Raw genomic sequence first — 57,671 nt, forward strand, 5'->3', positions numbered from 1 at the left:
AGAATTCAACACCTTCTTCAACGGTCATATCAAGCACATCATAAATGTTTTTGCCCTTGTACTTAACCTGCAAGGTCTCTCTGTTATATCTCTTGCCATGGCAAACTTCACATGGCACATAGATGTCTGGTAAAAAGTGCATTTCCACCTTTACTGTACCGTCACCTTTACAAGCTTCACATCTTCCACCTTTAACATTGAAGGAAAATCTTCCCTTTTTATATCCTCTCATCTTGGCTTCGTTTGTAGATGCAAATAAATCTCTAATGCTGTCAAAGACCTTTGTATAGGTTGCAGGGTTGGATCTTGGAGTTCGTCCAATTGGAGACTGATCAATTTGTATAACTTTGTCAAGCTGTTCAATGCCCTCAATGTCTTTGAACTTCCCTGGTTTCGCCTTTGCTCTATTTAGTTCCTTGGCTAAAACCTTGTAAAGTATCTCATTTACAAGGGAGCTTTTTCCAGATCCTGAAACTCCTGTAACGCAGGTTATTACACCTAGAGGAAAATCAACGTCAATATTTTTTAAATTATTTTCCTTGGCGCCCTTTACTTTTACAAAGCCCTTTGGCTCTCTTCTTGTTGAAGGTATTTTAATTTTCTTCTTGCCTGAAAGGTATTGTCCCGTTATGGAGTCTTCTACTTTAATAATGTCGTCAATGGTTCCTTCCGCAACCACATGTCCACCGTGAATTCCCGCTCCAGGACCAATGTCTACGATATAGTCTGCCATTCTCATGGTGTCTTCGTCATGTTCCACTATAATAAGTGTGTTTCCAATGTCCGTTAACGAACGAAGAGCTTCCAGTAATTTGTTGTTATCTCTTTGATGTAGCCCAATGCTTGGCTCGTCAAGTACATACACAACTCCTACAAGGGCAGAACCAATTTGGGTTGCAAGTCTGATTCTCTGTGACTCTCCTCCAGACAATGTGCCAGAAGCTCTGGACATGGTCAAGTACCCAAGGCCAACGTCATCTAAGAACTTTAATCTATTTTTAATTTCCTTTACTATATCATGGGCAATAACTTCCTTTGCTCCAGTAAGTTTCAAATTGCTAAACCACTCATAGCTTTCAGTTATTGGCATGTCTGTTATGTCAATTATATTTTTGTCTTCTATCTTTATGGAAAGGTATTTGTCCTTTAGCCTCTTGCCCTTACACTTTGAACACTCTATCTCAGTCATGTATTCGCCGATTCTGTCCTTCATATTGTCCGAGGCGCTTCTATATCTTCTGTCAAGATTATTTACAACACCTTCAAACCTTCCACGATATCTTTTGAATCCTGAGAAGTGGCTCTCAAAGGAAATTGTAATTTCATCCTTAGTTCCATATAGAATTTCGTCAATCATCTTCTTTGGAGCCTCTTTAAAGGACTTATCTATTGGGAATTTATGTTTGTCAAGAACCGCTTTTATCATTTCATAGTAATAGGTTCCAGGCTTTGAAGTGGCAAATGGATCCACTGCACCCTGTTCAAATGAAAGGTTGTAGTTTGGTATAACTAGGTCCGGGTCTATCTTTAGATGATGCCCAATTCCGTTACACTCCTCACACATTCCATAGGGATTGTTAAATGAAAATGACCTTGGTTCTATCTCTTCATAGGACACATGGCCTTCGGGACAAGTAAGCTTTGAGCTTAGCAGTAGCTCTTCTCCGTCGATTATAGAAATTTTTATAACTCCATCGGAAAGTCTAAGTCCCTGTTCGATTGAGTCTGTAAGTCTAGATTCTATTCCTTCTTTTACGATAATTCTATCTATTACTACATCTATATCGTGCTTTTTAGTCTTACTTAACTTTATATCTTCAGAAAGTTCAAACATCTCACCATCAATAACGGCTCTAATGTAACCTTCCTTTCTCATGTTCTCAAGGAGTTTTTTATGTTCTCCCTTCTTCCCCGACACAATTGGTGCAAGAACTTGTAGCCTTGTCCTCTCTTCGTAGGACATGACCTTATCCACCATTTGGTCCACTGTTTGGCTGGTTATCTCCTTGCCACATACTGGACAGTATGGCGTTCCCACCTTTGAATATAGTAGCCTTAAATAGTCATATATTTCCGTTACCGTTCCCACTGTGGAACGTGGATTTTTACTTGTGGTCTTTTGGTCAATAGAAATAGAAGGAGAAAGTCCTTCTATATATTCCACATTAGGTTTTTCCATTTGACCCAAAAACTGTCTTGCATAGCTGGACAGTGACTCTACATACCTTCTCTGTCCTTCTGCATATATGGTGTCAAAAGCTAAGGATGACTTCCCCGACCCAGAAAGTCCAGTAATAACCACCATCTTGTCTCTAGGTATGGTTAGGTCGATATTTTTTAAATTATTCTCCTTAGCACCTTTTATTACAATTTTATTTAAACTCAATTAATCACCTAATATTCTCTCTTTAACTTTTTTAGTTGGTCACGAAGCACAGCGGCTCTCTCGAAGTCTAACACTTCTGCGGCTCTGTACATCTCCTCTTCAAGGTTGATGATAATCTTTTGAATGTCATCAGCTGTAATCTCTTCTTTATCTATCTTATAGTAATCATTGTCTTCAGCCACTTTTGTAGCTGCAATAAGTTCTCTTATATCCTTCTTAATGGTAGTAGGGGTGATGTTGTGTTTCTTGTTGTATTCATCTTGAATTTCCCTTCTACGCTTTGTTTCCGTAATGGCTCTATCCATGGAGTTGGTCATATTATCCCCATACATTATAACTCTACCGTCGGAGTTTCTCGCGGCACGGCCAATGGTTTGTACTAGAGATGTCTCTGATCTTAAGAAGCCTTCCTTATCTGCGTCAAGTATGGCAATAAGCGACACTTCCGGCAAGTCCAAGCCCTCCCTAAGAAGGTTTATACCAACCAGTACATCATATTCTCCAAGTCGTAGGTCTCTGATTTTTTCCATCCTCTCCAAGGTGTCTATGTCCGAGTGAAGATAGGTTACTTTTATATCCAACTCTTCAAGATACTTGGTTAAGTCCTCCGCCATTTTCTTGGTCAATGTGGTTATAAGAACCCTTTCGTCCTTTTCAACATTTTTATAAATCTCCGTAACAAGGTCATCAATTTGCCCCTTTGTCGGTCTAACTTCAATAATTGGATCAAGAAGTCCAGTTGGTCTTATAATCTGTTCTACTTCCTGCTCTTCATGTTCCCTTTCGTATGGTCCTGGAGTTGCAGACACAAATAGAATTTGATTCATCATTGATTCAAATTCATTGAACTTAAGTGGTCTATTATCCAGTGCTGAAGGAAGTCTAAATCCATAGTCCACAAGGTTTGTCTTCCTTGATTTGTCCCCTTCATACATACCCCTAACCTGTGGCAGAGTAACATGGGACTCGTCCACTATAGTCAAGAAGTCCTTTGGGAAGTAGTCGATTAGAGTATAAGGTCTTGACCCAGGAGCTCTACCACTTAAATGCCTTGAGTAGTTTTCAATTCCCGTTGTAAATCCCATTTCCGAAAGCATTTCAAGGTCATATCTGGTCCTTTGTTCAATCCTTTGGGCTTCCAATAGCTTTCCCCTGTCTTCAAAATATTTTACTCTCTCTTCAAGCTCTTCTTCAATTGTAACAAGGGCCCTCTTTACCTTTTCCTGTGAAGTAGCAAAGTGAGATGCAGGATAGATTGCAACGTGGTTTCTCTCTGCAATCACCTCTCCAGTTAATGCATCAATCTCTGTGATTCTATCAATCTCGTCTCCAAAGAACTCAACTCTAATGGAGTGTTTCTCTTCATATGCGGGAAATATATCAAGGCTGTCCCCTCTAACTCTAAAGGTTCCCCTTTCGAAACTAATATCATTTCTAACATATTGAATGTCGATTAACTTTTTCATTATCTCGTCTCTGTCCTTAATCATTCCAGGTCTTAGGGAAATAACTAAATTTTCATAGTCAATTGGGTCTCCCAAGCCATAGATGCACGAAACGGAAGCAACTATTATAACATCTCGTCTCTCAAATAGGGACATGGTTGCAGAGTGACGAAGTTTATCTATCTCGTCATTTATAGAACTGTCTTTCTCAATATATGTGTCAGACTGAACAACATAGGCTTCTGGTTGATAGTAGTCATAATAGGAAACAAAAAATTCAACGGCATTTTCAGGAAAGAACTCCCTGAACTCTCCCGCCAGTTGATATGCTAGGGTCTTATTATGTGCAATGACAAGTGTAGGCTTTTGAACTTTTTCTATGATGTTTGCCATGGTAAAGGTCTTTCCCGAACCGGTAACACCTTTTAAAGTCTGAGCCTTCATATTATTTTCTATTCCATCAACGATCTTTGCAATAGCTTCTGGTTGATCGCCTGTAGGTTTAAATTTTGAATGTATTTTAAAATCCATAACTCACCTCTTATGAACATTCGTTCGATACTATTATATCATTGATTCATATGCTTGTAAAAACAGAAAAATACCTCCTTTATCTTCCTCGATAAAGAAGGTATATGATTATTGTCTAAATAGTTCTACAATTTTATTGAACACATCTCTTAAGAAGGCAGAGATTTGATCAAGTAGACCACTTTTTTCTGCTTCGTTGTATGCATCCTTTGCCCCGTCAAGGATGGCTCCTCCCCATTTTTTTAATTGCTTTGCAACTTCTTCTGAAGTTATTGCATCGGTGTTTGCATATTTTTCAAAATAGGAAATAAGTTTGTCCATTTGATCTTGAGTTACAACTTTATCTAAGTCGTATTTAACCAGCGACTCTTCCACAACTCTTCTAATATCTTCAAGGGTTGGTTGTTTGTCTTGGTTGTTCTTTATATCACCAAGGCTTGACTTGATGTCAGTAATCGCTTCGTCCAGCTTGTCTGTGTCAAATCCTTCCTTGGCCTTGTTCTCTTGGCTGATTTGATTAACAGTGTCAAGTTCATCTTGGGCAACTTCCATTCTCTCCTTGTCCAAGGTTTCGCCATTTGCTTCAAAGGCCTTGTACACTCCAGTAAGTGCAGACTCTCCAGTTACGGGTCTTATTGCTCCAACGAGTATTGTGGCATCTTCCACACCTGCAGTAAGTGCGGCGTTTCTATATTGGTCCGCTGTGATTTGAGTTATATTTTCGGGAGTCTTTATTTCAACTTCCACTCCCTTGCCCTCATTTTCCTTTGTTACAAGTACAGATGAAATCATATTTGCCGGATTAGATAGGTCTCCACCAATGTACTTAACCAAGTCCTTGTAGGTTACTTTTATGGAGTTGATATTTTCCTTATCCTTAACTCCAAGTAACTTCATTGTGCTGTCCTTTTGATTTTCGTTTAAGGTTTCGCCATATGCAAATGTAGGCTTGCCCCATCTTTCATTTATAACTTCTGTGTCAATTTCAGCAGCCTTTGCCATTGACGCATTAAATAATATGCTAAAGGCAAAAAAGCCTGCTAAAGTCTTTTTAATTTTTGTATTCATTATTACCTCCTGAAGCTATTATACCACGAACAGGTCTAATGAAAATCAACAACATTTCAACATTTACTTATGTCTCGCAGCATAAAAGGATAGAACTTTTTCATGATATAAAATCATTCCCTCGTCCACCATGGAACTTAAAAGATTTATATCGTTAACATCTTCCCCTATGCCAAGCATATTACTATAGTAGCCTCCGATTGATGGAAGTCTCTTATTATTCAAAAGCTTGTTAAACTCCTCCAAGTCGTGCGGTTTTTTATCAGTCTCACCTTCGGCTACAATGACAATTTTGTCATCTTCGTTTTGTATTCTTACGGTAATATCTTTTACTCCATTGCTATACATGTAAGTTAAAAGAGATACCGTTATTTTATTTGAAATAATAGCACTATCGTCTAGTATCATATTTCCTCCTTTTATATGCCAATATAATTGAATCGTAAAGTGGAACAAGTGTGGCTGCTACAAATCCACCTGCAAATCCATTGTTATATAAGTTTAAGCCACCATGAAGGTAGGCTAGGTTTGAAACAACTGCAACATGCACAAAGCCTGCAACGGCCCCTGCTATAAAACCATATTTACCACAAATTGGTGCAAGATTTGTTCCAAATAACATAATCATAAGTGATGAGGCAGAGTTTTCATCATAAATATTTAATAAAACAGCCAGTCTTGCGCCTATAAGAATTGGAATTGTGTTTTTAGGATGTTTACCAAAGGAAGAAAATCCTACAACGGTTAGTATCCCTCCCACAACCGGTCCCGATAACTCTCCACCAATTAGAAGTATATAGGTGGTAAAAATTATTCCCATAACTCCCATATTAAAAAGCGTTATTCCATATCCATAGAGATCAAAGAAATCTGCAACAAGCTGTCCAGTATTCTTTAGTAATTCTTTATATTCTTTTATAATATTTCCACTCTTAACTATGCCGATGAATACCATGGCAACAAATATAATGTAAAGTATTATGGAAAGCTCTAGGTCGTGTCCACTGGAGATATAGCTTACAGTTTCGATGTTCACATTAAACATCTTAAAGGTTGCCGTTATAAACATTCCAATGATGCCCGCAGTAAAGCCGACGTTGTATAAACTAAATCCTCTGTGAAATCTTAAAAATGATTGGGAAAGTGGTGGTATGATATAACCAACAAAAATCCCCGCAAGGTATCCTATGAGTATGCCCTTAAATAAATCTAGGTTCATTCCAAAGGCAATTTCACTTACAAGTGGTCCCAAGCACGATCCAAAAAGTGCCGGTAAAATATAGTTTTTAAATGGCAACTTAATTGACCTTGCGTAGAGATATACACCAATGGTTATTGGAATTGAGTTTAATATATTCTTTCCGAAAAAAGAAAATCCAGACACTATAAATATACCTGCAATTAGTGGGCCATTTATCATGGCGCCAACTCTCCTTGCAAGAAATATGGAAAGTAAAGTCATCATCCCACTATTAAATAGTGCCGCTCCTAAATTTCCTATTTCAATATAATCGGTTGTTAAATTGCTTGGAGAAAAAAATATTGTATTCATTCCATCAAATATTTCTTTTGGACTATTTACAAAGAAAGAACTCAGTAGTAAAAGAAGTCCAAAGGCGTAAAGAATTAAATATTCTTTTGTATTACTGTCCAGTTTAGAAATTTTTTTCATACTTCACCTCAATTATATTATCCCTTAAATTTTAACATATAATAGAATAGTATTGAAAATTTTGCAAAAAAATAAATACCCGCTTATGACAGGTATTTATCTATATATTCTTCATATGTTCCCTCTTCAACTCTATAACTTCCATCATCAAATATTTCTACAATCTTATTTGCAACTGATGATGTGAATTGGTGGTCCAGTGAAGTAAATAAAATATTTCCTTTAAATGCAATTAATCCATTATTAACAGCTTCGATACTCTCAAGGTCTAAGTGGTTTGTCGGTTGGTCAAAGATTAGCATATTTCTTGGCTCAATCATCATCTTTGAGAACATCATTCTAACCTTCTCTCCCCCTGAAAGAACTGATGAATCCTTAAGTGCTTCGTCGCCAGAGAATAGCATCTTGCCTAAGAAACCCCTAATAAATATTTCAGAGTTTTCTGTGGAGTACTGTCTCAACCAGTCCAGTAGATTTAATCCTTCAGTATCAAAGTACTTTGTATTGTCCTTTGGAAAATAATCATAGGATATAGTTTGACCCCATTTGTATGTTCCTTCATAATCTTCCCTATTTCCTGTAATAACTTCAAAAAGTTCAGTTATTGCAATTTCATTTCCAATAAAACCAATTTTTTCATTCTTTAAAACCCTTAAATCAAAATCCTTTAAAAGAAATTTATCATCATTTTTAATTGTTAGATTTTCAAAATTCAAAATTTCATTTCCCGGTTCTCTTGAAAGTTCAAAACCAACGAATGGATAACGTCTAAGGGATGGTGCAATGTCATCAAGAGTAATCTTATCTAACAATTTTTTTCTTGAAGTAGCTTGCTTTGACTTTGATTTATTGGCAGAGAATCTTCTAATAAAGTCTTCCAGCTCTTTAATCTTTTCTTCCTTCTTCCTGTTAGCATCCTTTATCATCTTCTCAGCAAGTTTACTTGACTCATACCAGAAGTCATAGTTACCAAGGGTCATTCTAATCTTTCCATAATCAATATCAACCATGTGAGTACATACTTCATTTAAAAAATATCTATCATGGGATACGACAATTACTATACCTTCAAAATCGAAAAGGAACTCCTCTAACCACTTAACTGCCTTGAAGTCGATACCATTTGTCGGCTCGTCAAGTAAAAGTATTTCAGGCTTACCAAATAGCGCTTGCGCAAGAAGAACCTTAACCTTATCCGCCTCTATTAAGTCCCTCATGTATAGATCGTGCTTTTCAATATCTATACCAAGACCTTGAAGGATTGTTGAAGCTTCACCTTCCGCTTCATATCCATTTAACTCTCCAAATCTTCCTTCCAGCTCCGCGGCTCTGATTCCATCCTCTTCAGTAAATTCCTCTTTAGAATAAATTAAATCCTTTTCTACAGAAATGTCATATAATTCCTTGTCGCCCATGATTACAGTGTCTATTACCTTATGGTCTTCGAAAGCAAAGTGATCTTGATTAAGTTTACTAAGTCTATCATCTAGACCCATGGTTACATTTCCCGTAGTAGGTTCCTTTTCTCCATTTAGAATTTTAAGAAATGTAGATTTACCAGCGCCATTTGCACCAATAACACCATAAACATTTCCATCACTAAATATTAAATTAACATCTTCAAATAACTTTTTATCAGGAAAAGCCACCGAAAGATTATTGACAGTAAGCATCTTTGTCCTCCTATTTTATATCTAACATAAATCTATTTTAATTTAAAAATGGCATAACTTCAATCTTTTAAACAATAAAAAAAGATGTTGTAGAATACTCTAACTAACATCTATATACTCAATGGTTGCGGGAGCAGGATTTGAACCTACGACCTTCGGGTTATGAGCCCGACGAGCTACCGAACTGCTCCATCCCGCGTCATATTGCCTTGGTGCCGGAGACCGGAATCGAACCGGTACGATCTTTTAAGGATCGCAGGATTTTAAGTCCTGTGCGTCTGCCAGTTCCGCCACTCCGGCATGGTTGGCTCCCAGGGTGGGACTCGAACCCACAACCTACCGGTTAACAGCCGGGTGCTCCACCATTGAGCTACCTAGGATTATAGACGGGCGAATACCTACTCTCCCATGGGCTCTCCCCCATAGTACCATCGGCGCTAGAAGACTTAACTTCTGTGTTCGAGATGGGAACAGGTGTATCCCTTCCGCTATCTTCGCCCATTTTTTGCAACTTTTGAAAAGTAACAATATTCCCGGTCAAGCTTTCGATATATTAGTATCAGTTAGCTTAAAGTATTACTACTCTTACACCTCTGACCTATCTACCAGATTTTCTTCCTGGTTTCTCTCGTATTTCTACAAAGAAATCTCATCTTGAGGTTGACTTCGTGCTTAGATGCCTTCAGCGCTTATTCATTCCAGACGTAGCTACTGAGCTGTGCACCTGGCGGTACAACTCATACACCAGCGGTCTGTCCACTCCGGTCCTCTCGTACTAGGAGCAGCTCCTCTCAAATTTCTTACGCCCACGGTGGATAGGGACCGAACTGTCTCACGACGTTCTGAACCCAGCTCGCGTGCCTCTTTAATGGGCGAACAGCCCAACCCTTGGAACCTTCTCCAGCTCCAGGATGAGACGAGCCGACATCGAGGTGCCAAACCTCCCCGTCGATGTGAACTCTTGGGGGAGATAAGCCTGTTATCCCCGGGGTAGCTTTTATCCGTTGAGCGATGGCCCTTCCACTCGGTACCACCGGATCACTAAGTCCTACTTTCGTATCTGCTCCACTTGTCGGTGTCGCAGTTAAGCTTCCTTTTGCCTTTGCACTCTTTGAATGATTTCCAACCATTCTGAGGAAACCTTTGAACGCCTCCGTTACTCTTTAGGAGGCGACCGCCCCAGTCAAACTGCCCAACTGACAGTGTCCTCACACCTGTTTCAAGGTGCCAAGTTAGAACTTTAGCATTGAAAGGGTGGTATCCCACTTGGGACTCCATTAAGTCTTGTGACCTAACTTCTCAGTCTCCCACCTATTCTGTACATTCAATACCAAAATCCAATGTCAGCTTGCAGTAAAGCTCCACGGGGTCTTTCCGTCCTACCGTGGGTAAGTCGCATCTTCACGACTACTACAATTTCACCGGATCCTTTGTTGAGACAGTGCCCAAATCGTTACACCTTTCGTGCGGGTCGGAACTTACCCGACAAGGAATTTCGCTACCTTAGGACCGTTATAGTTACGGCCGCCGTTTACTGGGGCTTAAGTTCTAACCTTCGCTTGCGCTAAGTCTTCCCCTTAACCTTCCAGCACCGGGCAGGTGTCAGCACCTATACTTCATCTTTCGATTTAGCAGATACTTGTGTTTTTGGTAAACAGTCGCTTGGGCCTATTCTCTGCGACCAAGTTTTGCTTTTTGTGTTTAACATATACAATTCTCGGTACCCCTTCTCCCGAAGTTACGGGGTCATTTTGCCGAATTCCTTAACAAAGGTTCTTCCGCGCGTCTTAGGATTCTCTCCTCGCCTACCTGTGTCGGTTTACGGTACGGGTATCTCTTTGCTGGATAGTGCCTTTTCTTGGCAGTGTGGAATCTGTGACTTCACTACTTGTTTTTCGCTCCTCATCGTATCTCGAAGTTTTGTAGAAGCGGATTTGCCTACTTCTACCTCCTACTTACTTGAACGTGCTCTACCGTTCGCACGCTTCACATATCCTCCTGCGTCAACACTTCTCTCTTAACGCTTGAGATAGTACAGGAATTTCTACCTGTTGTCCATCGCTTACGCCTTTCGGCCTGGGCTTAGGTCCCGACTTACCCTGGGTGGACGAGCCTTCCCCAGGAACCCTTTGGCTTTCGACGGGTGAGATTCTCACTCACCTTCTCGCTACTCATGCCAGCATTCTCTCTTGTGTTTGGTCCAATTCGCCTTGCAGCTTGTCTTCGCTCCTTACACAATGCTCCTCTACCACGCGCTTATGCGCATCCACAGCTTCGGTATTAGATTTTAGCCCCGTTTATTTTCGGCGCATCACCACTTGACCAGTGAGCTATTACGCACTCTTTAAATGTATGGCTGCTTCTAAGCCAACATCCTGGTTGTCCGAGTAGTGTTACATCCTTTTCCACTTAATCTATATTTTGGGACCTTAGCTGGTGGTCTGGGCTCTTTCCCTTTCGACTATGAAGCTTATCCCTCATAGTCTGACTCCTATCGCTAATTTGATGGTATTTGGAGTTTGATAAGTTTCGGTAACATTATATGCCCCTAGACTATTCAGTGCTCTACCCCCTTCAATTACTACGATAAGGCTAGCCCTAAAGCTATTTCGAGGAGAACCAGCTATCTCCAAGTTCGTTTGGCTTTTCACCCCTATCCACATGTCATCCGATAACTTTTAAACGTTACCCGGTTCGAGCCTCCATAGAGTTTTACCTCTACTTCACTCTGCACATGGATAGATCACCTGGTTTCGGGTCTACAACATGCAACTTACGCCCTATTAAGACTCGATTTCTCTACGACTTCAGATCTTAAATCTTTAATCTTGCTGCATATCGTAACTCGCTGGCCCGTTCTACAAAAAGTACGACATCATCCAGTACTCGAAAGTACTAAACTTTGTCTGCTTGTAGGCATAAGGTTTCAGGTTCTATTTCACTCCCCTCCCGGGGTTCTTTTCACCTTTCCCTCACGGTACTATTCGCTATCGGTCACTAGGTAGTATTTAGCCTTGGGAGGTGGTCCTCCCGTATTCCCACGGAATTTCTCGTGTTCCGTGGTACTCTTTCTAAGGTGTAGGTGTCTGTTTTTGATTACGAGGCTGTCACTCTCTTTGGCTCGGCTTTCCAGCTGATTCTTCTAACTTCTTCCTATCTTTTCCTTAAGTTGGGCTCTTCCCTCTTCGCTCGCCGCTACTGGGGGAATCGAGTTTTCTTTCTCTTCCTCGGGCTACTTAGATGTTTCAGTTCGCCCGGTTCGCTTCTGTAGCTTAATTGGTTGGGCTACAGATACTTAGAGTTTGTCTAAGTGGGTTTCCCCATTCGGATACCGACGGCTCGCTGGATATTTGCTCCTAACCGTCGCTTTCGTTGCTTGTCACGTCCTTCTTCGCCTCCTAGTGCCAAGGCATTCGCCTTATGCCCTTTGTCGCTTGACCGGAAATATTTTTACTTTTCCATTTTCTTGCTTTTGTCTATCTATTATTCTGTTTTCAATGTTCTATATGGTGGGCCTGGGTGGACTCGAACCACCGACCTCACGCTTATCAGGCGTGCGCTCTAACCACCTGAGCTACAGGCCCATATGGTGGAGATGAGGAGAGTCGAACTCCTGACCTCCTGCTTGCAAGGCAGGCGCTCTCCCAACTGAGCTACACCCCCACATGGTTAAAAGGTTTGAACCTAAGTTAAGTGTAAAAAACTCTATTGTACTCCTTAGAAAGGAGGTGATCCAGCCGCACCTTCCGATACGGCTACCTTGTTACGACTTCACCCCAGTCATTAATCCTACCTTCGACAGCTCCTTCCATTGGTTAGGTCACTGGCTTCGGGTATTACTAACTCCCATGGTGTGACGGGCGGTGTGTACAAGACCCGGGAACGCATTCACCGCGACATTCTGATTCGCGATTACTAGCAACTCCGACTTCATGTAGGCGAGTTGCAGCCTACAATCCGAACTGGGGCAAGCTTTCTGAGATTCGCTTCACATTGCTGCTTCGCTTCCCTCTGTACTTGCCATTGTAGCACGTGTGTAGCCCAGGACATAAAGGGCATGATGATTTGACGTCATCCCCACCTTCCTCCGGTTTGTCACCGGCAGTCTATCTAGAGTCCCCACCCTTAGTGCTGGCAACTAGATATAGGGGTTGCGCTCGTTGCGGGACTTAACCCAACATCTCACGACACGAGCTGACGACAACCATGCACCACCTGTATGGATGTCTCTAAAAGAGAGGAGTATATCTCTATACTTTTCACCCATATGTCAAGCCCTGGTAAGGTTCTTCGCGTTGCATCGAATTAAACCACATGCTCCGCTGCTTGTGCGGGTCCCCGTCAATTCCTTTGAGTTTCAGTGTTGCCACCGTACTCCCCAGGCGGAATGCTTAATGTGTTAACTTCGGCACCGAGATTTGACTCCCGACACCTAGCATTCATCGTTTACAGCGTGGACTACCAGGGTATCTAATCCTGTTTGCTCCCCACGCTTTCGTACCTCAGCGTCAGTTTGTGTCCAGAAAGTCGCCTTCGCTACTGGTATTCCTCCTAATATCTACGCATTTCACCGCTACACTAGGAATTCCACTTTCCTCTCCACTACTCAAGTTTTACAGTTTCAAATGCAACATGAGGTTAAGCCTCAAGTTTTAACATCTGACTTGTTAAACCGCCTACGTACCCTTTACGCCCAATAATTCCGGACAACGCTCGCACCATACGTATTACCGCGGCTGCTGGCACGTATTTAGCCGGTGCTTCCTCCTTGGTTACCGTCATTATCTTCTCCAAGGACAGAGCTTTACGAAACGAATTCCTTCATCGCTCACGCGGCGTCGCTGCATCAGGGTTGCCCCCATTGTGCAATATTCCCCACTGCTGCCTCCCGTAGGAGTTTGGACCGTGTCTCAGTTCCAATGTGACCGTTCACTCTCTCAAGCCGGTTACTGATCGTCGCCTTGGTGGGCTTTTATCTCACCAACTAGCTAATCAGACGCGAGCCCATCTTAGACCGCAATAGCTTTAACTTCTCTTACACTCGTAAGTGGAGTCTCATAGGGTATTAATCACGGTTTCCCGAGGCTATCCCCTTGTCTAAGGCAGGTTGCTCACGCGTTACTCACCCGTTCGCCACTAATCCTCTCAAAAATCCTTCCGAAGATGTCATTTCGAGGTTCATCGTTCGACTTGCATGTGTTAAGCACGCCGCCAGCGTTCGTCCTGAGCCAGGATCAAACTCTCTATTAAATGTTTGATCAGCTCTCGCTGACTTTTATTTTTTTCACCGAAATTGTTTGGTTGTACTTACTCAAAAGTTTTTTACACTTTTTACTTGTTTAGGTTCTTTTGCACTCGCTTTGAGTGACAACTTCTATAGTCTAGCATGTAGATTTTTCGTTGTCAAGCTTTTTTTATTTTTTTCTTTCGAAAATTTTGTATTAAAAAAAGGCAACTCAACTGAGTGCCTAATTATAATACCAACTTTATTTATCATTGTCAAGTCTTTTTTTATCTTTTTTTAACTTCTTTTTTACAACGGCTTTTAATTCGTTAAATTCTTCTAGCTTTAGGAAGTATAGTACTATTGAATAGATTGTCGCTCCTATTAATGCCAGTAGAAGAAGTCTTAGTAAAATAATTTTCTTTGTACTTGGAAGTATTCCTTTTAATCCTATGTCCAGATAGTATACTGCTATTGCCATTACAATTGAACCAAGTGTCACTTTTATAAAGCTCGTTGTGTAGTATTTCAAATCTAGTTCTGCTATCTTCTTTTTTAATAGCGCAATTAGTATTAGCACTTCTATTATACATGACATTGTAAATGCTATTGCCACGCCTTTGTAGTCATATGTTTTTGTTAGGATAAAGCTTAGTATAATGTATATTCCGCTGGTTATTATTTGATTTACAAAGGGTGTCTTTGTGTCTTGTAGTCCAAAGTAAACTCTGTTTAGATAAATTCTAAGTCCCGCCGCTGTGAATCCTGCCGCGTAGAGTCGAAGGGCATTTGCTGTTAGGATTGTGTTTTCTCTTGTGAATTTCCCTCCTTCATATATAAAAGCTATAAGGGGTTTGGCTAAAATTATAACTCCAAAGGTAAATGGTATTAGTACCATTATGATCACCACTATGCCTTTGTCGATGACTTTCTTTATAAATTTATTATCTCCTGAGTTAAATGCTTTTGCTAGGGACGGATATAACACCGTTGATACTGATGTTATGGATAGTGATAGCACCGCACCAAATAGGTTGTAGGATGTTCTAAGTATTGTCTTACTTCCTTCCATAAGGCCAGATACTATACTATTTATTACTGCATTTGCTCCTTGTGATATCATCTCTTTCGATGTTAGTGGAAGCATTAGATACATTGTCTCTTTTATATATCCCTTGTCATCTTTTAATGATATCTTATGTTTGTATTTTTGTCTTTTTAGGAAAATATACAAGAATATCGCCTGTGCCAGGGAACCTGCTGTTGCTATATATGATAAATCTATTATATTGTTAAATTTTCCTAGGGCCAAAAGTCCAATGTAGAATGTTAAGTTCACTATTATTCCAAGGGCTGCGAATGGAGCAAAAATATTTAATGAGTTTAAGTATGCCCCGAAGCATGAACAAAGTCCTAAAAATATTATGGATGGCGCAATTATTCTTACCATCTTCACCGTTAGATCTAAATATTCCTTTGGAAAGTTTGGAATTATTAAGTTCACCATTGGCTTGGCAAATATAATAACGAATAGAACTAGTCCTATATTTATTAAAGTTACAAGGTTTACAATTTTGCTAAAATAGATTTCCCCTTCTTCTGAACTATAATTTTCTTTTGTCTTTGACAACATGGGTATGATTACTAAATGTATTGTAGTGTTTAGTACTACGGTTAGTATTAGTGCAATTTCATTGGCATAATTAAATGCATCGGTGTAAACTGACTGGCCATAGTAATATCCTATTAATGATTGTCTAAATATTCCCATGACTTTAGATATAAGTCCGATGGCAAATATCATAACTGAAGATTTAAAAAAATTTGGTCTCATTACGCCTCCTTTACATTAATGGAATTGTATCATATCAAATCTATTATACAAAACTTAAAGGATTATGTATAATTGATTAAAAAGGAGGTTTTTATGAATACTAGAAAAATGGTTTATGCCGCAGTGATTCTGGCGCTTTCAATAGCAATCCCTGCAATATTTCACTTTACAGGCCTTCCTGGTAATGTGTTTTTGCCAATGCACCTACCTGTCCTCATAGGAGGACTTCTTCTTGGGCCACTATATGGACTTATTGTGGGGATGCTTTCTCCAATATTAAATTTCTTTTTAACCAATATGCCCCCTGTGCCTATTCTATATATAATGATATTTGAACTTGGAGCTTATGGACTTTTTACAGGGCTTTTATATAAGAAGACAAATAGATTATTCATTTCTCTGCTTGCATCTCTAGTGCTTGGTAGATTGGTTGGTGCAATTGTTGTATTTGTGCTTATTCAAACCATGACTGGATTTGATGCAAATCCAATTGTTTGGTTTACAGGTTCTTTTGTTAAAGCATTCCCTGGAATAGCAATACAACTAATCTTAATTCCGCTTTTGGTTTCAAGAATAGAACTTAGTACAAAATCTAATTTTAAGTAAAAAAATTCCTCTAGGATAACCTAGAGGTTTTTTATTATCTTACATAGTTTAATGGGTTTGTATGTGCACCATTTATTCTTACTTCAAAGTGTAAGTGTGGTCCTGTTGAGTTTCCTGTTGAACCTATTAGTGCAATTGTCTGTCCCTTTGATACTGAACTTCCCACCGGTGCAACGAATCCTGAAAGGTGCGCATAATATGTTACGATACCATTTGAATGTTGTACCTTCATTAGGTTTCCATAGCTTCCGCTATAGCCTGCGAAGATTACAGTACCTGATTCTGCAGCCACGGCTGGTGTTCCCATTGGACTTGGAATGTCTATTCCTGTGTGGAATCCTGAGTGAATTGAAATTGATCTATATCCATATCCACTGGAGATTCTTCTTGATCCTGGAACTGGCCATCCTAACATACCTGATCCTAAGTTTCCTGTGTAGGAGTTTTGGTATGATGTTGCAGGTTTTTGATATGTTGTTGAAGAAACTGAACTTCTGCTTGAGTATTGTGCTTTTTCAGCCTTCGCTCTTGCTTCGTTTGCTTTTCTTATAGCTTCTTCTCTTGCTTTTCTCTCTCTTTCGGCTATGGCTTGTTTTTCCTTTGAAATACTATTTTCTAATTCTTGTATTTCTCCTTCAAGTTTTGCTATCTCTTCAAAGTTTTGTTCTTGTTGTCCTGACTTTTCAGTTATAAGAGCTAACTTTTGTGCCTTTGATTCATAAAGCTCAGCATTTTTATCATTAAGTGATGCCTTTGTAACTTCAAGAGCAGTCTTTTTACCCTTTAGTTCGTCCTTTTTAGCATCGATAAGTAATTTGTTGTCTTTTAAATCGTTGATTACATCTTTGTCATATTGTGTAATGAACTTCATAGTTGAAGCCTTTGATAATAAGTCGTCCACATCTTTTGATGAGAAGATTATATCTAGGTAGCCAACTTGGCTATTCATATACATAACTGAAACTCTTTCTTCGAACTCTTTTTGATTTTTTGTAATCTTATTTTCAAGCTCTTCTATTTCCTTTTCAGTTTTTTCTATATCACTTTCAAGTTCTGAAATTTGCTCTTCTAATTCTTTGATTTGTTTTTCCAGTTCCGCAATTTTAGCATCTAAATCAACCACTTCTTCTGTTAACTGATTCTTTTCAGACTCCAGTGAATTGATGTTATTTCTTAAATCGTCAACTGATTGGATAGCTCTATTCTTTTTTGATTCCATCTCATTGATTGACTGAGCAAATGACTTGCTTGTAAGTGCAAAACAAGATGATACTGTCATTGACACTGCAAGTGTTAAGGTAAATAACTTTTTACAATGTTTACTCTCCAATTTTATCCTCCCTAAACCTTTAAATACCTTCTTATAGATATTAATGAACCTATTGTACCAATTCCTCCGCCTAAAGTCAAAAATATAACTAAAATATCTAACTTCAAAAACTCCATCGGAATTAAATATCCCGCTAAAGTTCTCTGAACGGAATCGGAAAACCTACTAAATATATATCCATAACCAAAGTAGATTGCAACAAATGCCAGTAGTGAACCTATTAGTCCAAAGACTAGTCCTTCAACTATAAATGGTCCCGTAATGACTCTATTTGTAGCTCCGATATATTTCTTTATTTCTATTTCGTTCTTTCTAGCATATACCGTTAATTTAATGGTGTTTGATATTATAAATATTGATATTATTACCAGGGCTCCTACACCTACTGCTCCACCTATATGAACATAGCTAGATATTTTCATGACTCTGTCTACGGTGTCCTTGTAGTATTCCACTTTTACAATATCTTCCATGCCATTGGCTTCCTGTGCAAAAGCATCTGCATCGTCAAGCTCTTTCAGTGAGACTACAAATGAAGGAGGCAGTGCCTTTTCAAGTCCTTCCAGTATGTAGCTGTCGGATTCGCCAATTGTCTTTTTATATTCTTCAAGCGCATCTTTACTTGATTTGAACTTCACATTTCTTATTAGTTCATTGTCTTCCAGACTTCTTTGTATCTCTTCGATTTGAGCTTCTTCTGAATCTGGTTTTAAATAAAGTATTACTTGATCTACTTTTCCCTTTAAATCTACTACGTATTGATTAAGTGTAAGTGCTGAGATAAGAATTGTTCCAAGTATGGAAAGCGCAAGCATAATAGAAACTATTGATGCAAAGCCCATGGCTCTGTGGCTCCATAAACTCTTAATTCCCTCTTTAAGTGTGGCAAAAAATACTCTAATCTTCTTCATATTTACCACCTATCTCATCTCTTATTATTTTTCCATTTTTCAAATGTACAACTCTCTTTTTAAGTTTATCCACCATATCCTTTTCGTGGGTAATCATAATAACAGTAGTGCCCTTTTCATTGATGGCTTCTAGTGCATTAACTATTTCCCATGATGTTATGGGGTCAAGGTTTCCCGTTGGCTCATCTGCGATAAGAAGTTTTGGATCAACTATGAGCGCCCTAGCTATGGAAACTCTTTGCTGTTCTCCACCGGATAGTTCATGGGGATATGCTTTTTCTCTTCCGCTTAGATTTACAACTTCTAATAGTTCTGGAATTTTAGTCTTGATATGCTTTCTAGAATATCCAAGTATTTCCATGGCGTATTGCAAGTTGCCATATACCGTTTTGTTTTCTAAAAGTCTAAAGTCTTGAAACACAACTCCTATTTGTTTTCTAAGCATTGGAATTCGTCTTGCCCTAATCTTTGTAACATCTTCGCCGAACATAAATATATGTCCCTTGGTGGGATTCTCTTCTTTTAACATAATCTTTAAAAGAGTAGACTTACCTGCACCACTTTCTCCGATTATAAAAACGAACTCTCCCTGATCTATTTCAAGATTGATATTGTCCAGTGCCACAATATTTTTCTTATATACTTTACTAATATCTTTTAGTTTTATCAAAGCATCACCTCTTATCTCTTATCTATTATACCACAGGAATACATATTAGTTACAAAATGGTTACAAAAAAATTGATTTTTTTAAGAAATTCTTACAATTTTTTAATAATTTGTTTATTTTGCTACTGTTTAAGTGTATAATTAGCTTGAGGTGGTAATATGGATAAGAAGGCCATAAGAAAAAAGATAATCGCCCAAAGAGACGATTTAGATTTTGATGTTAAACAGTCAAAGGACGAATTAATAATAAATAGATTTTTGGATCAGGGCTTTATAGAGAAGTACGATAATATTTTTTGCTATGTAAGCTTTGGTTCTGAAATTGATAATGGAAAAATTCTTTCAACGATTTTAGACAGTGGAAAAAATTTATTTGTGCCATATGTAGATACGGATTCAATGCAAATGCGCCTTTGTCAGATTAATGATCTATCAGAGGACCTTGAGAGAGGTCACTATGGTATATTGGAACCAAAAAAAAATTTACGAAAACCAGTAAATAGTGGTATTATAGATTGTGTCATTTCTCCGGGGGTGGCTTTCACAAGAAAAATGGAGCGAATTGGATATGGTGGTGGGTACTATGACCGCTTTTATTCTGGTTTGAAAAAAATGCCATTTGTAGTTGCGCTTGCCTACGACTTCCAAATCGTAGACAGCTTGCCAACGGAAAGTTTTGATATCCCAGTGGATATGATTATTACAGAAAAGCAAATTATAAAATAAGCAGGAGGCAAAATGAGAAATTTAGGTGTTGTAGCAAGAGGTTTAAGAACTCCAATAATAAAAAACGGAGATAATCTACATGATATTTTAGTAGATACTCTAGACAAAATTCACAAAGAAGATAATATTGAGTTCAGAGATATGGATGTTTTAGCAATAACTGAATCCATCCTAGCAAGATCTCAAGGAAATTATGCTACTATTGAGCAGTTAAAAAAAGACCTTGACAAAAAATTTGAAAATGAAATAGGAGTAGTATTCCCTATTACTAGTAGAAATAGATTCTCTACTATAATGAATGCTATTGCTCAAACTGATAAGAAGATTAAGGTGTTTTTCAATTTTCCTTCTGATGAAGTTGGTAATGCACTATTTGATAAATCACTTTTAATCGGCAAGGACATTAATATCTATACTGATATCCTTAACGAAAAGGAGTACAGAGAATTGGTTGGAGAAGACAATCGTCACATCTTTACTGGAATAGACTATGTAAAACTATATAAGAGCTATAGAGAAAACGAAGATATTGAAGTTTACTTCACTAACAATCCTGAAGAGATTGCAAAACTTTCAGATGAATTGTTGATTTGTAATATTCATGACAGAGTGTACTATAAAGAAACTTTCAAGAAACTTGGAGTTAAAAATGTTTTAAGCTTAGATAATATTTTAGATAAACCAGTTGATGGAAGTGGTTACAACGAACTTTATGGAGTTTACGGTTCAAACCTTTCAACTGAAAGTTCAATTAAACTATTCCCAAGAGACTCTCAAGAGTTTGTTGAAAAGTTACAAAAGGACATTAACGAAAAATATGGAATCAATATGCAAGTTATGATTTATGGTGACGGTGCATTTAAAGATCCTATTGGAAAGATTTGGGAGCTTGCAGACCCAGTAGTATCACCAGGATACACAAAGGGCCTTGAAGGAACTCCTAATGAATTAAAAATAAAATACATTGCAGACACAGATTTAAAAGATATGCAAGGGGAAGAAGCACTTGATGCTATAAAGGATAAGATATCCCATAAGGATTCTGACCTAGTGGGCTCCAACGCATCCCTTGGTACTACACCAAGACAGTTGACAGACCTTTTAGGTTCTCTATCAGACCTTGTTTCAGGTTCTGGAGATAAGGGTACTCCTGTAGTTTTAATTCAAGGCTATTTTGACAACCTAGCTTCTAATTAATAGTAAAAAAATACTGCCAGAGATTTTCTTTGGCAGTTTTTTATTTGCATAAAGAATACCCTTTAAAGTATTCTTAGTTTTCATCTTTTTTTATTGTCAATATTAAAAGCAGCGCTATAACACCAATTATGGCAATGCTTCCCCCTGGCTTTAAGCTTAAATAAAAGGAAGTTAAAAGTCCAAGCACTACATATAACACTCCCAGCACTACGGAAAGTATAACAGTTTTCTTAAATGAATTTGAAAGTTTTATAGCTCCTGCAACGGGAAGTATCATAAGGGATGAAAGTGTTAAAACCCCTACTATTCTCGAACCCATTCCAATTGAAAGTGCAGTTAACATACTTATCATAAAGTCCAGTCTTCTCACTGGAAGTTCTGTAAGCTCCGCAATCTTTTCATCAAAGATTATATACACAATTCCTGTGTAATACTTTAAGTATAAAAATATTACAAGAAATGTTATGACTCCTACTATTGCAAGTTCCGTATTGCTAATTGCGGCAATGGATCCGAATAAAAATGAGTTTAAGTTTTTCGAACCTGGCGTAAAATCTGAAAGCACCGCTGCAAGACCAACGCCAAGACTTGTTACAATGGCAATTGCCATGTCGGCGTTTTTAGGAAACTTCTTTCTTAAAAAATCTATAAACAGCGACGCTATTAAGCACGATATTATAGACCCTACAACTGGGTTTATACTTATAATCAGTCCAAAGGCAACTCCCGCAAGGGCACTATGGGACAGGGCGTCTCCAAGGTTTGACGACTTTCTACAAACCATAATCGTTCCTATAAGTGGAATGGAAAGTGCAATCAAAATCCCTGCGGCGAAGGACTTCATTATAAAATCGTATTTAAATATACTCACTATTCCTCCACCACCTTTTTATCTTTAACTCTTAACACCCTTGAAAAGTATGGTCTGCAAAAATCCATCTCGTGGGTCACCACGACTATGGTTATTTTATGCATTTTATTTAAATGCTCCAAAATGGAAAAAAGTATTTTTTTACTATCCACATCAATGCCTGCTGTCGGCTCGTCAAAAATCAAAATCTTTGGATTTGAAACTAGCTCCTTCGCTATTAAAATCCTCTGCTTTTCTCCACCGGACATGTTATTAAAGTCATATTCCTTTTTATCTAGCATCTTAACCATTGAAAGGGCATTTTCAGCTTTGCCTTTTATTTTCTTATTTGGAATCTTAAAAAATCCCATTTCATCATATAGATTTAACGAAATTATCTCCATTGGCGTAATCGAAAATGAAAGATTTTTTTCAGCAAGCCTCTGCTCCAAGTATCCAACGGTGATTTTTTTACCGTCTTCGTCTTTATCAAGCACAACCTCTCCCTGGTTTGGTTTAAGTTGTCCTAGGATTAGTTTTAACAGGGTGGTCTTACCCTCTCCATTGTCTCCAGTTATTCCAACGAATTCGCCTTCGTTTATATCAAGGTTTATATTTGATAAAAGATCCCTCTTATATCCAAAAGAGAGATCTTTTAGTTCAATAATCTTATTCATTATTTAAAGGACTCCAAAATATTTTTAAAGTTATCTTCCATCATGGTTAAATAATTTTCGCCATTTTTTTCTTGCTCATCGGTAATAAACTCTAGTGTATGGATTGGCATTGCCTTGCCACCAATTTCCTTTGCTATGGTTTGAGGCACTTTACCAGAGTCTTCTCCTTCATAAAACACTGTTTTTATACCTTCACTCTTTGCAGTATCAACAATATTTGCAATTGTCTTTAAATCCGGTTCTGAGTCTGAAGTTAAGTTTTCAATTGGAATTTGAACAAGGTCATAGTCCCTTGCCATATATGCAAATGCTTCGTGGGGAACTATTATATGTTTACCCTTATAGTTTTCAAAATCTCCAGCGTACTTTTTATCAAGTTCATCTAATTTATTTTTTAATTCTTCAAAGTTTTGTTCATAGAATTCCTTATTTTCTGGATCTATTTTAGAAACAGCTTCACAGATGTTTTTTGAAACAATTTGGAAATTTCTAAGTGAAAGCCATACATGTGGATCAAATTCTCCATGATGATGGTGATGATGTCCATGTCCTTCTTCATGGTCATGGTCATGATCATCTTCGTGGTCATGGTCGTGATCATCTTCATGGTCATGGTCGTGATCATCTTCATGGTCATGGTCGTGGTCATGATCATCCTCATGGTCATGATCGTGGTCATCTTCGTCAGCTTTTATTAATTCAATTCCACCACTAAGGTCTACAATCTTATCATCGTCAACAACCTTTTTTGCATCTTCTACCCAAGATTCAAGTTCAAGGCCATTAATAAGCACAAGACTAGATTCTTTTAATTGCTCCATATCCTTTAAAGATGGCTCCCAGTCGTGAACTTCAACACCTGCTGGGATAACTGATCTAACATCCATCTTGTCCTTTACAATTTCCTTTGTCGCAAATTCTATTGGATAAAAAGATGTATAAACCACTTTTTTCCCATCTACATTTGATGAACCTTCCTTATTATTTTCAGTATTTCCTGGCTTAGTAGCACAGGAAGTAAGCATTAGTATGCTTAAAAATATTGCTAATATCTTCTTCATATTTTCCTCCTAAAAATTAAATTTATGTATTTTTAGATTTGATTTTTCTAGATAGTCTGTGGCAAATGATTCAAAGGCATCTACATCTCCCGTTGTATAAAGTTCAAGACTTCCAGAACTTCTATCTAGCTCTTCAGGAAAAATCTCAATCACTTCGCGTGCCTGTTCAAGTGATGGATTGACTATTTTTTTATTCGCACCAAAAACTTCCATTATCTCCTTCTTAACATAGGGATAATGGGTACATCCTAAAACTATTGTGTCGTATGAAAAATTTTCTACTTCCAGCTTATATGACCTTAAGGCGTCTAAAATCTTTTCTCTCTTTTCATCAACTTCTTCCGACTCGATTATTGGTACTAACTTTGAGCAGCCAATTCCCCTTACTTCAATTTCAGCATCCAGTTCACTTACACATTTATTATAAAGACCAGCTTCAACTGTACTATTCGTTGCAAGAACCAAAACTTTTTTATTTTCCGTTTCTCTTATAACGCCTTTCGCTCCCATATGTCCAATGCCTATAAGTGGAATGTCTGTAATTTTTTCAAGTTCATCAAGGGCTTGAGCGCATATTGTGTTACAAGCTAAAACTATGGCCTTTACATTTTTTTCCTCAAAGAACTTTATAACTTCCTTTGAAATTTTAACAAGCTCTTCCTTGGTCTTGTCGCCATAGGGAACTCGTTTATTGTCACCAAAGTAAATATAATTACCATTTGGAGCAAGCTTTAAGACTTCCTTTAGTACTGTAAGCCCTCCATATCCCGAGTCATATATTCCAATAGCCCTATCCTTCATAATCTCTCCTAATCGCCCTTGTATTAAAAACATATCTATACTTAACTTTTAACAGATTGTATGCGTTGTTACATTCTTCATAAGAATCAAATATTCCAAAAACCGTGGACCCAGATCCAGACATCAGCGAAACTTTTGCATCTAATCTATACATGTCTTCAATAATGTCTTCGATTTCAGGACAAACTTCAACGGAAACTTTAGTCATATCATTAAAGAAAAATTCTTTTTTTATTTCTCTCCTATTTAAAGACTCAACTAGCTTATCCATCTTTCTTTCCTTTGCCATTTCAACCTTGGAGTACACATAGGGAGTGGAAACTTTACATCCATTGTTGATAATGAGTATTGGTATGTCCTCTATTTTTATCATATCATAGAAGTCAAATCCCCTACCTGTAGCTCTTAAAGTCCGATTTTCAAAAAAATATGGCACATCTGATCCGATATCCTTTGAAATTTCTTGAAGTTTTTCCTTGCTAAAATTTAAATTCCAAATTTCATTTAAAGCTTCCATAACACAGGCACAGTTAGAACTTCCTCCACCCATCCCCGCAGCTATGGGCATATTTTTTATAACTTCAACCCTTACTCCAGGATTCTCCTTATAAAAAACTTTTAAGGCCTCCCATCCCTTATATATAAGATTAGTTTCGTCCTTTGGAAAGCCTTCTTCGTCGCAAACTATTTCTATTGTATTTGAATTTGTAGTTTCTATTTCTATTTCGTCATACACGTCTACAAATTGCATTATTGTATCTATATTATGAAAACCGTCTTCTCTCTTATTCAAAACCTCCAAAGAAAGATTAATTTTTCCATATGATTTTCTCTTCATTGTTAACTCCGTATTACCATGCTTGGCAAAAAAAAAGGCTCTAAAGAATCCATTGGGGGATGCTAACCTATAAAGTTGGCATCTCCTCTTATTTATACATCATTATTCACTTACTTTTAAAAGACCTAACTAAATAGTCACTTTTTTACTGTTTTTAGGTTCACTTAATAAGCCTATAGGCTTATTTTTCCTAAAAGCTAATTCTTTTATTCAGTTCTTGTATATTATTCGAGTGCTAATATCCTATTTCTAAATCTTTTGAAATTTTTCATTCCAAATGTTATTCTCTTTAATACTTTTATTTTGTTGTTCATTCCTTCTACGTACCCATTGGTGAATTCGTAGTCAAAGCTATTGGATATTGGTTCTATCCAGTTCTTAAAGGCTGTTAAACAGGCTCTCCACTTAATGGATCCGTCTTTTAACAGGTATTCTATCCAACCTTGTATGTTTTTTTGAGCTTTCTCTTTGTTTTCGCTCTTCATTACTAAATTGTAGAAGGTTTCTTTTGTTAGGTATGCTTTTCTTATTTCTTCGTTTCTTTCTAACATTATTGATACTTTTATTTTTTCATCTTCGTGTAGTTTTATCATTGGTTTTGTCAGTAGGGATTTACTTCTCATAAAGTGTGTTCTTTCTTGTTTTTTCATCTTTTTTGATTCTGCTATTCTTGTGTTTTCAAATCCCCATGTTACCTGTCTTATGAAGTGATATCTGTCTATTAGATGTTTTGCGTTTGGAAAGTGTTTTTTCTTTATATCTCTATACGGTCTATACATATCGCTTACGAAGATTTTTACTTTATCTTTTTCTTCTTTTGGTATTTGACTGAAGTATTTATCTAGGTATTCAAATTTCCTTGTTGGTAGTACGTCTAATATCTTTTTATTTTGACTATCTGCTATTATTGTCTGATACTTTTCTCCTCCTGAGTCTCCTTTGAATTCGTCTATGTTTAGTACTTCTCCTAGTTTTAATCTTTTTATTTCTATGGTATCTATTATGTTTGTAACTGTTTTGGGTGAAATATAAAATTTTTTAGCTATATCTTTGATGGATATTTTATTTTTAAATTCTTCTAATACTCTTCTTTTGAGTCTTGTTGTTATTTGGCAATGTTTTGATACGAATGGTTTAGATTCTGTAAATCTTTTATTGCACTGTCTACATTTAAATCTTCGTACGTCTATTTTTAATACTACTTGTTTATCTCTATATGGTAGATCTCTTATGTTTTGATGTCTATGGTCATGTATTTCTATCTTTTTTGATCCACAACAAGGACATGTTTTAGGTCTTTTCTTGCATTTACCTGTTATTGTTATCTTGTCTTCTGTTTCTTCTACTTTTTCTAATTTTATACCTTTTATTCCCACAAGCTTTGTGATATTATTTATTTGCACTTACTTTACCTCCTTTTGAGTTGTGGTGACTTTATTTTAGGTGATTTGTAGAGTAAGTGCAATTTTTTTATTAAAAAACTGTTGAGGTGGTATGTTTATTCATACCCCCCAACAGTTTCTTTTGTTCCAAAAAAAACGACCCTAAGTCGTTTTTGTATTAGCATAGTTGTAATTCCACTGTTGAAGTGAGCAAATCTGAATAAGTAAATGAAATTGTTCTTTCTTGCTCAAATTCATTGGTTATTTTAATAGTGAATAAACTGGGAAACACATTTTCAATAACTCCGGTTTTTGTAATAATCTTATTACGTCCCTTATCGGCTTTGATTACAACCTTCTTGCCGATATTTTCCTCAACTTGATTTTTCAAGACTTCCAAGCTCATATACTTAGACAATAATATCCCTCCTAGGCATATCAAATAATAGTATTAAGTTTCCATAAATTAAGTCAACTATACCACATAAGTATACTATACTTTTTCAGGAAAGTCAAATTCGCTAAATTTCTTCTTAACTTAATTCTACTTTAAGCCCCATTGAGAAGCCTTCAGCTACATAATCTACTTTTGCATTTTCGTAAACATTTTTTATTTCATCGCGAATTAAAAAATTAAAGCCTTGGCTTTCAATTACAAAATCTTTATCGGTCTTTTCACTTGGTGAAAGTGTAAAAACATAGTCACAGCATGTGCTTGTGCCAATGTCAAATCTTAAATATTCCTTACCTGTGTTTTCAAGAATTTTATTTAAATATGTCACAGCGGAATCTGTTACATTTACATTCATCTTATCCCCTCCTATGTATGTTTGAATTTCTAGTTTAATTGTATTATCATATGATTAGGAGGTTATATCATGATAACTAAGGATATTCTCATTACCGATTTGATTAAGTCCTATCCTGATGCGGTTAAAATCCTTATTGAAAATGGCATGCCATGTATTGGATGCACTTCAAGTCTTAAGGAAACCCTGGAAGAGGCCGCACTTGTTCACGGCTTGGATATTGACAAATTAATTAGGGAATTAAATGCTTAAATTCCCTATACATATAAAGAGAAAGGAGAACTATCTCCTAATCTCTATTCTAATTCTAATAATTGCTTTAATTTTGGTTCGTCAAATCCAACTACTTCTTCTTCTCCAACTACGATTACTGGAACGCCCATATGGCCCATCTTCATAAGTTCCATTCTAGCGTCTGTATCTGTTGAAATATTTTTTTCTTCAAATTCTATATTATTGCTCTTTAAAAAATCTTTTGCCGCAACACAATAAGGACATGTGTTGCTTGAATATACTACTACATTTTTCATTTCAATACACTCCTTTCAAATTAATTATACCCATGGCATTTTTATTTAATCATTTCAGTGTATTTTTTTGTAATATTAATATAGTCTTCTAGCGAAAGATTTTCTGCTCGAAGGTTTCCTGACAGCTCTAAACTGGAAAGTATTTCTTTTAACTGAGCCTTCGATACATCTACAAAGCCCGTGCTCAATGAGTTCATAATATTTTTTCTTCTTTTGGTAAATCCAGATCGAATAAATTTAAATAGATAGCCTTCGTCCACATCAAAGTCCCTGTCCACAAGTTTCAAATAAAGTATGGCAGAGTCAACGTTTGGACTAGGCATAAACACAGTTCTTGGAACCTTCATAAGTATTTCGGATTCACAGTTGTATTTTAAATACAATGTCAATGAACCATAGTCCTTGTTATTTGGTGAAGCCACAACCCTTCTTGCCACCTCTTCTTGTACCATTACTGAAATGGTCGAGAAGTATTTTTTATTTTCAATAATCCTCTCAAGGATGGGAGTTGTAATATAGTATGGTAGATTTGCAACTACTTTTAGTTTTTGTCCCTTCGCTTCTTCCATAAAGATTTTTTCTAAGTCGGTCTTTAAAAAGTCTTCATTTATTATTTTTACATTGTCGTAGTTTTGAAGCGTGTAGTCTAACACTTCCATAAGTCTATGGTCCTTTTCTATGGAGATAACTTTTTTTGCATTTAGTGCAAGCTCCTCTGTTAAGGTTCCAAATCCTGGACCGATTTCAAGGACGATGTCATCCTTTGTTATTCCAGACTTCTCCACAATATTTTTTACAATATTCCCATCAATCAAAAAGTTTTGACCAAGACTCTTTGAGAAGCTAAAGTTGAATTTTTTTAAAATTTCAGCTAAGTATGAACTTTGATACAATCTATTTTCCATGATATTTTAAAATCTTCTCCTCCAATTGTTCTCTTTCAATATTGTAATTATTAAGTCTTTTTAAAAACTGCTTTCCATTTGCGTATCCTATGGAAAGTTCTTTGCCTAAAAATATTCTAAGGCCCTTTGATCCAGGTCCTACAATTCCATATTCAACTAAATCTTGAAAAGAAAACTCAACTCTTGGGCTTTCGTAAACCGCCTTTGCATTTTGTAGTGCCTCGATTATATCTTCTGGCTTTGCATTTTCTATTCCAATGTCGTCATTTTTTATTGAAAGGTCCCTTGGAAGGTATGCGTTTTTAACTCCAGGCACCGCCTTATTAATGGTCTTTCGTATTTTTTCTCCAGCATAGTCTGGGTCTGTCAATACAATAACTCCCTTTTCTTCATGGGCCTTTTTTATTCTCTTAAAAAGATCTTTAGGAAAGTGATGTCCGTCAGTTGTTATAATTTCACAGTCAACCGCTCTTTTAACAGCAGCCACGTCATCCTTTCCCTCAACCACGATTACTTCTTTAATCATCAAATACTACACCTTTTAGTGAAAATAGTTCCACTGTGTTCTCTCTAGAATGTTCTATTATTTTATCAATTTGTATTTCTTTTAAATTTGCTAACATATCTGCCACATACCTTACATTTGTTGGGTCGTTTCTCTTGCCCCTATTTGGAACCGGCGCAAGGTATGGAGAGTCGGTTTCGATTAAAAGCCTTTCAAGGGGAATCTGTTTTGCCATCTCCCTTACATTTACGGCGTTTTTAAAAGTCACAGGCCCTGCAATTGAAATATAAAATCCAAGCTTCATAAACTTTTCAGCCATTTCAATGGACCCTGTGTAGCAGTGCATAACTCCTCTAACACGGCCTTCAAATTCTTTTAAGATGTCGTAGGTGTCACCCATGGCATCTCTTGTATGAATAATCACAGGAAGATCTAGCTCGTGACTTAGCTCCAACTGTTTTCTAAAGACTTCCTTTTGAATGTCCCTAGGGCTGTTGTCATAGTAGTAATCCAGTCCAATTTCTCCTATGGCAACTACCCTTTCATCCTTTGAAAGCTCTCTTAGTTCATCTAAGTCCTCTTCTTTGAACCCTTCTGCATCATGGGGATGAATGCCAACTGCTGCAAATATATTGTCATATTTATTTGAAAGCTCTACAACTCTTCTACTTGTATCCATGTCGGAACTTGGATTAATTACATAGCTAATAGCATTTTCCTTTAGAGATTTTATAAGCTCGTCTCTGTCTTCGTCAAATCTCTCTTCGTCCAAGTGGGCATGGCTGTCAATCATCTGCTTCATTATGATATCACAGCTCCATCTTCTATATCTTGTAGTGTTGAAACTATTGTAAATTCGTCATCATTTGCCGCTGCAAGTATCATTCCCTTTGACTCAACACCTCTTAGTTTTACCGGCTTTAAGTTAGTGCAAACAACAACTTTTTTACCGATTAAGTCACTTGGTTCATACCACTTTTTAATTCCAGACACGATTTGTCTTTCTTCCTCGCCAATTTTTACTTTTAATACAAGTAATTTATCTGCATCAGGATGGTTCTTTGCGTCAATTATCTTTGCAACCTTTAACTCTACCTTGTCAAAGTCGTCAATGGTTATTTCAGGTTTCCCCTTTACAACTTCTTTTGCCATCTTTTCTTGTTTTCTCTTTTCAATAAGCTTTTGGTTTTCTTCAGTAAGTCTTATAACTTCTTTTTGTACATCAAGTCTTGGGAATAGATTTTCAGTCTTTCTAACTTTTGTTCCCGCCTTTGTTAGGCCAAACTCCCTTGCATCTTCCCAATTTATTTCATCTTGTCCAATTTGTTCTTTTATCTTTAGGGCAGTGTCTGTAATAAATGGATAGATTAGGATGTTTACTATTCTTAGTGAGTCCATTAAGTTATAAAGCACTGTTGAAAGTCTTTCCGTATCTTCATTTTTTCCAAGAACCCATGGTTCTGTTTCATCAATGTACTTGTTTGTTCTTCTAATTAGCTTCCATATATCTTCAAGGGCAGAACTAAATGCCATGTCGTCAATATGTTTTTCAACTTCGCCGATTGTATGTTTTGCCACATCAATAAGCTCTTCATCAATTTCTTCAGTTTTATTTGGGGCAGGTATCTCTCCACCAAAATACTTTTCAACCATGGTTACGGTTCTTGAAACAAGGTTTCCTAAGTCGTTTGTCAAGTCTGAATTTATTCTTTGTAAGAACTTTTCATTTGTATAGTTACCGTCGTTTCCAAACACAAACTCTCTAAGTATAAAGTACTTAAGGGCGTCTTTACCATATAGGTCGATTATTGGTTCTGGATAAACTATATTTCCCTTTGACTTAGACATCTTGTCTTCGTCAAATAAAATCCATCCATGGGCCATTATGGTCTTTGGTAATTCTAGGTCAAGTGCCATTAGAAGCGCTGGCCAAATGATAGCGTGAAATCTTACAATCTCTTTACCTACAAGATGAACGTTCGCAGGCCAATACTTATTGAATTTTTCTTCGTCCTGTCCATAGCCAATTCCTGTTAGGTAACATGAAAGTGCGTCAATCCACACATAGATAACATGTTTGTCGTCAAATGGAACTGGAACTCCCCAGTCAAAAGAAGTTCTTGTAACGGATAAATCTTCCAAGCCATCCTTCAAGAAATTATTTATCATCTCTTTTCTTCTTGAGTCCGGTTGTAAAAACTCAGGATGATCTTCATATAATTTTATAATTCTATCGGTGTATTTTGAAAGTCTAAAGAAATAAGTTTCTTCTTCGTGATATTCAACAGGTCTTCCACAGTCAGGACATTTTCCATCATCAAGTTGTGCCTCAGTCCAAAACGCCTCACATGGCACGCAGTAATTTCCCTTGTAAACGGATTTGTAAATCTCGCCTTTGTCATAAAGCTTTTGGAAAATTTCTTGAACATTTTTTTCATGTTCCTTGGAGCTTGATCTAACGAATGCATCGTAATCTATCCCAAGTTTCTCCCAAAGTTTTTTTGCAGACTCAACAATTGGGTCAATGTACTCAAGCGGAGTAACGCCAGACTCCTTTGCCTTTTCAAGTAGCTTTTGACCATGCTCGTCTGTGCCCGTTGTAAAGAATACATCATAGCCTTGCATCTTCTTAATCTTCTTTAAAGTATCTGCAATAATTGTAGTGTAAGTATGCCCAACATGAAGATTATCACTTGGATAATATATTGGGGTGGTTAAATAATATGGTTTTTTACTCATTTTCTCCTCCAAAAATAAACAATAAAAAAACTTCATCTGCATAGAGACGAAGTTATTCGTGGTACCACTCTAATTCAACTGTTTCCAGTCCTCATTTTTTAAAACTCCCAGGCCATTTCCCCTTCTATCTCCTCCGTCTTTCACCAAGCGACGGCTCTCTAATCTCGAATCAAAGGTTTCTTCTGTTCATCGTTTTATTCAATTGCTTTAATTTTACTATATGGTATTAGTTTTTTCAAGCAATTTGCAAAAAGGAAAGTTTATTTTTCTTTTTCTATTATTTTATCAATTCCTGCCATGGACAAACTCTTTGCCATTATTAAGAAAAGTATCATTCCAAAGGCACCTTGAATTAAATCAGTTGGGATTGAAGCAATACCTACAAAAATTGTCTTTGCAAAGAACATATTTGTTAAGTAGTATCCAAACACCATTATAAGTTCTGCTATTATAACTGCAATTATGGTTGACTTGTGAATTCCCTTTGCTTTCTTTTGCGCATAGCCTACAAAAAATCCCATACAGCCCTTTATGATTAAAGTAAAGATTGCATAGTGAGAGTAACCTCCAATGATGTCTGCCAGTGCAGAGCCTAATCCACCTGCAAGGATTCCAACATATGGTCCAAAGAAAAATGAACTTAAATGTATAAATGCATCTCCTAAATTTAAATAGCCTCCGGACCTTGGTGATGGAACTCTAATAAACATGGTCCCAATGGTTACAAGCGCTATCATTAGCGCTGTGTAAACTAATTTTTTTGTACTTTTTTTACTATTCATAACTACCACCCTTTTCGTTTATTTTTCTCTCTAAGTAAAATCTTACCAGCAACTTGTACCCTTTTATAGTAGCAGAATTGACTTTTCTCATGGGGTCAGTTATATTAACTCTTGGAGGGGCCATGAAATTATTTACAATACATTTTAACAACGACAGCTTTTTATATGAACAGCTCTATGAATACATAGTAGAAAAAATTTATGACAAGACGCTAAAGCCGGGAACTAAATTGCCGTCAAAGAAGAAACTTTCAAAGCATTTAAATATTTCTGAAAACACCGTTGACAAGGCATATGCACAGCTCTTGGTGGAAGGTTATATCTATTCTGTGGAGAGAAGTGGACACTTTGTGGAAAAATTACAACTTCCCATTAGACCAGTAAAAACTTTAAGCTCTCCACAGGAAAGAGTAACAAAAAAAGAATATCTCTACGACTTTTCATATGCGGGAGTGGACAGCGAGGTCTTTGATGTAAGTGGTTTTGAACAGGCCTTTAAAGAAGTTTCAAAAGACAAGACAGTCTTTACTGGGCGAAGCCTACCAGAAGGTTCATTAAATCTTAGAACTACCATTAGAGACTATCTTTTTTCTTCCAGAGGCTTTTCCTGCTCAGTTAACCAAATGATTATCTCTTCTGGAACGGATTATTTATATCAGCTGCTATTTAATTTAGTAAAAAAGTCTTCCGTATTTGGCCTAGAAAACCCAGGCTACCAAAGAATTGCAAAGTATATTGGCCAAACGGATTTCAAATATATTCCCATTTCATTGGATGAAGACGGAATTAATATAAATGAACTGATTAATAAAAAAATAGATCTTGTAACCATAACACCATCCCATCAATTCCCCAGTGGTATTATCTACCCAATGAAAAAACGACTAGAGTTATTAAAGTGGGCTGAGGAACATGACGGTTTTATTATTGAAGATGACTATGACTCTGAGTTTAGATATCGTGGTAAGCCAATCCCTGCACTAAAGTCGGTGGATACTAACCAGAGGGTTATCTATATGGGATCTTTTTCAAAGTCTTTTTCTCCAGGACTTAGAATATCCTATATGATACTTCCTGAAGAATTAAATAAAGAATACGAAAAGATAAAACATATTTATCCTTGCCCAGTTTCAAACTTCACCCAAGAAGCCTTTGCAAAGTGGATGGCCAAGGGAGAATTTTATAAGCATTTGAATAAAACTAGAACACACTACAAACAGAAGATGGAACTGATTATAAAATGTATCGAAAAAAGCGATATGAATCTAAAGGTGTATGGAATGGACTCGGGACTTCATATGATTTTGGAAATCTTAGAAGACGTAGACAGAGAAAAACTTAAAATGAATTTGAGTGACAATAAAATAAAAATAGATATGCTTGACGACTACTACTATAATAAAAATTTGAAAAACCCCACAATGCTACTGGGTTTTTCAGTTCTTCCCATGAATGAAATTGAAAATGCCATGGAGTTACTTTTAAAATCAATAAAAACTGCAAAAAAAGAGGTTGTGTCAGAATGATTAATTTTTCATAACTTAATTTCATCAAAAAAACGGCCAACGCATATGCGAGCCGTTTTTTATTGGTTCTATTTTACACCAATACCTTTTCTAATTTCTTAACTTTATTGAGCTCTTTTAAGGCTTGGGAAGGAGCTTTTTGTATTATTAACTATCCTTACTAAGAGTAGCATTACGGGAACTTCTGTAAGAACCCCTACAGTTGATGCAAGAACAACAGGAGAATCTACACCAAATAGTGCTATACCTACAGCCACTGAAAGTTCAAAAAAGTCAGATGCTGCTATTAAAGAAGCTGGCGCTGCTATCTCATGAGGTAGCTTGCTTACTTTACTTACAAAATATGTTAGAGAGAATGAAATCACATTTTGAAGTATTAGTGGAACTGCTATTAAAACTACATAAAGTGGGTGTTCTACTATCATATCTCCTTGGAAAGTAAATATAATAACAAGAGTAAGAAGAAGTCCTATGGTAGTTACTCCGTCAAACTTTTTTATAAAGTTATTTTCCAGGTAATCTTTTCCCTTATTTTTTATTATAAAGTACCTTGATAAGAACCCGCCCACTAAAGGGATAAGAACAAAAAGTACTAATGACATTATGAGAACGTCCATGGGTAGAGTTATTCCCTTTAAACCTAAGAGGAGCTGTACAAGTGGTGCAAATAGGAAGAGTATCAAGATGTCATTTATCGATATCTGTACAAGGGTTTGCGCTGGGTCTCCATTAGTAAGACTGCTCCACACAAATACCATGGCTGTACATGGGGCTGTACCTAAGAGTACTGCACCTATAACAAAATCATTGGCAAGATTAGCAGGTATTAACAGGCTAAATACATAATGGAAGAAAAGTGTAGCCAGACCAAACATTAAAAATGGTTTGATTGCCCAGCTTGCTATTGTAGAAATAATTATACCTTGGGGATGTTTTCCTACATTCTTTAGTGATTTAAAATCTATTCTAACCATCATAGGGTATATCATAAGCCACATTAAAACTGTCAAGATTATATTTTGACCTTTAAATTCCAATGACTGTAAGAAAGATTGGACAGATGGCATAAATTTAGCAATCAAAATACCTGCAGCCATACATAGTAAAACCCATATACTTAAATATCTTTCAAAAAAACTAATTTTATCCTTTGTTTCTTTCAACAATTTCACCTCTTTCTTTATCTGCCTATTCTTATAACAGATCTTTTAAATTATCTTCTTTTAAATCCTCTGGAATCCACTCAACAATGGCTGTGTTAGATTGAGATGTTTCATCTATTGTCTTGATCCACTCTTTTTCTTGCTCGGCTCTAGCTTTTAAAATCTCGTTTTGGCTGCCGCTTGCAAAGTAACTTGAGTTGATGATCCACCATTTATTAAAGATTCCTGCCCTATCTAGGTCTTCCTTAAGTCTTTTTGCTTCATAGTAAGGAGTTGCTTCTGCTAGGGCTATAATTACAACCTCTGTATAATCTTTGTCCTTAAGCCTTGGTAGTAGCTTCTTTGCTGATTCAGGTACATCTCCTTGGTTTCTTGAAATTTCCCTATTATAGCTTTCGGTTGATTCTAAAAGAAGGATAGTATGACCAGTTGGTGCTGTGTCTATTACTACTATTTCATCTTCTGACTTGTCTACTATTTCAGCAAAGGCACGAAATACTGCAATTTCTTGGGTACATGGACTTCTTAAATCTTCCTCGATATAGTCAATGTCTTCCTCACTTGCCCCTTCTTCTTTTGCTTTTCCTAGGACTTCCTCTCTATAAGATTCAAGCTCCTTATCTTCATCTATATAGGAAATACCCAAATTTTCTCTTTCAGTTATTATATATTTTAGATGGTCGGCTGGGTCTGTTGTTGCAAGATGAACCTTTTTCCCTTTATCATTAAGGCCTAGGGCAATAGCAGCTGCTATAGTTGTTTTTCCTACCCCACCCTTACCCATGGTAAGGATAACTTTTTTATCGTTGTTATATAGGTCGTCAACAACATCTTGTAGCCTAGATATCTTGCTAGTATCAATGGTAACTGAAGACTCCATTTTTTCTTCTATATCATCTGAGAAAAATTTTCTAAGATTTTCAATACTAGATGTATTGTATGGTTTAAGTGGAATATAATAAGTTTCAAGCTCTTTTAGGCCTTCTGGCATTGCTTCCACGTCTTTTTTTTGCATATTGTGTATAGCTGTTGAAAGATCATCATCATAGGAATCTAGCATACCATTTATTATGTGAACTTGGTTGTCTATACCAATTTCGTGGAGTTCATTTGATGTCCTTGCCGCTTCCTTTAGAGCTGTTTCTATAGGTCTAGAAACTAGTATAAGGCTAGTTAGGTCACTGTCCGCTAGGTTTTCAACAGCTTTTTTATAAATACCTCTTTCTTCATCTAGCCCTGATAGCTGGCCTAGGCAAGATGCTCCATACTTGTTGTTATCTAAAAAGTTTGTCCACGCTGAAGGTAATTCTAGCATTCTTAGTGTATGACCTGTTGGAGCAGTATCAAATATTATATGGTCATATTCTTCTGCAAGCTCTTCATCAGCTATAAAGCTTGTGAACTCCTTAAAAGCTGCCACTTCAGTTGTACATGTTCCTGAAAGCTGTTCTTCCATGGCTTTTATAACCTCATCCGGCAACTTGCCTCTTTGGGGCCCAACTACGCTTTCTTTATAGTCTTCTAGGGCTTTCTCTGGTTCAAAGTTAGCTAGTTTTAAATTCTTTACCTTATCTATATCTCTTACTTTATTGTCTAAGTCTGTATCAAAAATATCCTGTAAGTTTGAGGCAGGGTCTGTACTTACAAGTATAACTTTTTTACCTTGGTCTGCTAGGTTTATAGCAAGACTTGAAGCTATAGAAGTTTTACCTACGCCACCCTTGCCTGTAAAGAAAAGATACTTATTTAGCTTAATATTTTCTGGATTGAATCTTGTATACACATTGACCTCCTATCCTATCTATTTGTTTTCTTTATTCTTTTTCATTCTTCGAATTTCTAAACCAGACATTATATATTCTTTAGGTATATCTAAAAATTCAACAAATTCATCATTTGTAGGGTATTCTCTTGTTTTGACTACTTCATTGTCAACCATTGTTATAGGAAGTACATCTACCCCTTCTTCATTTAACAGTTTGCTTATTTTATCATTTTCAGCGTAAAGTTGTGGTTCGTCATTTAGGTTATGTCTTATTACTTCTATATTCTTTTTGCTTAATCTACTAATCGCTGTGGATACCCTTAATAAGTTCTTGTCTATTGATGGTCCACATAAACCTGTTGGGCAGCACATTGCTGGGTCATAAATTACCATTTGTTTCATTCTAACACTCCTTTAGCATTTACTTTTCCTTACATTTTTTACAAATACAGTCTTCTTTATCTTCAGTAATATAATCTAGGAAGTCTTTAACCTCTCCTATTCTCTCAAGGTTCAGAGTATATCTCATCCAAGCCCCATCCCTTCTTCCGTTGACAAGGCCTGAGTCCGTTAAGTTTTTCATGTGATAGCTTAGAGTTGATTGAGAAATACTCAAACCATCCAAAATATCACAGGCACAAATCTCGCCACATGAGAGCATATCAATTATTTTTAGCCTGGTTTCATCGGACAAAACCTTGAATATAGGCGCGAACTCTGCGTATGATCTTTTCATAATTCCCCCTTTCTTTATTTTATATATCGATATTCTTCAATGATATCGATAACTTTCGATTTCATTTTTATTATACACCCCATATCGATACTTGTCAATGTTTTCTTATTATTTATTTTCCAATAAAACCTGCTAACAAAAGTCAAGCATAACCTGAAATTAATTTCAGGTTATTTGATTATTTGAGTAATTAAATTATTGCATGGCAAACAAACCGAGTGTAATCAATCGGTTTGTTTAGTGTAATTTTAGATTTTATGCTACTTTTAATTCTTGTTTTTGAGCTTTTGATTCCATAACTCTTGCATAGTAGATTCTTAAGAATTTGTTTAATCCTGCAAATTTACATACTTTTTTGGCTTTTCCTTCTTTTTCTTTTTTTATCATGTACTTATATATTTCATTTTCTGGTTTTTTAGCACTCATCATACATTTCATTGCCTGGTAGCCTACTTTTCTTAGTATTGCATTTCCTCTTTTACTTATTTTCCTTTGATCTGCTTTAAAGTTTCCTGATTCATATGGTGGTGCGTCTATTCCTATAAAGGATATTAGGCTTTTTTTGTTTTTAAATTTTGATAGGTCGCCAAATTCTGCTACTATTTGTACTGCTAATTTTTCTGATATTCCTGAGAATTTTTTTGCTTCTTGATATTCTTCTAAGGGCTCGGATATTTCTATCATTTGTGATAAAATTCTATTTAGAATCTGATTTATTTGTTTTATCAGGTTTATTCCTTCTCTGATATTTGTTTCTATTTTTGAGTTATGGGAAGGTTGTGTTGAGATACTATCCTCTGCTAATTGGTAAATGGCTTTTGCTTTGTTTGCATTTGGATGGTATCTCTTTTCTTTTGCCCACCTTTTATATTCTTCTATAAATTCTTTTTCTGTTTTTTTTAATACTAGGTCTTTATGCCACCATTTTTCTAAAAAGTCTAAGAGTTTGTCTTTTGAAAAGTCTCCTGAATTATGTAGTATTAGTTTTTTTATGCCTGGAAATGTTTGATGTATTGTTTGATCTATGTAGTTCATTTGATCGATTCTTAGCTCCATGTAATGTTGGTAGTTTCTGTTTAATTCTTTTAAGACTCTGTAGTTTTCTTCATCTACTTTGTATTCTTCTAATTCTTTCCAATACATTAGTCCATATTCTGCTATTTGTTTTGCATCCATCTTGTCATTTTTTGCTTTTCTAAAGTTTAATGCTCGACAATATTGTTTCATTTTTAATGGATTTATTACTGTTACAAAGTATCCTCTATCTTTTAATTCATAAAGTATTGGTAGATGATATTTTCCTGTTGCTTCCATTGTTATTTTTACTTCTTCTTTTAATTTTTCTAGTTTCTCTATTAATTCTTCTACTTTTGTTTTTTTAAGAGAAACATCAAAGGGTTTCCAAATTATTTTGTTTCCTTGTTCTAATGCACAAACTGTTATTTTTTCTTTTGATATGTCTATTCCTACAGATATCATAATTTTCCTTCTTTCTTATTATTTTGTAGTTTCTACCTGCACCATTACACTCTTTTTAGCTTGTGACACGGACGTTTTGCCCAACCTGCTTAACCGAATATGAATAATGAAAAGGTAGTTGACAGTTTTATTGGCGGATGTTTCAACCCTAAAAACGCCTCGTCATACTACATCTTCATTATACAAAAATAGTGCAAGATAGGAATTACTTCCTTTCTTACACTATTTATGGTACTAAAAAATGTATCAACCCTTACCCTATATTAGGATTTAGGTTGATACACAATTTTTTTCTTCATCATCTTACTTATTTTTTAATTCATTGAGGAGAATGAATTTTTATTTTGTTTCAAATGCAGGTACTACTGCGCCTTTATATTTTTCATTTATAAAGTCAGCACATTCTTTTGAAGTTAATACCTTTACAAGTTTCTTAATCTTGTCAGAGTTTTCATCACCTTTTCTAACAACTATAATGTTTACGAAAGGTGAGTCGTTTCCTTCAATCGCAAGTGAATCTTTTACTGGGTTAAGGCCTACTTGTAATGCGTAGTTTGAGTTAATAACTCCAAGGTCAACGTCTTGATATGTGTTTGCAATGTTTGCAGCTTCTACGATTGTGAACTTTAAGTTCTTTGGATTTTCTACAATATCTTTTTCAGTTGCTTTAATGTCGTTGCTGTCTTTTAATTTAATAAGACCTTGTTTTTCTAAAAGTTGTAATGCTCTTGCTCCATTTGAAACGTCATCTGGAATGATTACTTCTGCTCCGTCTGGTATTTCATCTAAAGATTCATATTTAGTTGAATATATTCCCATTGGCTCTGTATGAATATCTCCAGCTGACACAAAGTCATATCCTAACTCATCTATTTGTTGTTGTAGATATTGTTTATGTTGGTAGAAGTTTGCGTCAATTGTCTTTTCTTCAAGGGCTGTATTTGGCATAACATAGTCATCAAATGGAACAACTTCCACTGTTATTCCTTCTTTTTCAAAGTCATCTTTTAATGCTTCAAGAATCTCTGCATGTGGTACAGCTGTTGCACCAACTTTTACTACTTCATGTTCTCCTGCAGCTGCTCCTGTATCTGCAGCCGCTCCTGTTGATGCTTTGTTTGCATCTCCATTTTTACATCCTGTGAAAGCAACTAGTGATAGCACTATTGCTCCTAATAAAATTTTCTTTTTCATATTTCTCTCCTTTATTTTTTGTCTATTTTTTTACTGATAAAACTACCTAAAAGCTGTACTATTTGAACAATAACTATAATTATAAAGACTGCTACTAAAAGTACATTGTACATTCTTCTTTGGTAACCATATCTATATGCAAGTTGTCCAAGGCCTCCTCCACCAAGGATTCCAACCATTGCTGAATAACCAACTATATTTATAATCGTCATCGTAATTCCAGAAACAATCAAAGGTAACGACTCTGGTATGATGACCTTTTTTACAATCTGTCCATTTGTTGATCCCATTGATTCCGCCGCTTCGATTAACCCCTTGTCTATGGAGATGAAGTAACCTTCCATTAGTCTTGCCACAAATGGTATTGTAGCTATTGATAGGGATAGTATTGAAGCCTGTGTTCCTGTAGATCTACCAAGTAATAGCCTTGCCAGTGGTATTACAAGAAGTATTAATATTACAAATGGAATGGATCTAAAAATATTTATAATTGCATCGAGCACTTTGTATAGCTTTGGCATCTCTTTAATTCCCCCAGGTCTACTTATCATAAGTAGTATTCCCAGTGGTAGTCCGATTGCAATGGATATAAGCGCCGTTGCAAAGACCATGTATAGTGTAGTGAAGGTTTCCGGTATAACTAATTCCAATATCTCTTTATAACTCATTACAACACCTCCACTTTCACATTGTTTTCTTCAAGGTAGTCAAGTACCTTTCCAACTTCTTCGTTGTCACCGAGAACTTCTATAATCATGTACCCCAAGGAGTCCCCAATAACTGAATTTATCTTTCCTTGAATCAAGTTTATTGGTATATCAAAACTCTTTATCAAGTTTGAAAGCACCGGCTTTTTAGAATTTTCTTCGTCATAGGACAATCTTAAAAGTCTGCCGTTAGTATCAAGTTTTTTCCATGCCAGTGACTCGTCTGGTTCAATCAAGTTTTCTATAAAGGATAATGTCCTCTTGTTCTTTGGATTTGCGAAAAGACCCTTTACAGTATTTTCTTCAATTATCTTTCCATTTTCCATTACTGCAATTCTGTCGCAAACATCCTTTGCCACTTCCATTTGATGTGTAATCATTATTATGGTTGTGTTCAATTCTTTAACAATCTTTCTAAATAGTTCAAGAATTTGTTTTGTGTTCGCCGGGTCCAAGGCCGATGTACCTTCATCGCTAAGTAGTACTTTTGGTTTTGTAGCTATTGCCCTCGCTATGGCAACTCTTTGTTTTTGTCCACCGGATATCTCTGAAGGATAGGAATTTTTCTTTTCTGTTAAATCCACAAACTCTAAAAGTTCGTTTACCCTATTTTCTATTTCAGACTTCGGTATGTTTGCTATCTCAAGGGGATAAGCTACATTTTCAAAAACCGTCTTTTGATTAAAGAGGTTAAAGGACTGAAATATCATCGATATATCTTTACGCTCTTGTAACAACTCTTTCTTTGTCATTGCGGTTATGTCTTTGTCATCTATAAAGATTGTCCCCGACGTTGGTTCTTCTAATCTGTTTAAGCATCTTACAAGAGTAGATTTTCCTGCGCCACTTAAACCAATAATTCCATAAATTTCTCCTCCCGATACTTTAAATGAAACATCATCTACTGCTCTAAACTTTTTATCTTCTAGAGCAAATTCTTTAATAAGATTTTTTACTTCTATCATTTAGTCCTCCTTAAAGGTCTAGGAAATTAATGATTTGAGTATAGAAAAAAACACGAGTATTGTCAATGAAATACCCGTGTTTTGGCTATACCTATTATTTATAGCTAGATATTAGCAAGCTGTGACATAGTGTTTCCAATGTCTTCGTAAAACACAAAGTCGGCCCTGCTGTCGTAGCTCGTTTTCGTTTTATTGATTAAAACCAAAGTGTCCCCTCTAAAATAATCTATAAAACCCGCTGCAGGATAAACCATTAATGATGATCCTCCTACAATTAAAATTTCTGCATTTTCAATTAAATTTATGGCGTTATTTATATTTTCTAAGTCCAGTGCCTCCCCATATAAAACCACATCTGGCCTTAAAACTCCACCACAGTTTGGACATTTTATCGAAAAATCTCTCTCCTTCATATCCTCAAAACTTAAGTACTTTCCACAGTTTACGCAGTGGTAGTCACGAAGGTTTCCATGAATTTCAACTACATTTTTACTTCCCGCAAGCTGATGAAGGGAGTCAATGTTTTGTGTCACAATGCCCTTTAGCTTACCCATATCTTCAAGCTTTTTAAGTGCCAAGTGACATTTGTTTGGCTTTGCCTCTTCATAGATTAAATTATTCCTCACATAGTCCATAAACTCCCTAGGATGTTCACTAAAAAATTCGTGACTAAGCATATACTCGGGGCTATATCCCTTGTTGTTCTTTTCATTGTAAAGGCCTGTAGCGGAACGAAAGTCCGGTATGCCCGACGCCGTAGATACTCCTGCTCCACCGAAAAAAACGATGTTGTTAGACTTTTTAATTATCTCTTTTAATTTATCAATATTATTTGAAGTCATAAATACCTCCTAATAGTACTTTACTTCTTCTAATTCCTTTCCATTAAAATAAAAAACAATCTCTTCGCACTTACCCATGTATAGCTCAAGCATTTCATCCATGGACGCAGACTTGTTTTCCATTTCTATAAATTCTTGTAGATCCATCCAAAATAATTTACCTTCGGGAGAGTCTTCAATAAGCTCACCTTCAAAGCTCTCTGTGTAATAGAGGTGGGACAAAAGCCTTTGGTCAATGCTCTTGTCATACCACTGAACGATTCCCTTTAGCTTGATATCACTAATGTCAAGGTTGGTCTCTTCCTTAATCTCCCTTATAACGGAGTCGTGAATTGACTCCACAGGCTCCACATGGCCACCGGGGAATGTTAACCCCTCCCAGCCCTCTTTAATTGGCTTATCTAAAACCAAGACCTCTTTTGTCTTTGCATTGTAAATCATACACATATTTAGTACTACTATTTCCATAATTCACCCACTAAAAAAAGATGGTATTACCATCCTTTTTATTAATTATTTTTCTTATACTCATTATATTCCACTTCAGTGTAGTATTTCAAATATCTATCGTTTAATAAAACGCCAAGGTTAAATAGAATTCCTCCAACGATGGTATTTAAAAAGTACATATTTGGTAAAAAGTACATCGCAAAAAATGCTAAAATCGTTCCAAATCTACTAAGAATCATTGCAGCCTTTGTCTTTTGTAATTTTTGGACATAGAAGTTATTCTTTAAAATTACATATCTAAAGGCGATGGATATTATGAATATGAATAGTCCAAAGATTGGAACAAATAGATTTTCTCTACTTATATAGTACTGGAAAATTCCTTGAAACATTATTATACTTGCAATTATTTGAAGCACCAAGCTAAACTTCCTAAGCAAGTGTAAGTTTTTATTTTTAAGTTGTCTAACAATTAATGCAAATACAAAACCTACAAGAGTTATTACAACCCAACCAAATGAGATGTCGTAAAGCGGAATGTTTTTACTGGCAAAACTAAGCGCACCTTGAACAAATTTTGTATTCTTTAAACCTTCAGGTAGCACCCCAAACACGTCAAACATTGATGCAATAGCAGTGAACACCAATGTTACTCTAAACACTGTCATATCATTTTTAAATAATTTTGAGGAAAGCACCAAAAATATCATTGCAATTGACAATGGATAAAGAAAAATAAGCACTGGAAGCGAAAGTTTTATTATTTGACTTAACCCAACATTTGAAATAACAAATGAAACAATTGCAATGGCAACTGCAAACTTTTTATAACTTACCTTTGGAAATATTTTGTTAAACACTTCGGAACATGCAGTTATAAGTCCTATGGCAGTTTTCAAGCATGCCACTGTAACAATTATGGCAAGGAGAATCTGACCCATGCTTCCCAAAAAGTATTTTGAAATATCGTAAAGGGCGATTCCTCCATTTTCTGCAGGTGATAATACTCCTAAACTAGTTGCGCCCATATATACCAGTGAGCCATATATAACAGCCATAAGCACTACCGTAACTATACCTGACTTGATTGTGTACTTAACTATTTCTCCTGGCTCATTAACTCCAATTTGTCTAATTGAATTTATAACTATTACTGAAAAGGCAAGGGCCGCCAACACGTCCATGGTGTTATAGCCTTCAACAAATCCCTTTGAGAAAGGAGAATTTTGATAGCTTTCCATAACTGGTTGCAAATTTGCATCTCCCATGGGTTTTATAAATGTAAAAACTAAAAGCACCGATAACACAATTAAAAACATTGGATTTAAAACCTTTCCTACATAGGTCATAATCTTGTTTGGATTTAATGCCAATAGAAGGGCAACTAAATAAAATACAAATGTAAATGCAAGTAGGATAATTGCAGTCTTACTTTCAGGAATTTTGCTGCTGATTCCAACTTCAAAAGATGTGGTACTAAGTCTTGGCAGGGCGAAGAAAGGCCCTATTGTAAGGTAGAGGCAAATTGTAAAAAAGTAACCATATCCCCTTCCTATCTTCTTCGTCATATCAAGCAAGTCCTCTGACTTACTATATCCAACTGCAAGGACTCCCAAAAATGGCATACCAACTGCAGTAGTTAAAAAACCAATAAGTGCTGGCACATAATTTTGTCCTGACAACTGCCCCATTAGCACTGGAAATATTAAATTTCCCGCTCCAAAGAAAAGTCCGAATAGCATGGAGCCAATTGCTAAGTAATTTTTAAAAGATTTTTTCATTTTTTCTCCCTTTAGTAATTTTTTCTCATTATACATTAGTTTTTAAATTTTTCCGATAGAAAGATAATAATATTTCTATTCGCTTTCAACAAAATTTTTCGTTATATTTCTACATATTATTTTAACACATGAATTAAGATTATTTCGATATTACTTTGAATATGTTAAAATAAATTTAACAAAAAAAGAAAGGAAGATAAAATGAAAAAAAGATTTTTAAGCATACTATTGCTATTAGCAGTAGCTTTTACATTTGTAGGATGTAAAAATAACTCTAATGCTGACTCAACAACTTCAAGTGAGTACAGTCTAGAAGCCACCATCGAACTAATTGAAGACGGAGAGAGCTTTAAAAAAGAAACTTTGGACTTTAACGAAGGTGAAAAACTCCTTGATGTTATGAAGAGAAGTTTAGAAGTTGAAGAAAAAGATGGTTTTATTACATCAATTGACGGTCACACCCAAGACGAAGGCTCAAAAAAGTATTGGTTATACACCGTTAACGGTGAAATGGCAGAAGTTGGAGCAAATCAATTTGAACTTCATGACAAGGATGAAGTTGTTTTTACATTGGAAGAATTAAAAAGTGAGTAATAAGAGAATAGCCCTGTTAGCAGTTTTAACGGGAGCCACCGCCCTTGGACGGATTGTAATGGCTCCCGTGCCAAATGTGCAGCCAGTAACTGTAATTTTAATTTTTTTATCCATCTACATGGGTCTTGCAGATTCCCTAATAGTCAATGCGCTGGTAATCTTTATTTCAAATATGTATCTTGGATTTGGCCCATGGACCTTTTATCAAATCCTATCCTACAGCATAATAATATTTCTTTCCTTTTTTCTTTCTAAAATAAAAAAATTTAAAAATTCAATGCTACTTCAAACTGTCTTTGCAGCTTTTAGTGGAATTTTTTATGGATTTATCATTTCAATATTTACTGCCGCCATGTTCTCTAAGACCACAAACTTTTTTGTGTACTACTTAAACGGACTTTACTTTGATATAATGCATGGAGTTGGAAATGCAGTACTATATGTATTGCTTGTTCCCCCACTGAAGATTGCACTTGCTAAATATAAAAAACTTTGACTTTCTTTGACCTACCTGGTATAATAATTATAGGTAATGGACTTCTACAAAGGAGATGATAATATGTTTAAAAAAATTTCACCAAGAAAGACAAGCGCATTACAAGGTCAATTTAAGGATCTATATGGTATGATGGATGATTTTTTCACTGAAAATATCAATCTATCTGGTAATACAAATTTTAAAGTAGATGTAAGAGAATTAGAAGATTCATATTTAGTAGAAGCAGAATTGCCTGGATTTAAAAAGGATGAAGTAAAACTTTCATTTAAAAATGGCGAACTTACCATTGACGCTGAAAAGAGAGAAGAAACTGAAGAGACTTCTAAGGATAAAAACTATGTTCATAGAGAAATGAAGTACAGCTCTATGTCAAGAACATTATACTTTGAAAATGTAGAAAAAGAAGGTCTAAAGGCAAAGTTAAATGACGGAATACTTGAAGTAAAAGTTCCAAAGACCAACTCAAAAAGTGAAGATGACTATATCAATATAGACTAAAAAAAGGGATAGCCGAAGCTGTCCCTTTTAAAATGCATTCCAAAACATATAAAAACCTATTAATAGTACTAAAAATCCTAAAATATTATTTAAAATATTTCCAACCTTTGAATAAGTTTCACTATTTTTCATCTTTTTTACATATCCAACTGAAGTTCCTGAAAGAATTATTAAGAAACTATGTCCCAGTGAATACATAAGCATCAAAAGTATTCCCCAAAGAATATTTCCCGTGCCTGAAAGAATTCCAAGAAGTGCAACTAGTACTGGCGTTGAGCATGGTGATGAGAAAAATCCTCCGACAATTCCCGCAAGGAATGCACCGATGCTTCCTCTCTTCTTGTCCTTCATCATAAGTTTTTTTGACGGAATAAAATTATAGATGCCCCAGGTTTGAAGGGCCATTAAAATCATTAGCACTCCAAGGATGATATACCATGTTCTCGAAGTGTTTCCAATTAATTTCCCCGCCAACATTGCAACAACGGAAAGACTTACAAAGGTTATTGCCATTCCAATTGCAAATAGCACCGAATATTTGAAAGCCCTCTTAGTGTCCCTCTCTTCAAGGCCTGATACATAGGAAATTATAAGGGGAACCATGGAAAGGCTACAAGGTGTAAGGGAAGTTAAAATCCCTGCCACAATTGCAAGTACCGGCGCTATCCACACATTGTCCCCTATAACCTGTGCAATTTGACTGAGCCAATTTTGAATCATTACTCTTCAACTCCCATTTCCTTTACAATTTCAAGAAGCTGTTCTTCATTTAAGAAGCCTTGATGAATTGTAAACATAGGTTTTTTTGTAACCTTGTGATTGTACATTTGAAGTTGATACTTCTCCCTTAGTTCCTTGCTCGGTTCAAAAGGAGTTCCATCGGCGTTGTAAAATATTTGAGTTGGAATAACTTGAATTGGCGCTTCCTTTGCCGCATCTGGGTTTTCGTCAATATCAACGTATTTTACAAATGCCTTTCCCACCATCTTCTCATGAAAACTTTTATACTCTGGCTCCATCATTCTACATGGTGGACAGGTGTCTGATCCATAGTCAATTATCGCAGGAAGACCTGCCTTTGCATACTCTTCAAGCTTTGGAAGTCCACTTTCTATGTCAAGTGAAAAGTCTCCCTCTACATCTGAGTTTGCAGTTTCAGTTGAGTTAACATTTGTTTCAACATTAGAAGAGGTTTTTAAACTCTCCTTATTCTTAACAAAGTACATTCCTACAAGTGCAAGCACTATTACAATAGGAAGTACAATCTTCATTGTTTTATTGTTCTTCATATTTACCTCCTGAATTAATAATACCCATGTTAACATATAGAAAACATGGGATATAAAAAGACCCTAAGTTAGACTTAGGGCTTACTTCTCTAAATATTCAGGAAATTCATGCACTTCTTGTCTTGTTTCATCCTCTAATAAATCTAACAGATTAGCTCTTTGGAGTTCTTTAAGCTCTTCTCCAGTTGCTGAAGTTGCTTGTCCATAGTACTCAGGTCCATCGTTATTCACATCGTCTCCTGCTACCTTACTCAGAAACAAACTTAAATTTTCATATGAACTTCCATAATAATTTATTACTTTTAATGAATCTTTATCATCTTTCATTACAAGTCTTATTTTTTGGGGGTTTTCTTCATTATTAAATATCTTTAAATCTGCATCATAAATAAATTCTTCATCTATTTTACTAACTTTTTCATTTATAATTTCAATATGAGATTTACCCCCTAATAAACCTAATTTTGAGTGTATTTCAATTGAACTTTGCCTTATATACATTTCCTTATTAAACATTTCATTATCTGGATCTAAATATTTTTCATACATTTCTTTATAATCATAAGGTTTTTCGGTTAGGATATAACTTTTCACAAAATTATGTGCAAACTCTTTTACCTCTTTATCCGTTATCTCAGTTTTTTTATTGCATCCAAATAGTATAAATATAGACAACAGTACCACTAATATTTTTGAAAGTTTTTTCATTTTATTCTCCTTATATTAAGAGGGTGGATTATGTTTAAGGTGTCTCACAATCTTCATCCAAGCTCATTGCAGGAGGAGCTGTTAATCCTTCTCTTATATTTGCAAGGTTTTGAAGTTGTGCTTTTCTTAATTCTTCTAAAGAATTGTAGATTGTTTCTTCTGGTTCTTCTTCCGTTTCATCGTCTGATTTAACCGGGGATATTCCCTTAGGCTCAGAGCCATTTAAGTAAGTTGTTGTCTTTGAGCTTAATTTTTCTGATGGCTTTAGACTTTCTTCTAATGGTTTTATCATTTCCATATCTTTATTTAATCTAAAGGATATTCCGTCGTTAAGGCCATATAAATCTGTTACATAGAGCTTACCATTATCATTTTCTACTGTAATGATTATGCTACGGTTCATACCTTGAGAACTCTTTTCAGGATCTGTTGAATCAGTTTTGCTATTACTAGTTTCCCAAACTTCATCAAAGGTAAGTTCAACTCTGTAAAGATTTTTATATTTTTCCTTTAACTCCACATTATTAAACTCATGTTTAAAAAGTGTTATCTCAAGTCCATTATCTTTAAAATCTCTAACGATGGAATGGTCTACTGCATTTCTAACTTCCATTTCAGTATTGAAAAGCTCATTGCCTGGTTTTAAATATTTTTCTTCAATGTCTTTGTAGTCCATTGGTTTTAAAGTCTTATAAGTTTCATCTGCAAATTCCTTTGCAAAGCTTAACACTTCAGACTCAGTTAATTTGTCCTTCTCTTCACTTTGCTTTGCATATGCCATATATCCCAGTGGAATTATTAAGCATAGCGCTAACAAAATTGCCAATAATTTTTTCATTTTTAACCTTTCTACCACCCTCATCTTTATTTTACATCAATAATAATTAAAATGATATAGCTTAAATCAATCTTAATAATTTTGTAATAATTTTGTAATGATTTTGTAATAATTAAAAAAAGAGATACCTCTATGATATCTCTCCTTGTTCGTCTATTGCATTTTTAAGTGTATGCCATGCAAGCACTGCACATTTTACCCTTGCAGGCATTGTCGAAATATTTTTGAACACATAGCCCTCTTCAAGTTCTTCTTCTAACTTTTCGTCGTCTGTCTCTTCTCCTCTAATCATCTTAAGAAAAAGATCAAGCTTTTCATAGGCCTCTTCAACTTTAAGTCCTCTTATTTGGTCGCACATAATTGATGTGGATGCTTGGCTTATGGCACAACCTATTCCAGTGTACGCAATGTCCTTTACCACACCATCTTCTATGTCAACTCTAAGGGTTATATCGTCACCACAGCTTGGATTATGTCCCCTCTCTTCCATGGTGTAGGGATCTAACACCCTTTTATTACTCTTGTCTTGGCTATGTTCAAGTATTACTTGTGAATAAAGTTCATTAAGATCCAAATCCCATTACCCCCCTTACGGTTTTAAGTTTTTCTATAAAGTATTTTGCCTCTTCCAAATCGTTATAAAAGTATGGACTAACTCTATTTGATGCAGGTATTCCCAAATATTTTCCCAGTGGTTGGGCACAGTGATGTCCAGATCTTATGGCGATACCATATGAGTCTAAAATTGTTGCAACATCGTGGGGATGTACATCGTCAATTGTAAATGTAATAACACCCTGTCTCTTACTTGCATCTTTGGTCCCAACTATATTTACATGTGGAACTTTCTTTATCTCTTCCACCAAGTACTCCATCATTTCACGATTGTGTTCTTCTATATAATCAAATCCCACATCATTTAAATAATCTACGGCAGCCTTTAATGAAACAGCTCCTTCAACATTTTGAGTTCCCGCTTCAAACTTGGTTGCTCCCGATGCAAATGTGGTTGTTTGCTCTTCAACATATTCTATCATGTCGCCACCTAGTAAGAATGGTTCCATCTTTTCAAGTAACTCTGACTTTGCATATAGAACGCCAATACCCATTGCTGAAAGCATTTTGTGGCCTGAAAATGTATAGAAGTCACAGTCAAGTTCTGTAACGTCCACAGGAATATGTGGAACTGCTTGGGCTCCGTCTATTACAGTAACTGCTCCCACATCTTTAGCTAGTTTCATAAGTTTTTCTACCGGCGCAATTGTACCAAGTACATTTGAAACATGATTGAATGCGACAATCTTTGTGTCTTCGTCAATCTTTTTAAAGTCCTCTTCCAAGTACTCTCCAGTTTCTCTATCTATATAGATATATTCAAGTTTTGCTCCAGTCTTTTGGCAAACTCTTTGCCATGGAACGATATTTGAATGATGTTCTGCAATTGTTATTACAATTTTGTCTCCATCTTTAAGGAAATTTTCCCCATATGACCTTGCAACAAGGTTTAATGCTTCCGAACCATTTTTAGTATACACAATTTCATCACTTGACTTTGCGCCAATAAACTTTGCAACTGCCTCTTTTGATTCTTCATATTCCCTTGTGGAATCTATTGAAAGCACATGGGCCGCCCTATGAGGGTTACCGTTATATTTTGTATCATATTCTTCAACGGCTTTCAAAACCTGTAGTGGCCTTTGGGAAGTTGCTCCATTGTCAAAGTAAACAATGGGTCTTCCCTTAACCTCTCTATTTAAAATTGGAAAATCTTTTTTGTATCTATTCATTAAATCATCTCCAACTTTGCATCTAGTGAGGAGATTATAAAGTTTCTAAGTTCTTCATCTTCAATTCTGTCAAAAACACTTGAGAATGAACCTTCTACAATCATCTTCTTAGCTTCAATTTCAGTAAAGCCCCTACTCATAATATAGAATAGAATTGTTTCGTCAACCTGCCCTGCTGATGCGGCGTGGTTTCCTGCAACATCATCTTCTCCTGCAAGAAGAATCGGTATAGCAAATGACTTTACCTTGTCATTTAGAAGGATTACATTTTCTTCTTCGTCACCTTCAGCGCCTGTACATCCCTTTACAAAGTCCAAAGTACCTCTAAAGTATTTCTTTGCATTATCCTTTAGTGCACCCTTTACTTGATAATTTCCATTTGTATTCTTACCAATGAATTTGATGTCGTTGTAAAGGTCTGTTAAAGAATTTCCTTCGCCGGTGTAGATACAGTTAATATCTGCATGGGACTCGTCTCCCTTAAGGTCAGAAACATAGTGATAAAGAGTTTCTTCTCCTTCAAGATTTACAATAAGGTAATTTAAATATGCATCTTCTAAAAGTTCTGTATATCTATGTTCAATATGTCTCTTTGTCTTTTGTCTTTGTACCTTAACAATATTAATTTTAGATCCACGTTCTCCATGAACCCTTGTTAGTAAATTTGTATATCCGTCTTCTTCTTCGCCTCTAAAGTCAAGAGTTAAGTTAATTGTACTGCCCTCTTTAGCATAAATGGAAAGATCTGAAATAATATTTTTGTTATCTTTGTCCATTGCAAAATCCAAATACACATCTACAACTTCATTTTCTTTTGCAACGATATATTTCTTAAAGTTTGCTTTTTCCATAGCCTCCTTTAAAGACTCTTTGCTTGCACCTACAAAGGTTTCTGGAATTTTAATTTCATTTTCAATTGAATCGCTTAGAAATTCTTCTCCCTTTTTAATAGGATTTAATTTATATTCTTTTATATCTTTGTTTAAGTCTTCAAGAGTTACGGAGTTTGCCTTTGTCCATCTAAAAGTTAAGACTGGAAGTTCGTTATAAATTGTCATATTTCCCTCCTAACCTATGGTTCCCTTTAATTCAAGGTTTATTAAATTGTTCATTTCAACAGAGTATTCAAGTGGTAATTCCTTTGATACTGGTTCAACGAAACCTCTAACAACCATGGCATTGGCTTCCTCTTCAGAAATTCCTCTACTCATTAAATAGAAGATGGTTTCGTCAGAAATTCTACCAATCTTTGCCTCATGTCCTATATCCACATCGTCATTTTCTATTATGATTGCAGGTATGGTATCTGCTCTTGATTCATTATCAAGCATTAGAGACTCACAATTTGTAGTGGCCTTTGATCCATGTGCATTTTTTGCAATGTGAAGTAGACCTCTGTAGATGGCGTTACCTCCACCTTTAGAAATTGACTTAGTATTTGTGTTTGAAGTTGTGTTTGGTGCCGCATGAACAACCTTTGTTCCTGTGTCAAGGTCTTGTTTTCCTGAAGCAAATGTAACTCCAGTAAATTCACTATGAGCTCTTTCTCCTCTCAATATACTCATTGGATATAGATAGGATACTCTTGAACCAAATGAACCACTAACCCATTCAATGGTACCGTCTTTGTCAACAAGAGCTCTCTTAGTGTTTAAGTTGTACATGTTCTTGGACCAGTTCTCAATTGTTGAATATCTTAAATATGCACCTTCTTTAACATGAAGCTCTACAGCTCCTGCATGAAGGTTATTTACATTGTATTTAGGGGCAGAGCAACCTTCAATAAAGTGACACCATGCACCTTTTTCAACTATTATAAGCGTATGTTCAAATTGTCCTGTTCCAGGAGCGTTTTGTCTAAAGTAAGACTGAATTGGAATATCCACATGAACTCCTTCCGGAACATACACAAATGAACCACCTGACCAAACAGCTCCATGAAGGGCAGCGTATTTGTGATCAGTTGGTGGTATAAGCTTCATAAAGTATTCTTTTACGATTTCTGGATACTCTTTTACTGCAGTATCGAAATCTGTGTAAATAACACCTTGGTCTGTTAAGTTCTTTTGAATGCTGTGAAAAACAACTTCAGAGTCGTATTGTGCTCCAACTCCTGCCAGTGATTTTTGGTCAGCTTCAACTAGACCTAGCTCATCGAAAGTGTTTTTAATATCTTCAGGAACATCGTCCCAAGAATAACTTAATTCTGAATCAGGTCTTACATAGGTTATAATATCGTCTACATTTAAATCGGAGATGTCCGCACCCCATGGTGGGTTTTCAAGTTTGTTATAGATTTCAAGTGATTTTAATCTAAACTCAAGCATCCACTCTGGTTCATTCTTTTGAGCAGAAATTTCACGAATAATCTCTTCGTTAAGTCCAGCTCTAGTCTTATATCTATAATTAAATTCGTTCTTTCTGTCTAATAACTCTCTATTGAAATCCTCAATATGAGTCCTTTCCCTTTTTGTTTCAGACATTAAATCACGTCCTTCTTGTATGCATCGAATCCGTTTTTGTCTATGTCGTGGGCAATTGACATATCCCCTGACTTAACAAGTTCTCCATCAACGAATACGTGAACAAAGTCTGGAGAAATCTTTTCTAGTAGTCTAATTTGATGAGTGATTATAATAATTGCATTGTCTTCGTTGTGGAAGTCATTAATTCCTTGAGAAACAATTCTAATTGCATCAACGTCAAGACCTGAATCCGTTTCGTCTAAGAAAGCAAGAGTTGGATCTAAAACCTTTAGTTGAAGAATTTCATTTTTCTTTCTTTCACCACCGGAAAATCCTACATTTAAATATCTTTGTGCATAGCTTGGATCTATTTCAAGAGTTTCCATTTCCTTTTTAAGCTCTTTGTTGAAAGCCAAAATCTTTTGCTTTTCCCCTGTAATTTCAGTCTTTGCAGTCTTTAAAAAGTTTTCAACAGAAATTCCTGGAACTTCGATTGGCGCTTGAAAAGACATAAAGATACCTTCTCTAGCTCTTTCATCTACTGCAAGGTCGTTAATTCTCTTTCCCTTGTAATAAATGTCTCCATCGGTTATTTCGTATTTTGGATTACCCATAATGCAGTTTGCAAAAGTTGTCTTTCCTGCACCATTAGGACCCATGAACACATGTATTTCTCCCGCATTTATGGTCAAATCAATTCCCTTAAGAATGTGATTGTCTTCTACTCTAGCATTTAAATTTTCTACTCTCAGTAGCTCTTTCATGTAAACCTCCCTTTCCTACCACTTTAGTAGGTTATTTCATCAAAGTTATGTGTTAAATCTCTCGATTTCCATTATATTACATTTTGTAAAAATAGAAAAGGTCGAGAGTTATTTAAAATAATATTTAATTGGTCAAAAAATTTCTGATTTTTGCAATTAAGTAAAGTGATCCTGTTATAACTACAGGTCCATTTCCATTGCTTTTTTTAATTGCCATTTCAACTGCTTCCTCTGGGTCTTCAAATCCATATACATTTGAAACTCCAAAGCCCTTTAGTGTTTCAACGGCGTCATGGACAGGAAGTTTTCTTCCTTCAAAGGGAACTTCCGTTAAATAAAAATCGCAATTTAATTTTGCCAATTTGGAATATATCTTTTTATATTCCTTGTCCTTTAATATGCCGACAACTAGATTGAATCTTTCAGAAATATTTTCTTCTATGAATGAAACAAATCCATCAATTCCATCTTCGTTGTGTGCGCCATCCATTAAAACGTCAATGCCTTTATATTTAATCCATTCAAGTCGTCCAGGAATAAACGCCTTTGAAAGGCCACGCTTAATAGATTCACCTTTAATACTATACCCAAATTCTTCATTTAAAATCTCAATTACTTCAATTGCCATGGTAGAATTATAAATTTGATTTTCTCCCACCATGGATAAGGAAAGATTATCAAAGTTTTCATATGAATAACTTGAACCATTTTTATTTATATTTACATTTTTTATATTACTAAAATCAGGTGTAGTCATCTTTGCATTTAGCTTTGATGATTTTTCCTCTATAACTTTTAGTGCTTCTTTTGGAATTGGGTATGCCAGCACTCGGTCTCCTTCTTGAATAACACCTGCCTTTTGTGCGGCAATCTCTTCAATGGAGTTTCCCAGTACACCAAGGTGATCAAGTCCTATATGAGTTATAACGTCAATAAGTTTTCTCTTAAAGACATTGGTGCTATCTAAAAGACCTCCAAGGCCAACTTCAAAAAGTGCAATGTCCACATTAATGGACTTAAAATGTTCGATTGCTACAATGGTTGAAGCCTCAAAAAAAGAAAGAAAATTATCCTCGTCAAATTTATCCTTCCAATTTCTTAAAATATTTAAAAGTCTTTCACTGTATTCCCTATAACTTATATAACCACTTGAAGTCTTTATGGATTCTGTATCAGATATGATTGAAGGGCTCGAAAAAAAACCTATGTTTAGATTTCCCTCTTCTAAAATAGATTTTATAAAAGTTCCCGTAGAGCCCTTTCCATTTGTTCCTGCAATGTGAATTACTTTTAAGTCATCCTGTGGATTTCCTAAAAATTCTAAATAACTTTTAATTCTATCCAAGGACAAATCCATTCCAGGTCTTGGCCAGTTCTCTTTTATATTAAAATAAATGTCTTCCCAATTTGAATCCTCTTTTGGTACAAAATTAAAAATATCTTCCATACTTCATCCTACCTTACTCATATTCTCCATTATAACATATAAATGATACCCAAATTCAATAGTTCGAATTTATTTACGCAAATAAAAAAGGATAAGTTCTATTTGTTTTTAAACTTATCCCTTTAATAGAATTTTATTCCGATTCTAGACGAACTTTTTGGTTCTATCACCTATTATCAAATCCTTTCGTCTAATAATGGTTTCGTCTTATTCTTTTTGTCTTTAAATCTAACTCTCAGATAACCTAACTCATGTCATCTTCGATGAGATATCCCTGATATCCCCAATAATTTTTTTATTTTCTATTCAATTGTTCTGACCTTTAGGTCTTATAGATATTAATCTCTTAAACTTTATTTTTAATATCTAAGGGTCTCTTTATTACGAAGCTCTGTATCATCATTTTTTACTAGAATCGAATAAAATTCTTTAACAAGTCGACTCATTTATGTTATTGAACTCTACCATCAATTTCGCTTATGATATCTTCCTTGTTAGTATATTTATACCCGGTAAAATATTTTAAAACATTTTCCCGGGTATTTTTTTGTATTTTTTATTAAATTGTTACATTTTTTTAATTTTGTTTAGATTTTTAAACTTATTTTATTCTCTCAGCAATCTCTTGTGCCTTTTTATATATTTCCTCTTCGCTAAATCCTATGTTGAACTTGCCGTCCCTATATAAAATCTTTCCGTCCACCATGGTTAGCTTAACATTTTCTTTGCTTCCACTGTATACAATATTTTTTGTAATGTTATTTATAGGCCTCATGTTTGGTCTATCAAGATCAATTACAATTAGGTCTGCTTTTTTACCTTCCGCAATTGCATCGCAGTCAAAAAGTCCCATGGCATGTGCCGAGTTAACTGTAGCCATTTTTATAACATCATTTCCATCTATAAGTGAAGCGTCGAAGTTCTTCACCTTTGTAAGGCCTGACACTAAGAACATCTCTCTAAACATATCTAGAGCATTGTTACTTGCAGGGCCATCTGTACCAATCCCAACAGGAATTTCTC

The 57,671-nt window shown here is 35.8% G+C and carries 54 protein-coding genes, 5 tRNA genes and 3 rRNA genes (2 of these 62 only partly in view); 8 read left to right on the plus strand and 54 right to left on the minus strand.

Annotated elements, in window-relative coordinates:
* The 15 genes from uvrA to murJ all read right to left on the minus strand — a co-directional run.
* Positions 1-2,386, minus strand: partial view of an excinuclease ABC subunit UvrA gene (gene uvrA / locus L6651_RS03690; protein WP_237036675.1) — the 5' portion only. It extends 431 nt beyond the left edge of the window; 2,386 of the gene's 2,817 nt are visible here — the first part of the coding sequence; it begins with the start codon at positions 2,384-2,386; the stop codon falls past the left edge of the window.
* 8 nt (positions 2,387-2,394) lie between these two features.
* Positions 2,395-4,362 carry an excinuclease ABC subunit UvrB gene (gene uvrB / locus L6651_RS03695; RefSeq protein ID WP_237036676.1) on the minus strand — a complete coding sequence of 656 codons (1,968 nt, stop codon included), beginning with the start codon at positions 4,360-4,362 and terminating at the stop codon, positions 2,395-2,397.
* Between the two features lie 108 nt (positions 4,363-4,470).
* Entirely contained in the window at positions 4,471-5,430 is a 960-nt protein-coding gene (locus L6651_RS03700; protein ID WP_237036677.1) for a DUF1002 domain-containing protein, read from the minus strand.
* A 63-nt stretch (positions 5,431-5,493) separates the two neighbouring features.
* A complete protein-coding gene (locus L6651_RS03705) occupies positions 5,494-5,838 on the minus strand; it encodes a hypothetical protein (RefSeq protein ID WP_237036678.1) in 345 nt (114 codons plus the stop codon).
* Positions 5,822-7,102, minus strand: coding sequence for a DUF1576 domain-containing protein (locus L6651_RS03710; RefSeq protein ID WP_237036679.1), 1,281 nt, complete (start codon positions 7,100-7,102; stop codon positions 5,822-5,824). The genes L6651_RS03705 and L6651_RS03710 overlap by 17 nt, the downstream gene beginning before the upstream one ends.
* Positions 7,103-7,185: 83 nt before the next feature.
* Positions 7,186-8,775, minus strand: a complete 1,590-nt coding sequence (locus L6651_RS03715) for an ABC-F family ATP-binding cassette domain-containing protein (RefSeq protein WP_237036680.1) — start codon at positions 8,773-8,775, stop codon at positions 7,186-7,188.
* Positions 8,776-8,897: 122 nt separating this feature from the next.
* Positions 8,898-8,974, minus strand: a tRNA-Met gene (locus L6651_RS03720).
* Positions 8,975-8,985: 11 nt separating this feature from the next.
* Positions 8,986-9,075 (minus strand) — tRNA-Leu (locus L6651_RS03725).
* A 5-nt stretch (positions 9,076-9,080) separates the two neighbouring features.
* Positions 9,081-9,155 (minus strand) — tRNA-Asn (locus L6651_RS03730).
* 5 nt (positions 9,156-9,160) lie between these two features.
* A 5S ribosomal RNA gene (gene rrf, locus L6651_RS03735) occupies positions 9,161-9,277 on the minus strand.
* 31 nt (positions 9,278-9,308) lie between these two features.
* A 23S ribosomal RNA gene (locus tag L6651_RS03740) occupies positions 9,309-12,215 on the minus strand.
* Between the two features lie 67 nt (positions 12,216-12,282).
* Positions 12,283-12,359, minus strand: a tRNA-Ile gene (locus tag L6651_RS03745).
* Between the two features lie 3 nt (positions 12,360-12,362).
* A tRNA-Ala gene (locus L6651_RS03750) sits at positions 12,363-12,438 on the minus strand.
* Positions 12,439-12,496: 58 nt separating this feature from the next.
* Positions 12,497-14,025 (minus strand): 16S ribosomal RNA (locus L6651_RS03755).
* Together the 16S, 23S and 5S rRNA genes with 5 tRNA genes alongside form the textbook arrangement of a ribosomal RNA operon.
* 236 nt (positions 14,026-14,261) lie before the next feature.
* Positions 14,262-15,833 carry a murein biosynthesis integral membrane protein MurJ gene (murJ, locus tag L6651_RS03760; RefSeq protein ID WP_237036681.1) on the minus strand — a complete coding sequence of 524 codons (1,572 nt, stop codon included), beginning with the start codon at positions 15,831-15,833 and terminating at the stop codon, positions 14,262-14,264.
* A gap of 93 nt (positions 15,834-15,926) precedes the next feature.
* Here murJ and L6651_RS03765 point away from each other — a divergent pair, with 93 nt between their 5' ends.
* Positions 15,927-16,439: an ECF transporter S component gene (locus tag L6651_RS03765; RefSeq protein ID WP_237036682.1), complete on the plus strand. Its 513-nt coding sequence runs from the start codon at positions 15,927-15,929 to the stop codon at positions 16,437-16,439.
* A 34-nt stretch (positions 16,440-16,473) separates the two neighbouring features.
* Here L6651_RS03765 and L6651_RS03770 read toward each other — a convergent pair whose 3' ends face one another.
* From L6651_RS03770 to ftsE, 3 genes are read right to left on the minus strand one after another with little or no spacing between them, the layout of a single operon-like run.
* Positions 16,474-17,769, minus strand: coding sequence for a murein hydrolase activator EnvC family protein (locus L6651_RS03770; RefSeq protein WP_237036683.1), 1,296 nt, complete (start codon positions 17,767-17,769; stop codon positions 16,474-16,476).
* 11 nt (positions 17,770-17,780) lie between these two features.
* The gene (ftsX, locus tag L6651_RS03775; protein WP_237036684.1) at positions 17,781-18,680 is read right to left on the minus strand and encodes a permease-like cell division protein FtsX; all 900 of its coding nucleotides are present in this window, start codon (positions 18,678-18,680) and stop codon (positions 17,781-17,783) included.
* A complete protein-coding gene (ftsE, locus tag L6651_RS03780) occupies positions 18,667-19,350 on the minus strand; it encodes a cell division ATP-binding protein FtsE (RefSeq protein WP_237036685.1) in 684 nt (227 codons plus the stop codon). Before ftsE ends, ftsX begins: the two co-directional genes overlap by 14 nt.
* Before the next feature lie 158 nt (positions 19,351-19,508).
* Here ftsE and L6651_RS03785 point away from each other — a divergent pair, with 158 nt between their 5' ends.
* Together L6651_RS03785 and L6651_RS03790 are read left to right on the plus strand one after the other, a co-directional pair.
* Positions 19,509-20,075 carry a 5-formyltetrahydrofolate cyclo-ligase gene (locus tag L6651_RS03785; protein ID WP_237036686.1) on the plus strand — a complete coding sequence of 189 codons (567 nt, stop codon included), beginning with the start codon at positions 19,509-19,511 and terminating at the stop codon, positions 20,073-20,075.
* A 12-nt stretch (positions 20,076-20,087) separates the two neighbouring features.
* A complete protein-coding gene (locus tag L6651_RS03790) occupies positions 20,088-21,272 on the plus strand; it encodes a coenzyme F420-0:L-glutamate ligase (protein ID WP_237036687.1) in 1,185 nt (394 codons plus the stop codon).
* Between the two features lie 73 nt (positions 21,273-21,345).
* Here the strand turns inward: L6651_RS03790 and L6651_RS03795 are convergent, their stop codons facing one another.
* The 8 genes from L6651_RS03795 to L6651_RS03830 form a co-directional block, all read right to left on the minus strand.
* Positions 21,346-22,143, minus strand: a complete 798-nt coding sequence (locus L6651_RS03795) for a metal ABC transporter permease (RefSeq protein ID WP_237036688.1) — start codon at positions 22,141-22,143, stop codon at positions 21,346-21,348.
* The gene (locus L6651_RS03800) at positions 22,143-22,799 is read right to left on the minus strand and encodes a metal ABC transporter ATP-binding protein (protein WP_237036689.1); all 657 of its coding nucleotides are present in this window, start codon (positions 22,797-22,799) and stop codon (positions 22,143-22,145) included. The genes L6651_RS03795 and L6651_RS03800 overlap by 1 nt, the downstream gene beginning before the upstream one ends.
* Positions 22,799-23,860 carry a metal ABC transporter substrate-binding protein gene (locus tag L6651_RS03805; protein ID WP_237036690.1) on the minus strand — a complete coding sequence of 354 codons (1,062 nt, stop codon included), beginning with the start codon at positions 23,858-23,860 and terminating at the stop codon, positions 22,799-22,801. Before L6651_RS03805 ends, L6651_RS03800 begins: the two co-directional genes overlap by 1 nt.
* A 9-nt stretch (positions 23,861-23,869) precedes the next feature.
* Positions 23,870-24,661, minus strand: a complete 792-nt coding sequence (gene murI / locus L6651_RS03810) for a glutamate racemase (protein ID WP_237036691.1) — start codon at positions 24,659-24,661, stop codon at positions 23,870-23,872.
* Positions 24,651-25,499 carry a 4-(cytidine 5'-diphospho)-2-C-methyl-D-erythritol kinase gene (gene ispE / locus L6651_RS03815; protein ID WP_237036692.1) on the minus strand — a complete coding sequence of 283 codons (849 nt, stop codon included), beginning with the start codon at positions 25,497-25,499 and terminating at the stop codon, positions 24,651-24,653. Before ispE ends, murI begins: the two co-directional genes overlap by 11 nt.
* A 224-nt stretch (positions 25,500-25,723) precedes the next feature.
* On the minus strand, positions 25,724-26,902 hold the full coding sequence (locus L6651_RS03820) for an ISL3 family transposase (protein WP_237036195.1): 1,179 nt from the start codon (positions 26,900-26,902) through the stop codon (positions 25,724-25,726).
* A gap of 157 nt (positions 26,903-27,059) precedes the next feature.
* Positions 27,060-27,299 (minus strand): Veg family protein, encoded by a 240-nt coding sequence (locus tag L6651_RS03825; protein ID WP_255784617.1) that lies wholly within the window; start codon positions 27,297-27,299, stop codon positions 27,060-27,062.
* 115 nt (positions 27,300-27,414) lie between these two features.
* Complete coding sequence (locus L6651_RS03830; protein ID WP_237036693.1) at positions 27,415-27,690, minus strand: iron-sulfur cluster biosynthesis family protein; 276 nt, start codon at positions 27,688-27,690, stop codon at positions 27,415-27,417.
* 69 nt (positions 27,691-27,759) lie between these two features.
* Between L6651_RS03830 and L6651_RS03835 the strand changes: the two genes are divergently transcribed.
* On the plus strand, positions 27,760-27,942 hold the full coding sequence (locus L6651_RS03835) for a DUF1858 domain-containing protein (protein ID WP_237036694.1): 183 nt from the start codon (positions 27,760-27,762) through the stop codon (positions 27,940-27,942).
* A gap of 44 nt (positions 27,943-27,986) precedes the next feature.
* On the opposite strand, the gene L6651_RS03840 is transcribed toward L6651_RS03835, so the two are convergent.
* The 6 genes from L6651_RS03840 to L6651_RS03865 form a co-directional block, all read right to left on the minus strand.
* Positions 27,987-28,220 (minus strand): glutaredoxin family protein, encoded by a 234-nt coding sequence (locus tag L6651_RS03840; protein ID WP_237036695.1) that lies wholly within the window; start codon positions 28,218-28,220, stop codon positions 27,987-27,989.
* Between the two features lie 41 nt (positions 28,221-28,261).
* Positions 28,262-29,125: a 16S rRNA (adenine(1518)-N(6)/adenine(1519)-N(6))-dimethyltransferase RsmA gene (rsmA, locus tag L6651_RS03845; RefSeq protein ID WP_237036696.1), complete on the minus strand. Its 864-nt coding sequence runs from the start codon at positions 29,123-29,125 to the stop codon at positions 28,262-28,264.
* Positions 29,115-29,651, minus strand: a complete 537-nt coding sequence (gene rnmV, locus L6651_RS03850) for a ribonuclease M5 (protein ID WP_237036697.1) — start codon at positions 29,649-29,651, stop codon at positions 29,115-29,117. Before rnmV ends, rsmA begins: the two co-directional genes overlap by 11 nt.
* The gene (locus L6651_RS03855) at positions 29,644-30,432 is read right to left on the minus strand and encodes a TatD family hydrolase (protein ID WP_255784618.1); all 789 of its coding nucleotides are present in this window, start codon (positions 30,430-30,432) and stop codon (positions 29,644-29,646) included. The genes rnmV and L6651_RS03855 overlap by 8 nt, the downstream gene beginning before the upstream one ends.
* Positions 30,432-32,369 carry a methionine--tRNA ligase gene (gene metG / locus L6651_RS03860; RefSeq protein WP_237036698.1) on the minus strand — a complete coding sequence of 646 codons (1,938 nt, stop codon included), beginning with the start codon at positions 32,367-32,369 and terminating at the stop codon, positions 30,432-30,434. Before metG ends, L6651_RS03855 begins: the two co-directional genes overlap by 1 nt.
* 260 nt (positions 32,370-32,629) lie before the next feature.
* A complete protein-coding gene (locus L6651_RS03865) occupies positions 32,630-33,151 on the minus strand; it encodes an ECF transporter S component (protein WP_237036699.1) in 522 nt (173 codons plus the stop codon).
* 122 nt (positions 33,152-33,273) lie between these two features.
* Between L6651_RS03865 and pdxR the strand changes: the two genes are divergently transcribed.
* Positions 33,274-34,677 carry a MocR-like pyridoxine biosynthesis transcription factor PdxR gene (gene pdxR, locus L6651_RS03870; RefSeq protein ID WP_237036700.1) on the plus strand — a complete coding sequence of 468 codons (1,404 nt, stop codon included), beginning with the start codon at positions 33,274-33,276 and terminating at the stop codon, positions 34,675-34,677.
* 104 nt (positions 34,678-34,781) lie between these two features.
* Here pdxR and arsB read toward each other — a convergent pair whose 3' ends face one another.
* From arsB to brnQ, 11 genes are all read right to left on the minus strand, one after another.
* Positions 34,782-35,849 (minus strand): ACR3 family arsenite efflux transporter, encoded by a 1,068-nt coding sequence (gene arsB, locus L6651_RS03875; protein WP_465221310.1) that lies wholly within the window; start codon positions 35,847-35,849, stop codon positions 34,782-34,784.
* A gap of 22 nt (positions 35,850-35,871) precedes the next feature.
* Positions 35,872-37,623, minus strand: coding sequence for an arsenical pump-driving ATPase (gene arsA / locus L6651_RS03880; RefSeq protein WP_237036701.1), 1,752 nt, complete (start codon positions 37,621-37,623; stop codon positions 35,872-35,874).
* An 18-nt stretch (positions 37,624-37,641) separates the two neighbouring features.
* Positions 37,642-38,007 (minus strand): arsenite efflux transporter metallochaperone ArsD, encoded by a 366-nt coding sequence (gene arsD / locus L6651_RS03885; RefSeq protein WP_237036702.1) that lies wholly within the window; start codon positions 38,005-38,007, stop codon positions 37,642-37,644.
* Positions 38,008-38,026: 19 nt separating this feature from the next.
* Positions 38,027-38,341, minus strand: a complete 315-nt coding sequence (locus L6651_RS03890) for an ArsR/SmtB family transcription factor (RefSeq protein WP_237036703.1) — start codon at positions 38,339-38,341, stop codon at positions 38,027-38,029.
* Positions 38,342-38,596: 255 nt separating this feature from the next.
* Complete coding sequence (locus L6651_RS03895) at positions 38,597-39,820, minus strand: IS110 family RNA-guided transposase (protein WP_237036510.1); 1,224 nt, start codon at positions 39,818-39,820, stop codon at positions 38,597-38,599.
* Positions 39,821-40,159: 339 nt separating this feature from the next.
* A complete protein-coding gene (locus L6651_RS03900; protein WP_237036704.1) occupies positions 40,160-41,014 on the minus strand; it encodes a MetQ/NlpA family ABC transporter substrate-binding protein in 855 nt (284 codons plus the stop codon).
* An 11-nt stretch (positions 41,015-41,025) separates the two neighbouring features.
* Positions 41,026-41,682 (minus strand): methionine ABC transporter permease, encoded by a 657-nt coding sequence (locus tag L6651_RS03905; protein WP_237036705.1) that lies wholly within the window; start codon positions 41,680-41,682, stop codon positions 41,026-41,028.
* Complete coding sequence (locus L6651_RS03910; RefSeq protein ID WP_237036706.1) at positions 41,682-42,686, minus strand: methionine ABC transporter ATP-binding protein; 1,005 nt, start codon at positions 42,684-42,686, stop codon at positions 41,682-41,684. The genes L6651_RS03905 and L6651_RS03910 overlap by 1 nt, the downstream gene beginning before the upstream one ends.
* Positions 42,687-42,790: 104 nt before the next feature.
* Positions 42,791-43,528: an NAD-dependent protein deacylase gene (locus L6651_RS03915; RefSeq protein ID WP_237036707.1), complete on the minus strand. Its 738-nt coding sequence runs from the start codon at positions 43,526-43,528 to the stop codon at positions 42,791-42,793.
* Positions 43,529-43,537: 9 nt separating this feature from the next.
* Entirely contained in the window at positions 43,538-43,996 is a 459-nt protein-coding gene (locus L6651_RS03920) for an 8-oxo-dGTP diphosphatase (RefSeq protein ID WP_237036708.1), read from the minus strand.
* Between the two features lie 41 nt (positions 43,997-44,037).
* The gene (gene brnQ / locus L6651_RS03925) at positions 44,038-45,759 is read right to left on the minus strand and encodes a branched-chain amino acid transport system II carrier protein (RefSeq protein WP_237036709.1); all 1,722 of its coding nucleotides are present in this window, start codon (positions 45,757-45,759) and stop codon (positions 44,038-44,040) included.
* A 201-nt stretch (positions 45,760-45,960) separates the two neighbouring features.
* Here brnQ and L6651_RS03930 point away from each other — a divergent pair, with 201 nt between their 5' ends.
* The 3 genes from L6651_RS03930 (at position 45,961) to L6651_RS03940 (ending at position 47,350) form a co-directional block, all read left to right on the plus strand.
* The gene (locus tag L6651_RS03930; protein ID WP_237036710.1) at positions 45,961-46,353 is read left to right on the plus strand and encodes a DUF4430 domain-containing protein; all 393 of its coding nucleotides are present in this window, start codon (positions 45,961-45,963) and stop codon (positions 46,351-46,353) included.
* On the plus strand, positions 46,346-46,849 hold the full coding sequence (locus L6651_RS03935; RefSeq protein WP_237036711.1) for a hypothetical protein: 504 nt from the start codon (positions 46,346-46,348) through the stop codon (positions 46,847-46,849). The genes L6651_RS03930 and L6651_RS03935 overlap by 8 nt, the downstream gene beginning before the upstream one ends.
* A gap of 63 nt (positions 46,850-46,912) precedes the next feature.
* A complete protein-coding gene (locus L6651_RS03940; RefSeq protein WP_237036712.1) occupies positions 46,913-47,350 on the plus strand; it encodes an Hsp20/alpha crystallin family protein in 438 nt (145 codons plus the stop codon).
* A gap of 27 nt (positions 47,351-47,377) precedes the next feature.
* Here L6651_RS03940 and L6651_RS03945 read toward each other — a convergent pair whose 3' ends face one another.
* From L6651_RS03945 to L6651_RS03995, 11 genes are all read right to left on the minus strand, one after another.
* Entirely contained in the window at positions 47,378-48,070 is a 693-nt protein-coding gene (locus tag L6651_RS03945) for a cytochrome c biogenesis CcdA family protein (RefSeq protein ID WP_237036713.1), read from the minus strand.
* Positions 48,070-48,639 carry a thioredoxin family protein gene (locus tag L6651_RS03950; RefSeq protein WP_237036714.1) on the minus strand — a complete coding sequence of 190 codons (570 nt, stop codon included), beginning with the start codon at positions 48,637-48,639 and terminating at the stop codon, positions 48,070-48,072. The genes L6651_RS03945 and L6651_RS03950 overlap by 1 nt, the downstream gene beginning before the upstream one ends.
* An 81-nt stretch (positions 48,640-48,720) precedes the next feature.
* Positions 48,721-49,347 (minus strand): hypothetical protein, encoded by a 627-nt coding sequence (locus L6651_RS03955; RefSeq protein ID WP_237036715.1) that lies wholly within the window; start codon positions 49,345-49,347, stop codon positions 48,721-48,723.
* A 34-nt stretch (positions 49,348-49,381) separates the two neighbouring features.
* A complete protein-coding gene (locus L6651_RS03960) occupies positions 49,382-50,185 on the minus strand; it encodes a hypothetical protein (RefSeq protein ID WP_237036716.1) in 804 nt (267 codons plus the stop codon).
* Between the two features lie 130 nt (positions 50,186-50,315).
* On the minus strand, positions 50,316-50,759 hold the full coding sequence (gene sufU, locus L6651_RS03965; RefSeq protein ID WP_055078348.1) for a Fe-S cluster assembly sulfur transfer protein SufU: 444 nt from the start codon (positions 50,757-50,759) through the stop codon (positions 50,316-50,318).
* A complete protein-coding gene (locus L6651_RS03970) occupies positions 50,749-51,972 on the minus strand; it encodes a SufS family cysteine desulfurase (protein ID WP_237036717.1) in 1,224 nt (407 codons plus the stop codon). The genes sufU and L6651_RS03970 overlap by 11 nt, the downstream gene beginning before the upstream one ends.
* A complete protein-coding gene (locus L6651_RS03975) occupies positions 51,972-53,030 on the minus strand; it encodes a SufD family Fe-S cluster assembly protein (RefSeq protein WP_237036718.1) in 1,059 nt (352 codons plus the stop codon). Before L6651_RS03975 ends, L6651_RS03970 begins: the two co-directional genes overlap by 1 nt.
* Before the next feature lie 9 nt (positions 53,031-53,039).
* On the minus strand, positions 53,040-54,455 hold the full coding sequence (gene sufB, locus L6651_RS03980; protein ID WP_237036719.1) for a Fe-S cluster assembly protein SufB: 1,416 nt from the start codon (positions 54,453-54,455) through the stop codon (positions 53,040-53,042).
* On the minus strand, positions 54,455-55,201 hold the full coding sequence (sufC, locus tag L6651_RS03985) for a Fe-S cluster assembly ATPase SufC (RefSeq protein WP_237036720.1): 747 nt from the start codon (positions 55,199-55,201) through the stop codon (positions 54,455-54,457). The genes sufB and sufC overlap by 1 nt, the downstream gene beginning before the upstream one ends.
* Before the next feature lie 124 nt (positions 55,202-55,325).
* Complete coding sequence (locus L6651_RS03990; protein ID WP_237036721.1) at positions 55,326-56,648, minus strand: bifunctional folylpolyglutamate synthase/dihydrofolate synthase; 1,323 nt, start codon at positions 56,646-56,648, stop codon at positions 55,326-55,328.
* 601 nt (positions 56,649-57,249) lie between these two features.
* Positions 57,250-57,671 carry the 3' portion of an amidohydrolase gene (locus tag L6651_RS03995; protein ID WP_237036722.1) on the minus strand. 853 nt of this gene lie beyond the right edge of the window, so the window shows 422 of its 1,275 coding nt (coding positions 854-1,275); the start codon falls outside the window, past its right edge; the stop codon is at positions 57,250-57,252.

Source organism: Mediannikoviicoccus vaginalis (assembly GCF_928097925.1).
Taxonomy (GTDB): domain Bacteria; phylum Bacillota; class Clostridia; order Tissierellales; family Peptoniphilaceae; genus Mediannikoviicoccus; species Mediannikoviicoccus vaginalis.

What these genes read in the sequence shown, in the direction of transcription:
- uvrB (WP_237036676.1), bottom strand. Translation starts at nt 4,362, where the DNA reads ATGGATTTTAAAATACATTCAAAATTTAAACCTACAGGCGATCAACCA.
- L6651_RS03700 (WP_237036677.1), bottom strand. Translation starts at nt 5,430, where the DNA reads ATGAATACAAAAATTAAAAAGACTTTAGCAGGCTTTTTTGCCTTTAGC.
- L6651_RS03705 (WP_237036678.1), bottom strand. Translation starts at nt 5,838, where the DNA reads ATGATACTAGACGATAGTGCTATTATTTCAAATAAAATAACGGTATCT.
- L6651_RS03710 (WP_237036679.1), bottom strand. Translation starts at nt 7,102, where the DNA reads ATGAAAAAAATTTCTAAACTGGACAGTAATACAAAAGAATATTTAATT.
- L6651_RS03715 (WP_237036680.1), bottom strand. Translation starts at nt 8,775, where the DNA reads ATGCTTACTGTCAATAATCTTTCGGTGGCTTTTCCTGATAAAAAGTTA.
- murJ (WP_237036681.1), bottom strand. Translation starts at nt 15,833, where the DNA reads ATGAGACCAAATTTTTTTAAATCTTCAGTTATGATATTTGCCATCGGA.
- L6651_RS03765 (WP_237036682.1), top strand. Translation starts at nt 15,927, where the DNA reads ATGAATACTAGAAAAATGGTTTATGCCGCAGTGATTCTGGCGCTTTCA.
- ftsX (WP_237036684.1), bottom strand. Translation starts at nt 18,680, where the DNA reads ATGAAGAAGATTAGAGTATTTTTTGCCACACTTAAAGAGGGAATTAAG.
- L6651_RS03785 (WP_237036686.1), top strand. Translation starts at nt 19,509, where the DNA reads ATGGATAAGAAGGCCATAAGAAAAAAGATAATCGCCCAAAGAGACGAT.
- L6651_RS03790 (WP_237036687.1), top strand. Translation starts at nt 20,088, where the DNA reads ATGAGAAATTTAGGTGTTGTAGCAAGAGGTTTAAGAACTCCAATAATA.
- L6651_RS03800 (WP_237036689.1), bottom strand. Translation starts at nt 22,799, where the DNA reads ATGAATAAGATTATTGAACTAAAAGATCTCTCTTTTGGATATAAGAGG.
- L6651_RS03805 (WP_237036690.1), bottom strand. Translation starts at nt 23,860, where the DNA reads ATGAAGAAGATATTAGCAATATTTTTAAGCATACTAATGCTTACTTCC.
- murI (WP_237036691.1), bottom strand. Translation starts at nt 24,661, where the DNA reads ATGAAGGATAGGGCTATTGGAATATATGACTCGGGATATGGAGGGCTT.
- ispE (WP_237036692.1), bottom strand. Translation starts at nt 25,499, where the DNA reads ATGAAGAGAAAATCATATGGAAAAATTAATCTTTCTTTGGAGGTTTTG.
- L6651_RS03830 (WP_237036693.1), bottom strand. Translation starts at nt 27,690, where the DNA reads ATGAATGTAAATGTAACAGATTCCGCTGTGACATATTTAAATAAAATT.
- L6651_RS03835 (WP_237036694.1), top strand. Translation starts at nt 27,760, where the DNA reads ATGATAACTAAGGATATTCTCATTACCGATTTGATTAAGTCCTATCCT.
- L6651_RS03840 (WP_237036695.1), bottom strand. Translation starts at nt 28,220, where the DNA reads ATGAAAAATGTAGTAGTATATTCAAGCAACACATGTCCTTATTGTGTT.
- rsmA (WP_237036696.1), bottom strand. Translation starts at nt 29,125, where the DNA reads ATGGAAAATAGATTGTATCAAAGTTCATACTTAGCTGAAATTTTAAAA.
- rnmV (WP_237036697.1), bottom strand. Translation starts at nt 29,651, where the DNA reads ATGATTAAAGAAGTAATCGTGGTTGAGGGAAAGGATGACGTGGCTGCT.
- L6651_RS03855 (WP_255784618.1), bottom strand. Translation starts at nt 30,432, where the DNA reads ATGAAGCAGATGATTGACAGCCATGCCCACTTGGACGAAGAGAGATTT.
- metG (WP_237036698.1), bottom strand. Translation starts at nt 32,369, where the DNA reads ATGAGTAAAAAACCATATTATTTAACCACCCCAATATATTATCCAAGT.
- L6651_RS03865 (WP_237036699.1), bottom strand. Translation starts at nt 33,151, where the DNA reads ATGAATAGTAAAAAAAGTACAAAAAAATTAGTTTACACAGCGCTAATG.
- pdxR (WP_237036700.1), top strand. Translation starts at nt 33,274, where the DNA reads ATGAAATTATTTACAATACATTTTAACAACGACAGCTTTTTATATGAA.
- arsD (WP_237036702.1), bottom strand. Translation starts at nt 38,007, where the DNA reads ATGAAACAAATGGTAATTTATGACCCAGCAATGTGCTGCCCAACAGGT.
- L6651_RS03890 (WP_237036703.1), bottom strand. Translation starts at nt 38,341, where the DNA reads ATGAAAAGATCATACGCAGAGTTCGCGCCTATATTCAAGGTTTTGTCC.
- L6651_RS03895 (WP_237036510.1), bottom strand. Translation starts at nt 39,820, where the DNA reads ATGATATCTGTAGGAATAGACATATCAAAAGAAAAAATAACAGTTTGT.
- L6651_RS03900 (WP_237036704.1), bottom strand. Translation starts at nt 41,014, where the DNA reads ATGAAAAAGAAAATTTTATTAGGAGCAATAGTGCTATCACTAGTTGCT.
- L6651_RS03905 (WP_237036705.1), bottom strand. Translation starts at nt 41,682, where the DNA reads ATGAGTTATAAAGAGATATTGGAATTAGTTATACCGGAAACCTTCACT.
- L6651_RS03910 (WP_237036706.1), bottom strand. Translation starts at nt 42,686, where the DNA reads ATGATAGAAGTAAAAAATCTTATTAAAGAATTTGCTCTAGAAGATAAA.
- L6651_RS03915 (WP_237036707.1), bottom strand. Translation starts at nt 43,528, where the DNA reads ATGACTTCAAATAATATTGATAAATTAAAAGAGATAATTAAAAAGTCT.
- L6651_RS03920 (WP_237036708.1), bottom strand. Translation starts at nt 43,996, where the DNA reads ATGGAAATAGTAGTACTAAATATGTGTATGATTTACAATGCAAAGACA.
- brnQ (WP_237036709.1), bottom strand. Translation starts at nt 45,759, where the DNA reads ATGAAAAAATCTTTTAAAAATTACTTAGCAATTGGCTCCATGCTATTC.
- L6651_RS03930 (WP_237036710.1), top strand. Translation starts at nt 45,961, where the DNA reads ATGAAAAAAAGATTTTTAAGCATACTATTGCTATTAGCAGTAGCTTTT.
- L6651_RS03940 (WP_237036712.1), top strand. Translation starts at nt 46,913, where the DNA reads ATGTTTAAAAAAATTTCACCAAGAAAGACAAGCGCATTACAAGGTCAA.
- L6651_RS03945 (WP_237036713.1), bottom strand. Translation starts at nt 48,070, where the DNA reads ATGATTCAAAATTGGCTCAGTCAAATTGCACAGGTTATAGGGGACAAT.
- L6651_RS03950 (WP_237036714.1), bottom strand. Translation starts at nt 48,639, where the DNA reads ATGAAGAACAATAAAACAATGAAGATTGTACTTCCTATTGTAATAGTG.
- L6651_RS03955 (WP_237036715.1), bottom strand. Translation starts at nt 49,347, where the DNA reads ATGAAAAAACTTTCAAAAATATTAGTGGTACTGTTGTCTATATTTATA.
- L6651_RS03960 (WP_237036716.1), bottom strand. Translation starts at nt 50,185, where the DNA reads ATGAAAAAATTATTGGCAATTTTGTTAGCGCTATGCTTAATAATTCCA.
- L6651_RS03970 (WP_237036717.1), bottom strand. Translation starts at nt 51,972, where the DNA reads ATGAATAGATACAAAAAAGATTTTCCAATTTTAAATAGAGAGGTTAAG.
- L6651_RS03975 (WP_237036718.1), bottom strand. Translation starts at nt 53,030, where the DNA reads ATGACAATTTATAACGAACTTCCAGTCTTAACTTTTAGATGGACAAAG.
- sufB (WP_237036719.1), bottom strand. Translation starts at nt 54,455, where the DNA reads ATGTCTGAAACAAAAAGGGAAAGGACTCATATTGAGGATTTCAATAGA.
- sufC (WP_237036720.1), bottom strand. Translation starts at nt 55,201, where the DNA reads ATGAAAGAGCTACTGAGAGTAGAAAATTTAAATGCTAGAGTAGAAGAC.
- L6651_RS03990 (WP_237036721.1), bottom strand. Translation starts at nt 56,648, where the DNA reads ATGGAAGATATTTTTAATTTTGTACCAAAAGAGGATTCAAATTGGGAA.